Origin of the sequence: Gordonia sp. SGD-V-85 (assembly GCF_001456905.1) — a bacterium.
Lineage (GTDB): Bacteria > Actinomycetota > Actinomycetes > Mycobacteriales > Mycobacteriaceae > Gordonia > Gordonia hongkongensis.
The window spans coordinates 1-57,327 of sequence record NZ_LNQO01000004.1 but is presented as its reverse complement, the minus strand read 5'-3'; the positions used below and the strand labels follow the sequence as shown (position 1 = coordinate 57,327).

Genomic DNA, 57,327 nt, shown 5'->3' with positions numbered 1-57,327 from the left:
ACCGGTCCATGCCGACATCTCCGGCGAGCTCGGTGCACAGATCATCGGTTCGCGTGTCCTGCCACACGATGGCGTTGTGCACCGGCTTGCCGGTGTCGCGCTCCCAGATCACGGTGGTCTCGCGCTGATTGGTTAGGCCGCAGGCGACGATGTCCTTCGCGGTCAGTTCGGCCGACGCGAGGGCAGCGGCGCCGACGCGCCGGGTGTTACGCCAGATCTCGGCGGCGTCGTGCTCGACCCAGCCCGCGCGCGGGAAGATCTGTTCGTGTTCGAGCTGCTCGACGCCGACGACGCGCCCCTTGTGATCGAAGATCATCGCCCGGGTCGAGGTGGTGCCCTGGTCGATCGCCGCCACGTATTTGCCTGACCTACCCACGCCGGACAGTGTCGCACGCTGTCCGACTCGCCGAGATCAATTAGGCTCGGCAACCATGAACACCGAGTTCAACCCGGACCGGCCGGCCGACATGGGGCCCCTCTACCGCGCCGAGGCGTGGCGGAGATTCGGGGAGGAGCAGTTCGACGTCGTGGTCATCGGCGGCGGCGTGGTGGGCGTCGGCGCCGCACTCGACGCGGCGACGCGCGGCCTGCGGGTGGCGCTCGTGGAGGCGCGCGACATCGCCTCGGGCACATCGAGCAGGTCGTCGAAGATGTTCCACGGCGGCCTCCGCTATCTCGAGCAGCTCGAATTCGGCCTCGTGCGTGAGGCTCTACGCGAACGCGAGTTGTCGCTACGGTTCCTCGCGCCACATCTGGTCAAGCCGTTGCCGTTCCTGTATCCCCTCACGCAACGGGTGTGGGAGCGGCCGTATGTCGGAGCCGGCATCTTCCTCTACGACCGGATGGGCGGCGCCAAGTCCGTTCCCGGACAGCGTCATGTCACCCGATCGGGTGCCCTGCGCGTGGCGCCGGCACTCAAGCGCAGCTCGCTCATCGGCGGGATCCGGTACTACGACACCGTCGTCGACGACGCGCGGCACAGCCTCACGGTCGCCCGCACAGCGGCCAATTACGGTGCGGTCATCCGGACCTCGACCCAGGTCACCGGATTCCTGCGCGAATCCGACCGGGTGCTCGGAGTCCGGGTGCGCGACACCGAGAACGGCGATGTGACCGAGATCCGTGCCCATTGCGTGATCAACGCCGCGGGGGTGTGGACCGACGAGGTGCAGGCACTGTCCAAGCAGCGCGGGCATTTCAAGGTCCGGGCCTCCAAGGGCGTGCACATCGTGGTGCCGCGCGACCGGATCGTCAGCGAGACCGCGATCATCCTGCGCACCGCCAACTCGGTGCTGTTCGTCATCCCGTGGGAGACGCACTGGATCATCGGCACCACCGACACCGACTGGAACCTCGACCTCGCGCATCCGGCCGCCACCCGCGCCGACATCGACTACATCCTCGAACGCGTCAACGAGGTCCTGGTCACCAAGCTCAACCACGACGACATCGAAGGCGTCTACGCCGGCCTCCGGCCGCTGTTGGCCGGGGAGGACGACGAGACCTCGAAGCTGTCGCGCGAGCACGCGGTCGCGACCGTTGCACCCGGTCTCGTGTCGATCGCGGGCGGCAAGTACACCACCTACCGGGTGATGGCCGCCGACGCCGTGGACGCCTGCAACGACTTCATCCCCACCCGCGTCGCGCCGTCGATCACCGAACGGGTCCCGCTGCTCGGCGCCGACGGCTACTTCGCGCTCATCAACCAGTGCGAACACCTGGGGCAGCGTTTCGGCTTGCACCCGTACCGCATTAGGCGGTTGCTCAACCGGTACGGCTCACTCATCGACGACGTGCTCTACTACGCCGATGGCGACAAGAGCCTGCTGCAACCGCTGGCCGCGGCGCCGCAGTATCTGCGCGTGGAGGTGGTGTACGCCGCGGTCGACGAGGCGGCGCTGCACCTCGAGGACGTCCTCGCCCGGCGGACCCGCATCGCCATCGAATACTCCCATCGTGGCGTCGACTGCGCCGACGAGGTCGCCGACCTGCTGGCGCCCCTCCTCGGCTGGACCACCGAGCAACGCGACTTCGAGGTGGCGACCTACGTCGCGCGCGTGGAGGCCGAGGTGGCCTCGCAGCAGCAACCCGACGACGACTCCGCCGACGCCCTGCGCGCCGCGGCCCCCGAGGCCCGGGCCGAGATCCTGGAGCCGGTGCCCGTTCCGAAATGACGGTGGCTCCGGTCGAGTCGGGACGTTGGCCTCTGTCTCCGCCCCCTGATGCCGCGGCACGATCGGGGTGGGGGAAGAAGGAGACGAGATCATGGTCGACGAATCGGTACGGGTACTCACCACCGACCAGGCCTGGGACCTGTTGGGAGGAACCGAGCTCGGTCGGATCGCATTGGCCGTCAACGGTCAACCCGACATCTTCCCGGTGAACTTCCATGCGCACGACGGCCGCATCCTGCTGCGGTCCGGCGAGGGCACGAAATTGTCGGAGCTGGCTGTGAATTCCCGGGTGGCGTTCGAGGCCGACGGACACACCGAGACCGACGGGTGGAGTGTCGTTGCCAAGGGGACGGCGCGGATCCTGGTGTCGCTCCACGAGATCGAGGCGGCCGACCAGCTGCCGCTGCGCCCGTGGATCGCCACGATGAAGTACAACTACGTGGAGATCGCGGTCGACTCGATCACCGCCCGCCGCTTCGAGTTCGGGCCCGAACCGGAGCGCTACCCCGTGTGAGGGGGCCTCGGTCGGATCACACCTGGCACCGTGGACACCAGTAGACGGATCGTTCGCCGCCGGGGGATTCGAGTTCGCCCCGCTTCACCGGGGTGGCGCAGCGCCGGCACAGCCGCCCGTGGCGTCCATAGACCCACATCCGCGCATTCGGCGACGTGTTGCCCGTGGTGGTACGGGCCGACCGCATCCGGTTCGCCCACAGCAGGCGTCGGCTGAGGTCCACGACCGGCCCGAGGTCGACCTCGCCGACCGGCCGGGTCGGCAGGACTCGCCGCAGGAAACAGATCTCGCTGCGGAAGACGTTGCCGATTCCCGCGATCAGCCGCTGGTCGAGCAAGGCCGCACCGATCGTCGCGTCCGGGTCGGAACCGAGGCGTCGGATCGCCTCCTCCCGATCGAAGTCGTCGGCGAGCAGGTCGGGGCCGAGGTAGGCGAGCGCGGCGTCGGGGTCGGCGAGCAGTTCCAGTACGCCGAGGTCGAAACCGACCGCCTCATGGTCGGCGGTGCGCAAGACGACGCGGGCCTGGTAGGCCGGGCGGCGCCACCGTTGCCCCCGCGGGTGCACGTGCCAGGCGCCCTCCATCTTCAGATGCGAGTGGATGCTCAGGGTGTCGCCGACACCCGGACCGCTCTCGGCGACGTCGATCAGCAGGTGCTTGCCCACCGATCGCACCGCGAGGACCTCGCGTCCGGAGAGGTCCGCGGTGGCCAGCGACGGGATGCGGAAGTCCGACGACTCGAGCACCCGTCCCGCGAGCCCCGCCCGCAGTCGTGCGGCGGCGGCGAAGACGGTGTCGCCCTCAGGCATGGTCCGCCTCAGGCATGATCACCGAAACGCAGCCGGATGCCGCGCGGGGTCGTCGAGAATCCCGCTTCGACGAGCACCTTGCCGAAGTCGGTGGCGCGCACGGGTTCCGAGTCGATGTGGTCGATCGTCAGACGTGCGATCCGGCCCTTCCGGACCAGTGCGACCAGCGCGCCCGCGGCCGACTCCAGCCGCGGGATCGAGTCGCTGAACGTCAGCAGCGTCTTGCCGCCGCGTTCGACGAAACACACCACGTCACCGTCGACGATCACCACGAGCGCCCCCGGTTTGCGGCCCGGGCGGTGACCGGCCTCGGTGTCGCGAGACGCCGGCCACTCGAGCGCCGCCCCGTAGGGATTGGCCGGGTCCGTCGCGGCCAGCACGGTCGCCTCGCGGGGCGCTTTGCGATCGGGCAGCGCATGCCGGCGCAATTCGTCGACCGTGGCCGGCGAGGCGAACTGCGCCCCGCCGAGGCCGTCGACGTAGTAACCGCGACGAACATGACCGTTGTCCTCGAAGACGGTGAGCGCCTTGTAGACCCGCGCGAAGCCGCCGGTCACCTCCTCCGAGACGACGCTGCCGCGCGTGATCACGCCGTATCGGGTGAGCAACTGATCGCAGAGGCCCTGTGTGGCGATGGTCGGCTCGGTGGACGGGTGGTCGAGGGCGAACCAGCGGCCACTCGCCGTCGGCGACACCGGGGGAGCGACGGAGTGTTCGGTGAGGTACCGGGCCGACAGGCGGCCGGCCCGGAGCCGGGGTGCGCGTCCGCGTGCCCGATGCGCGGGCGCCGAGCGCGGTGCGGACGGGCTGCGCCGCGGTTGCAGCAGGGCGCGGACGGGCGCGAAGCTGTCGTTGCTGACCCGCCCCGCCCACACGAGGTCCCACAGGGCGGTCTCGATGTCGGCGGCCGGCGTGGTGGTGCCGGTGCCGATGTCGGCGGCGATCTGTGGAAACCGCAGGGCACCACCGGGTTCGAGTGCGGCCGTGACCCCGTCGTGCACCGGGGTGGTGTCGATCTCGTCGGCGTCGGGCAGCGTCAGGACGGCGACGTCCGCGGGATGCAGAGCCACCCAGCCGTCGGAGTTCCCGATGCGGCCGTGTCCGGACCAGATGACCTCACCGGCGCTGAGCAGTTCGTCGAGCATCGGCGCCGCGTAATCGGACACCCGGGCCGGCAGTACGAGGGACTCCCACGCGGACGCCGGCAACGGGAACCCGGCCAGCTGGTCGATGACCGTCGCCACTCCGTCGACACCCCGGAGCTGGGTGCCCGACGACGCGTGCTGCCAGTCGAGGAGGAATCGGGTGAGGACGTCGGTACCGACGGGAGCCACCTCGGCGCGGCTCGCCGCCAGGGAACCGCGTCGGATCTGACCCAGCACGTCGCTGTGGCACCACTGGCCCTCGCGAGGTGTGGCCTCGCCGCTCTCCGGCAGGAAATCACCCTCGACGACGCGTCGCTCCGATGCGAGACGGTTGAGGGTGTCGCGCACGACCCCGGTCGCGATACCCAGAGCCGCGGAGGCCTCGGGCACGGTGAACGGGCCATGGGTGCGGGCGTACCGGCCGATGAGGTCTCCGACGGGGTCGGGCACCTCCTCGAGATAGGCCGCCGGGATGCCGAGAGGTGCGGGCACTCCGAGGGCGTCACGGAGGCGGGCGGTGTCGTCGATGGCCGCCCACAGCGCACGTGCGTTGTGGTTGACCGAGATGATCTGCCCGACCCGGTGCAACTCGGTGAGCAGGTCGGCGGCCGGCTCGTCGCCGCGATACCGGGCCGCGACCTCCTCGGTGGTGAGCGGGCCCAGCCATCGCAGCAGGTCGACGATGTCCTCGGCGTCGCGCGCCTGACGCTCGGGGGACAGGCGTTGGAGCCGGGCGATCACGTCGGCGATGACCGCCGGATCGAGGAGCTCGCGCAGGTCGACGCGCCCGAGCAACTGGGCCAGCAGGCTGGTGTCGAGGGAGAGTGCGGCCGCGCGGCGCTCGGCGAGCGGCGCGTCGTCGGCGTACATGAAGGCTCCCACGTACCCGAACAGCAGCGACGCGGCGAAGGGAGACGGGCTCTGGGTCTCGGTCTCCACCACCCGGATCCGGCGCGTGCGGATGCGGGTCAGCAGATCGAGCAGGGCGGGGAGGTCGTAGACGTCCTGCAGGCATTCGCGGACGGCTTCGAGCACGATCGGGAAGTCGGGGAATTTGGATGCGACGGAGAGCAGTTGGGCGCTGCGCTGGCGCTGTTGCCACAACGGGGCGCGCCGGCCCGGATCTCGGCGCGGCAAGAGCAGGGCGCGGGCGGCGCATTCGCGGAAACGGGACGCGAACATCGACGAGTCGGCCAGACCGTCGGTCACGAGTTGCTCGACCTCGTCGGGGTCGAGGAGGAACACATCGGCTCCGGGAGGGGCGTCGTCGGTGTCGGGCATCCGCAGGATGATGCCGTCGTCGGAGGCGGTGGTGGCGCCCTCGATGCCGAGGGTCTCCAGCAGGCGCTGCGAGATGGCACTGGCCCAGGGGGCGTGTACACGTAAGCCGTAGGGGGAGTGGAGGATCACCCGCCAGTCGCCGAGCTCGTCGCGGAACCTCTCGACGACCAGCGTGCGGTCGGTGGGCAGGTGCCCGGTCGCCTCGCGCTGCTCGGCGATGAGTGTCGCGAGGTTGCTGCGGGCGTTGTCGGTGAGCCCGAGTCGGTCCGCCTGGTCGTCGAGCTTCCCGGGATCGGCGATCGACTGGGTGAAGGCGCCGATCGCGGCGCCCAGTTCGGCGGGGCGTCCGATCGCGTCACCGATCCAGAACGGCAACCGGCCCGGTTGACCGAACGCGGGGGAGACGAGTACGCGGTCGTGGGTGATGTCCTCGATCCGCCAACTGGTGGCGCCCAGCGCGAACACGTCGCCGACCCGGGACTCGTAGACCATCTCCTCGTCGAGTTCGCCTACGCGAGTGGCCTTCTCGCCGACCATGAACACGCCGAAGAGCCCGCGGTCGGGTATGGACCCGCCCGAGGTGACGGCGAGCCGCTGGGCGCCGCGCCGGCCGGTGATGACTCCGGCGTCGCGGTCCCAGTTCACCCGGGGGCGCAGTTCGGCGAACTCGTCGGACGGGAAGCGGCCCGCGACCAGGTCGAGGGTCGCGTCGAAGACGCCCCGGCCCAGTTCGCGGTAGGGAGCCGCGCGCCGGACGACCTCGTACCAGTGATCGACCTCGAGGTCGTCGACCGCGGCCGCCGCGATGGTCTGCTGGGCGAGGATGTCGAGCGGGTTCTGCGGGACCTTGATCTCCTCGATCGCGCCGTCGAGCATCCGGCCCACCGTCACCGTGCAGTGCAGCAGATCGGTGCGGTGCTTGGGGTAGAGGATGCCCTGGCTGATCTCGCCGACCTGGTGCCCGGCGCGGCCGATCCGCTGCAGTCCACTCGCCACCGACGGGGGGGACTCCACCTGGATGACGAGATCGACCGCACCCATGTCGATGCCGAGTTCGAGTGAGCTGGTGGCCACCACGCACGAGAGGCGGCCGGCCTTCAGGTCGTCCTCGATCTGGGCGCGCTGCTCCTTGCTGACCGAGCCGTGATGGGCGCGGGCGAGAACCGGCTCTGCGCCGGAGCTCGCGCCGCTGCCCATCACGAACGCCGGGGCGCCGCCCGCGACCGACGGATTGCCGGTCGGTTCGGCAGGCTCGCCGTGGCGCTCGGCGTGGATCTCGTTGAGCCGAGCGGTGAGTTTCTCGGCGAGGCGTCGGGAGTTGGCGAAGACGATCGTGGCGCGGTTCGCCTCGATCTGGTCGACGATCGAGGCCTCGACGTACGGCCACAACGAGCCGGCAGTCGGCGAGAACGCGTCGTCCAGCGCCGCGGGGTCGGCATCGGACACCGGCGGCGGGATGTTGGCCATGTCCTCGACGGGGACGTCGACGCGCAGGTCGAATGTCTTGTCGGCCTTGGGTTTGACCACCTGGCACGGCGCGGCGCCGGACAGGAACCCCGCGACCACCTCGGGCGGGCGGACCGTCGCCGAGAGGCCGATCCGCTGGGCGGGTTTGTCCAGCAGTTCGTCGAGGCGCTCGAGGGTCAGCGCGAGATGGGTACCTCGTTTGGTCGCGGCGACCGCGTGGACCTCGTCGACGATGATCGCCTCGACGCCGGTGAGACTTTCCCGCGCGGCCGAGGTGAGCATCAGGTACAGCGACTCGGGGGTGGTGATGAGGATGTCGGGTGGGGTTTTGACCAGCGCACGCCGATCGGCGGCGGAGGTGTCGCCCGACCGCACGCCCACGGTGATGTTGGGCTCCGGCAGGTTCAGTTCCTGGGCCGCCCGGGTGATGCCGGTCAGCGGTGCGCGCAGGTTGCGCTCGACGTCGACGGCCAGTGCCTTCAACGGCGAGATGTAGACGACCTTGGTGCCCGCGGGACGGTTGCCGGCGTCGGCGGCGAGCCGATCGAGAGCCCAGAGGAACGCGGCGAGGGTCTTCCCGGACCCGGTTGGTGCGATGACCAAGGTGTTCGCGCCGTCGGCGATGGAGGTCCAGGCGCCCTTCTGCGCAGCGGTGGGCGCGGTGAACGCACCCGAGAACCACCGCCGGGTGGGGGCGGTGAAGCGGTCGAGCACCGAGGGGCGGGGCATCTCTCCACTATGTCGCACGCGTACGACAGAACGCGGTATACAGTCTCCTCACGCCTGTACGGGGAATCCGGTGAGAGTCCGGAACGGTCGCGCCACTGTGAACGCAGCCCAGATCGACACGGTCGACGTGACGGGGCATGCGTGGGTCAGGATGCCGTGCCGGCGTGCACCACCCGTGAACTCTCCGACGCGAGATCGGCGAAAGGACCCACCATGACAGCTCCCCGTACCGAGGCGGCATCACCGGTCGCCCCGGCCCGTGCCCTGCCCGTACCGAACATCTCCGTCGCGAGCGCGGCGCTCTGGCTCAGCCTGACCGTGCTGCTCGCCGGGCTGGCGTACTACTTCCTCGGTTACGACCAGGGAGTCGTGTCGGTCTTCGGCTCCGACACCCACGTGCACGAGTTCGTGCACGACGCCCGCCATTTCCTCGGCTTCCCCTGCCACTGAGTCGACATGGAGAAGAAGTTCATCGGCGCCGGCCTGCTCGCAGGTCTGATCGCCGGCATCGTCTCGTTCGTGTTCGCGCGGTTCTACCTCGAACCCGTCGTGGGCAAGGCCATCGACTACGAGAGCGCCCGCTCGGCGGCCGAGGATGCCCTGGCCCATGCCGCCGAACCGGGTGGTCACACCCATGGTGAGGGCGGAGAGTTGTTCACCCGCGCGATGCAGGAGAACCTCGGCGCGGGGATCGGCAACGTCGTGTTCGCGGTGTGCATGGGCGCGTTCTTCGCGGTGGCGTTCACGGTCTTGTGGAGCCACGTCGGCAGCCGTCATCCGGCCACGGATCCCCGTGCGGTCGCCGGCGTGCTCGGCGGCATCGGTTTCGTCGCCGTCTTCGCCGTACCGTTCTTCGCCTTCCCGGCGAACCCACCCGCCGTCGGCGACGACGACACCATCGGCGAACGAACCGGTGCCTTCCTCACCATCACCGTGTCGTCGGTGATCCTCGCCATCGCGGCGGTGGTCCTGGCGTCGTGGTTGCGCCCGCGCATCGGTGGGTTGGTCTCGGCGGTCGCCGCCACGGTCGCTTATCTGGCCGGCATCGCGATCGTGCTCGCCGTCCTGCCGTCGTTCAGCGAGGTCCCCGGCCCGGTCCGCGACGACGCCGGACAGGTCGTGTTCCCGGGCTTCCCCGGTGACGTGATCGGGGATTTCCGGGTGTACGCGATCGCCAACCAGGTCATTCTGTGGACGGTTCTCACCGTCTCGTTCGCACTGATCGTGGGGGCGATGGCCCGGTCGCGGGCGACTGACCGCGCTCGCGCGGTCTCCGCGCCGAACTGAGGCGATCAACGCACGGCATGCAGATCATCACCGCCGGTCGCACCGGCCCCAACCGGTCGGTGCGATTCGGCGGTGACCCGGTTCTCGATCAGCGGGGTCGACGCGACGTGCTCGCTCTGAGCGCGTCGCTCACGCGCCCGATCGACATCTGCGGCCCGGAGGCGGCGACCCGCGACACCGCCGAGATACTCGGCGCGACACGCGGCCTCATCGTCGACGACGCGCTGCGGACGCTCGATGTCGGTGCGTGGTCGGGCCTGTCCCCGGAGGAGATCGACCTCGGCGGGTGGTTCACCGACCCGGAGGCCCGCCCGCACGGGGGTGAGAGTGTCGCGCAGTTCGTCGACCGAGTCCATGCCTGGCGTGCCGGGCAGGCCGAGCACGGCGATGGCTACGTGGTGGTCGCGATGCCGGTGGCGCAGGCCCTGCTGTGCGTCGATGCGGACGGGTTCTTCGCGCGGGAGGTGCGCCCGGCCACCCACTACACCTGCACCGATGCTCGGTAGGAACAGATCTGCGACGACGTACCTAGACATCGGCAGTGACTCCTGACACAGTTGGGGACGACAAAACTGAAACGTGTTCGCCCCTGCGCGGACACCGGTCTGGGAGTGTGACGATGTTCGAGTGGTCCGAAGAAGATCTGATGGTTCGGGACGCCCTGCGGGCGTTCATCGACAAGGAGATCCGGCCACATCTCGACGAACTCGAATCCGGCACGCTGCCGCCCTACGACATCACCCGCAAACTGCTGTCGAGCTTCGGTGTCGACGCGATGGCCAAGGACGCTCTCGAGAAGGAACTCGAGGCCGAGGCCAACGGGGAGAAGAAGAAGCCCTCAGGCGACGGCGGCGGTATGGGCGGCTCGATGTTCATGATGGTCAACATCGAACTGGCGGGGGTCTGTCTCGGTCTCGTCGCATCCCTGGGCGTGAGCATGGGCCTGACCGCCTCGACCATCCGCGGCAAGGGCACGCTCGCCCAGAAGAAGCGGTGGCTGCCCGAACTGGTCACGATGGAGAAGGTCGGCGCCTGGGCGATCACCGAACCCGACTCCGGATCGGACGCGCTGGGCGGTATGAAGACGACGGTCCGTCGCGATGGTGACGACTACATCCTCAACGGACAGAAGACCTTCATCACCAATGGCCCCTACGCCGACACCATCGTCGTGTTCGCCAAGCTCGACGACGGCAGCGGCACCCCGATGCGGGACCGTAAGGTCCTGTCGTTCGTCCTCGACAAGGGGATGCCGGGACTGACCCAGGGCAAGCCGTTCAAGAAGATGGGCATGATGAGTTCGCCGACGGGCGAGCTGTTCTTCGACAACGTGCGCGTCGGCAAGGACCGCCTGCTCGGCGAGACCGAGGACACCGGTTCGGACGCGCGCGGATCCGAAGGCGCCAAGGCCGGTTTCACCGCGGAGCGGGTCGGGATCGCGGCCCTGTCGCTGGGCATCATCAACGAGGCGCAACGGCTTTCGATCGACTACGCGAAGAACCGCAAGCTGTGGGGCCAGGAGATCGCACAGTTCCAGCTCATCCAGCTCAAGCTGGCCGAGATGGAGGTCGCGCGCATCAACGTCCAGAACATGCTCTTCAGTGCCCTCGAGCGGGGCAAGGCGGGCAAGCCGCTGAGCTTGTCCGAGGCGTCGGCGATGAAGCTCTACTCGTCGAAGGCGGCCACCGACGTCGCGATGGAGGCGGTGCAGTTGTTCGGCGGCAACGGTTACATGGCCGAGTATCGCGTGGAGCAGCTTGCGCGCGACGCCAAGTCGCTGATGATCTACGCCGGCAGCAACGAGATCCAGGTGACCCACGTCGCCAAGGGGCTGCTGCGGGGCTGACGAACAGGCCCGGTCGTGTCGGACCATGCCGACACGATCGGGCCGGGTTCAGGCGACCTCGCCGGCCCGGACCTCGACCGTCTGCGGCGTGGTGCCGGGCGTCGGCGACACGAGCGTCAGGTGGTCCGGCTGTGCCAGGAAGTCCTCGATGTCGCGTCGAGCCGCCTTCTCGATCAGCAACGGCACGAAGAGCCTGACCTTGCAGTCGGCGAATCGTCCGTAGACGGCGTGCACACGTGCGTCGATGTCGTCGACAGCCATAACCGGAAACCGTGCGATCAGGCGACGAATCACCTGTTCGACTTCGAGCATCTCCTCAACCCGAGCCATTGGGACATTCTGCGGGAAAACCTTTGCGGCTGCAGGCTCATCGGGGAAACGACTGGTCACGATCGAGCATGCGACGGTGTGCTCCGTACCTGCCACGACAATTGCGCGTCCTCTTCGTCGGTTACCGCGCGGATGCCTCGGACGTGGCACAGAATGACCAGTTAGTCATTCGGTCCAGCCACGGGAGCGTACGGCCATGCCAGATTACTCATCGTCCTCGGGTGAACTCCGAGGCCCGGATCACGGCGGCCCGGCGGGCCCGATGTCGGGCAAGAAGTACCGCAAGCATCTCGAACCGCTGCACGCCGAGTTGGTCGCGATGCAGGAGTGGGTCCGTGCGACCGGGGCGAAGGTCTGCATCGTCTTCGAGGGCCGGGACACGGCGGGCAAAGGCGGAGTCATCAAGGCGATCACGGCCAGGGTGAGCCCGCGGGTCTTCCGCGTGGTCGCGCTGCCCGCGCCCACCGAACGGGAGAAGTCGCAGATGTACCTCCAGCGGTACATTCCGCATCTGCCCGCGGCCGGCGAGGTCGTCATCTTCGACCGCAGTTGGTACAACCGGGCCGGCATCGAACGGGTGCTCGGATTCTGCACGGAGAAGCAGGCACACCAGTTCCTGGAACAGGTGCCCACGGTGGAACGGTCGATGGTCGAGTCGGGGATCATCCTGCTCAAGTACTGGCTCGAGATCAGCGAGGAACAGCAGACCCTTCGCCTGCAGAGCCGGATCGACGATCCGCGGAAGATCTGGAAGCTCTCCGACATGGACCTCGCGTCCTACAGCCGCTGGTACGACTATTCGCGGGCCCGCGACGAGATGTTCCGGTTCACCGACACGGGTTGGGCGCCCTGGTATGTCGTTTCCACCGACGACAAGAAACGGGGTCGGTTGAATGTGATCGAGCACCTTCTCGGTCAGGTTCCCTACACGCCGCTCGAACGTCCCCGGATCGAACTGCCGAAGCGGCAGAAGGCCAAGGACTATCGGCCACCCGAGCAGGCCCTGCACTGGATCCCGACCCCGTATTGACGACCCGAAACCGAACCGCAGTCGAGTAGTCACGACACCGCCCGAGCCCGAGGCAGGAGAGTTGTATGGCCATCGCACGCCCGCCGTCGTCACCGGAACGTCGGGAGGACGACGCCCCCGCACCGGCCTGGCACGTCCAGGACGTCGAATCCGTCGTGTCGGCGCTCGAGTCCGACAGCACCGGTGGACTGTCGTCGGCCGAGATCGACGACCGACGGACGCGGTTCGGCGACAACGTGATCGCCGCGGAACCGGCCCCGTCGGTGGCTGCACTGGTGCTGCTGCAGCTCAAGGATCCGATGAACCTGATGCTGATCGCCGTGGTGATCGTCAGCCTGGTGATCGCGGAGGTCTCGACCGCGCTGGTGGTCGCCGCCCTGGTGGTGCTCAACCTGGTGCTGGGCACTCGGCAGGAGCTGAAGGCCCGGGCCAGCGTGGACGCCCTGGCGCGGATTCAGGTTCCGCAGGCCCGCGTGGTCCGGGGTGGAGTCCTGGTGGAAGTTCCCGCGGCGCAACTCGTTCCCGGGGACATCGTGCAGCTCGAAGCCGGCGACTTGGTGCCGGCCGACGGACGTCTGGTGCGGGCCGCCACGCTGGAGACGCAGGAGGCCGCGCTGACCGGCGAGAGCGCGCCGATCCCGAAGGACCCCGCCGCGCTCACCGATGTCGAGCTGGCCCTGGGTGACCGCAGCAACATGCTCTTCCAGAACACCTCGGTCACCCGCGGCACGGCGACGATGGTCGTCACCGAGACCGGGATGCGGACGCAGATGGGACAGATCGCGTCGATGCTGTCGGCGATCGCTCCACAGCGGTCACCCCTGCAGCGCGAGCTGGATTCACTCACCAAGATCCTGGGCGTGATCGCCTGGACCGCCGTGGCGATCATCGTGGTGATCGGGCTGGTGCGCGGACAAGACCTGGCGACGGTGATGCTGCTCGGTATCTCGATGGGCATCTCGGCGATACCCTCCGGTCTGCCCACTTTCGTCCAGGCGATGCTCGCCTTCGGGGCCCGGCAGCTCGCGGATGCCAAGGCGGTCGTCAAGAACCTCACCGACGTGGAGACGCTCGGCGCGACGAGTCTGATCAACTCGGACAAGACCGGGACACTCACCATGAACCAGATGATGGTGCGCTCGTTGTACTTCCACGGTCAGTGGTTCGCCGTCGACGGTGAGGGCTACGGCAAGACCGGGAGCATCACCCAGGCGGCGGGCGAGCCGGTTCCCGATTTCACCATGCTCGCGTACGGACTGTGCCTCGACAGCGACGCCACCGTGTCGGACGCCGGCGCCGTCATCGGCGATCCGACCGAGGCGGCGCTGATCGTGCTGGCAGCCAAGATGGGGGTCGACGCGCCGCTCACCCGCCAGACCTATCCCCGTCTCGCCGAGGTTCCATTCGACTCGGCCTACAAGTTCATGGCGACGTTCCACCGGCTGCCGGTGGACGGCACCGTCCGTTTCGTCGAGATGGTCAAGGGCGGTCCGGATGTCGTGCTGAACCGCTGCCGCTGGGCGTTCCGCCCCGGACGGGAGAGGGTGGAGCTGGCGGAGGTCCGGGCCGAGATCGAGGCGGCCAACGAGCAGATGTCGGCCGAGGGCCTACGTGTGCTGGCCTTCGCCGCGCGCGTGCTCGACGGCCGGGAGGACGAGGTGACCGCCGACCCGATGTCGTTCGTGGACGATCTCGTCTTCGTCGGGATGGTCGGGATCATCGACCCGTTGCGTGCCGAGGCCGTCGACGCCGTCCGCACGGCGCACGCCGCGGGGATCGATGTGCGGATGATCACGGGGGACCACACGGGAACCGCGTCGGCGATCGGTGCGCAGCTGGGACTCGGGCCCGGGGCCATCAGCGGTACCGAACTCGCCGCGATGTCCGACGAGGAACTCGCCGAGGCGCTTCCGCGGTTGCATGTGTTCGGGCGTGTCACGCCGTCGGACAAACTCCGGCTCGCCGACGTGATGCAGCGCCAGGGCGCGGTCGTCGCGATGACCGGCGACGCGGTCAACGACGCGGCCGCGCTGAAGAAGGCCGACATCGGGGTGGCGATGGGCTCGGGCAGTGAGGTCACCAAGCAGGCCGGCAAGCTGATCCTCACCGACGACAACTTCGGGACGTTGATCACCGCGATCCGCCTGGGGCGCAGCGTCTACGACAAGATCGTCGCCTACATCCGCTACCAGATGTCCAAGCTGTTCTCACTGGTGCTCCTGTTCCTGGTCGCGAGCATCTTCGACATCAACGAGGGCGTCGCGCTGGCGCCGCTGATGGTGGTCTTCCAGCACTTTTTCATCACCCTGTTCCCGGTGATCGTGATCATGCAGGACCCGCCGGCACCGGATCTGATGGCCAAACCACCACGGGACCCGAAACAGCCGATCACGAATCGCGCGTCGTTCGTGCAGTGGTTCGCCTACGGGGTCCTGCAGTTCGCGGTGACCTTCGTCGCGATGATGGTTGCGCCCGGTCCGATGAGCCCGACCGAACCGAACGTCCCGATGACCATGGGCTTCGTGGTGCTGTCCCTGGGTTCGGTGTTCGCCGGGTTGGTGATGCGGCGCGATCCGGAGTCGGGCCTCACACCGCCGATCGTCAACGCCGTGAAGATCCTGTCGATCCCGATCATCGTCACCGTGCTCGCGGTGGAGCTCGGATTTCTGCAAGACCTGCTGCAGACGACCTCGCTGACCGGCGGCCAGTGGCTCGCCTGCATCGGATGGTCGCTGATCATCCCCGTCGTGGTGGAGGCGGAGAAGTGGGTGCGACGTCGCCGGAGTCCGGCGGTGTCCGCGATCTCGGCCGTGGAAGCGGTGGCACCCCGGCGAGCTCTTCGCTGACCGAACGGGCGGCTACGAGGCCCGGTGTGGGTTCCACGCCAGGTACCACAGCTGGAGCCAGTCCAGTTGCGGTGGCGCGACCCGGGTCTCGGGGCGGTGCCGTGGGACGCGGACGCGCAGCGCACCGGGCGTGATCGTGCATAGCACCGGCGTCGTGAGCTGCAACGATTCGCCGTCGACCCCGACCGGGATGACCTCGGCGTCGGCGTCGACGGTCACCTCGGTGGCGATGCGCTGGACGAGTCCGCGGTCGTGGGTGCGCCGCAGGAGGCCGACGGCCTGCCGGGTGTCGGACACCGAGACGGTGACGACCCCGAGCCGTCCCTCGTCGATGCGGGTGCGGCGACCGAGCCCGGCCACGTCGTTGGTGGCATAGGGGCCGTTGCTGACGAGGACGGCCTGTGGATCGGCGACGGTCTCGCTGCCGATGACGGCCCGCAGACCCGACCTCGTCCCTCTCCCCAGGAGGTCGGGAAGCATGCGTAACACCGTGCGTGTCTTGTCATCTCGATACTGCGGACTCTGGACCACCTCGGCGTAGATGCCGAACGACGCGTTGTTGACGAACGGCCGACCGTTGATGTGACAGAGGTCGACATGGAACTCGACGCCGTCGCGCAGCGCGTCGAGACACCGGGCGGGGTCCTGGCGGTCGAGCCCGAGATCGAGCGCGAAGTGGTTTCGGGTGCCGGCACTGATGACCAGGAAGGGGACGCCCGCCTCGGCCGCGACTCCGGCGACGAGGGCCTGGGTGCCGTCGCCGCCTGCGACACCGAGCAGGTCGGCCCCGCGCGCCACCGCGTCCCGTGCCAATTGCTCCACGTCGATCTCCACCGGCCCGTCGAGCAGCACGACGTCGGCGCCGAGGGATTCGGCCTTGCGCTGCAGATCGAATCGGACGACCTTCCCGCCACCCGAACGCGGGTTCATGATGATGAACGGGCGGTGGACGTCCGGCGCCGGGTGTTCGGGCATCAGGGAGTCGATGCGGGACGGCCGCAGCGCGCGCCGACCGCATCCGACCGCGGCGGCCGCCAGCAGCGCGGCGGCGATCACGACCCAGAGCTGTCGCTCGCGAAGGAGGAACACCACGAGAACCGCCACCGGCAGGACCGCGAGAGCGGCCGAGACGATGCGGAGGACACCACGGCTGATGAGGAACCAGTACACCGCGGCGACGATGACGACGGCACAGACACCACAGATCGCCAGGAGGCCCAGCAGGCGGAGGAGGCCGGCGGCGGCCACCGGGAGCAGGATCGCGGCGACGGCCAGCGCCATGGCCGCGCGCGCCCACCATCTGCGTGTCGTGGGCGGCGCGACCTCGGCGGCGACCGACGCCTGACTCATACCGTCTCGATGGCCGGCGTCGCCTCATCGGGCGTCTGCTGATCCGGCGGATCCGACTCCTCGCTCCGGTCCTGGGCGGCCCAGTCCTTCGCCGGCCTGATCACGAGTTCGAGGATCAGGAGGGCGAGGAGTCCGAAGACGGCGATGAGGAGGACCACCAGACCGGTCGGATAGCTCCAGAAGACGAGCAGCAGCGCCGCGATGCCGATGATCGCGCTGCGCAACGCGATTCGCGCGCGGAACAGGCTTTCCTCGAAGGCATTCGGCGGCCGCGAGCGTCGTATCCGCTGCACCGAGTCGAGTCCGTGGCCGAATCCGCGCCGGACGGCCGTGGCCGAGGCGGACCCGCCCAGCAGGTAGGCCCCGACGGCGACCACGAGCCCGAGGACCGCCACGGCACGCAGCGCCAACCGCAGCGGATCGAGCACCGTGTCGATGGTGGCGGCCGCGGCATCCGGGGCGAGGATGTCGGGCGGCATCGCGTCGAGATAGAGCGCTCGGCCGATCAGCAACGCGATGGCGAGGACGAGCATGGCGAGGACGAGTGACAGTCCGGCGAGCGAGAGGGCCCGCAGACGCCGACCGCGGGGTGCGACGGCCACGGCGGCGAAGGCGAGCGCGATCGTCAGCCAGGGCAGGACGTCGGCGGCGGTGTCGAGTGCCGAGACGGCACGCTGGGCGCGGACCAGTTCGGGTGAGCGGAACAGGACGAACTGCTTGTCGACGGCGGGGATCTTCTCGGCGAAGGTGAAGCCGCGGTCGAGGAGGCGTGCCTTGACGTTGTCGATCACGGTACCGAGCGAGATGCTGACGGTGCCGGAGTCGTCCACGGTCACCGACGACGGTCCGACGTCACCGGTCACGACCGCGACAAGGGCGGTGTGTGCGGCCCGATTCGCCTGCAGCCACAGGGATTCGAACTGATCGCTGGCGACGAACGACGACACGGTCTGTTGCACGAAGCCGCGGGCCTGGCCGGCCAGGACGGGAGCGAGACCCTCGACCGCCCGGTCGACGCGTGGTGCGTTCTCGGTGGCCGGAACCGCGTCGGTCAGGGTCGTCAGCGCCGCCGCGGTGAGTCCCTCGACGTCGATGCGACTGAAGATCTCATCGGTGATCGTGTTCGAGATCTCGGCTTGCACTGCGGGATCCGAGGCGAGCGGAGCGACGGTGCTGACGTAGCGGTCGGTGTCGAGGATCTCGCCGCGGACGAACCGCGATGTCACCGAGGTGATGGCGAGTACGGCGACGAGGATGCACAGGACCGCGACGGCGAACCAGCGCCACCGGTTCCGCCGGGTCGGGTCGGGGGTCTTGGTGGCCGGCCCGGTGCCGGTCGCGTCGCGCAGGCGCGCGACCTCGGCTCGTAGTCGTTCGAGTTCGGCGCGCTCGGAGTCGGTGATGCCGACGCTCGGCTCCGCGCTCTGTCCGTTGGTGTCCGTGGTCATCTCGACGCCGCCCTTCCGGCCGCTGATCGTCTGGGGTTCCGGTGCTGACAGAACGCGCTCCACCGCCGAGGGGCGCCTCGACGGTGGAGCGTGGGTCGGGATCTAGCGGTATTCGGCCTTCGGCTGCCAGGTGGAGACGGCCCAGATGACCACGATATCGAGGGCGATGATCAGGATCGACCACCAGGGGTAGTAGGGCAACCACAGGAAGTTGGCGATGATGGACAGGCCGGCGATCACGATCGCGGTGAACCGCGCCCAGGTCGCGCCGGTGACGAGTGCGATGCCGACGCCGGCCATCACGGCCCCGAGGGCGATGTGAATCCAGCCCCACGTGGTGAAGTCGAGTTTGTAGACATACTCGACGCCGCGGACGAAGACCTCGTCTTCGGCGACCGCGGCGATGCCTTGGAAGAGCTGGATGACACCGAGGACGATGAGGATGATCGCGGCGCCGATGGAGGTCCCCGCGGCGATGTTCTGTGAGGTGGATGGACGGTTGTTCTCGTGGGTGGGTGCGGTGTGAGTCATGACGACGCCCTTCTCTGGACAACCTTGACTGTGGACTACCTGTACAGGGGGAGTGTCCTACGAGTCATGCCGCCCCGCAACCGTTTCGGCGAGAGCGGGCCCAGAATTGTGACCATGTGCCGGAACTCGATGCCGTTGCCGCGCAAACCGATGCGCATTGCTAACGAAAAAGGGTCAGGTCTCTTGCCGAACGAGTCGCCAGATGCGGTCGCGTGACATCGGCGTCTCGACGGGCCGGCTCCCGAGTGCGCGACGGATGGCGTTCGCGAGCGCCGGCGCGACCGGGTTGTACGGTGACTCGCTCATCGATTTGGCGCCGAACGGGCCGAGTTCGTCGCTGGTCTCGGCGAAGTAGACCTCCGTGACGGGTATGTCGGCCATCTGCGGGACGCGGTACACCCGGAAGACGTTCGTGATCGGCCGTCCGGCCTCGTCGATCATGATCTCCTCGTAGAGCGCGGTGCTGATGCCTTGCGCGACACCACCTTCCACCTGGCCGCGACATTGCTCGGGGTTCATCACGGTGCCCGCGTCGGCCGCGTGCACCGATTGCAGGATGCGGACGGTGCCTGTCTCGGTGTCGACCGCGACGCGGAAGGCCTGCACGTTGAACGCGATGGACCGCATCTCCCCGCGTTCGGCGCCCGCGGCGACGGCGCGCGGTCCCGCGGGGTGCTCGACCCGGTTCGACGGGTCGACAGCGCCGATGAGATCGGCGAACCCGACGATCCGGCCGTCGACGAGCGCGCCCTCCACGCCGAGGCCGACCTGTGCCGGGTCCGTTCCGGTGAGCTGCGCCGCGGCGTCGACAAGGGTGTCACGCAACGCGAGACATGCTGAGTGCAGCGCCTTCCCGGCCACGGTCGTGCCCGCCGAGGCGAACGCCCCGGTGTCGTGCACGACGGCGTCGGTGTCGCCGTGCCACAGCGAGACCCGGTCCAGTCCGGTCGACAGCGCGGTGGCGACGATCTGGGCGTGGACCGTGGTCGTGCCGTTGCCGAATTCGGCGGTGCCCACGCCCACGTGGTACGTGCCGGCGGCGTCGACCGCGACGGTGACGTCGGCGAAGTGCCCGCGCGGGGCCATGGTGGCGATCGCGGCGATGGCCATGCCCTCGCCGACGCGCCAGCGGTCTCCCGACGGTGCCTCGACCCCGTTGCCGGCGTGCAATGCACGCTCGGCCAGATCGAGACACTGGTCGAGTCCGTAACTGCCGTAGACCAGGTCGACCTCGGGTTCGGCGCGTGCGATGAGGAGGGGATCGCCGTCGGCGACGGCGTTGCGGCGTCGGAATTCGAACGGGTCGATGCCGAGTTCGATCGCGAGTTCGTCCATCGCGCTCTCCACGGCGAAGACCACCTGGCCGAGGCCGTAACCCCGGAACGCGCCGGACGGCGGGTTGTTGGTGTAGACGACCTCCGCGTCGAGGCGCTTCACCGGGCAGTTGTACACCGACACCGATTCCGCGCACGCGTGGAACATCACGCCGATCGCGTGGTTGCCGTAGGCGCCGGTGTCCGACAACAGGTTCACGCGCAGGCCGGTGAGCCTGCCGTCCGCGTCGGCTCCGACGTCGACGGTGACCCGCATCGGGTGCCGGTACGTGGTCCGGGTCAGTTCGTCGGTGCGGGTCATCTCGTAGGCGCAGGGTTTGCCGGTGCGGAGCACGGCCAGGGCGACGAGGTCCTCGGTCAGCATCTCCTGCTTGCCGCCGAATCCACCGCCCACCCGGGCACTGAAGACCCGGATACGCTCCGGCGGCAGATCGAAGAGGAGCGCGAGCTCGTTGCGGACCAGGAACGGGACCTGGGTGCTGGTCCGGATGACGAGGCGCCCGTGTTCGTCGAACCACCCGATCGACCCGTGGGTCTCCAACTGGGCGTGCGAGACCCGCCCACTGGACCAGGTGCCGTGCACAGTCGCCGACGATGCGGCGAGTGCGGCGTCGACGTCACCGCCGAACCCCTCGTGAAAGGTGGCGATGACGTTCCGATGGGCCTCGGCGACCCGGTCGGCGGGAGTGCGATCGGGATGCAGCAGTGGGGCTCCGGGGCTTCTGGCCTCTTCCGGGTCGAAGACCGCGGGGAGCACTTCGTAGGTGACGTCGATGAGCGCCAGGGCCTGGTCGGCGACCGCTGGGGACGACGCGACCACCGCGGCGACCCGCTGACCGACGAATCGCACCACCGGGTCGAAGACGAGTGTGTCGTCGGGATCCTCGAGGCGGCTCTCGTGGCGTCCCGTGGAAAACCGCGGAGTGGAGACGTTTTCGTGGGTGAGGATCAGCTCGACGCCGGGTAGCGCGGCGGCGTCGGTGGTGTCGATGGCGGTGATCCGTGCGTGCGCGTGCGGCGAACCGAGTACGTGGATGTGCAACGTCCCGGGCGTGGGGACGTCGAAGGTGTACGGCTCGGTCCCGGTCACCACGCGCCGGGCGGCGAGCGGAGCGACCGACTCGCCCACGAGTGGCCGTTGCGCGGGCTCCGCGGGCGCAGCGGGGGACGCGGTGCCCGTGGCGGCCGCGGTGATCGCGTCCCGGATGGAGCGGTAACCGGTGCAGCGGCACAGGTTTCCCTTCATCCGCCGCGGCAGGTCGGAGAGATGCTCGGCGGTGACGGTGGAGGCGGTCACGATCATTCCCGCGGTGCAGAAACCGCACTGGAATCCGAAGTTGTCGACGAATGACTGCTGGACGGGGTGCAGGTCGTCGGGGGTGCCGAGCCCGGCCACCGTCGTCACCGACTTCCCGGCGGCGCGGTGAGCGGGATAGATGCAGGAGTGCACGGGTTGTCCGTCGACGAGCACCGAGCACGCCCCGCAGTCGCCGGCGTCGCAGCCCTTCTTGACCTCGTAGTGCGCGTGTTCGCGAAGAAGCATCCGAAGGCACTGTCCCGCAGCGGGTTCGGCGTCGAGCGACTCTCCGTTGACCTCGAATCTCATGCGCCGGCTCCGAATCCCATGTCCTTGATTCCGTTCGTCGCCGACGACAACTCCGTGCGGATCTCCTCGCCCAGCACCGCCGAGACGCCGCGGCGCCAGTCGGCCGAACCCAGTGCGTCGGTGTAATAGCCACTTGCCGCGACGATGTCGTCGTGCAGCGCGTCGCGGGTCGGTAACCCGTTGTAGCGCAGCACAGTCGGCCATTCGGTGGCCGCGGTGATCCCGAAGATGGCGGCGCCGTCGTCGTCGACCCGCCCGGTCACCACGGCCCCCGAGCGACCGAGCTCGGCGAGGGCGATCTTGCGCACGGAGGTGCGGGCGCGTAACGCGTGGGCGGGGAAGTCGATGGCGCGCAGGACTTCTCCCGGTGCGAGGAGGTTGATGCCGTTGCCGATGACCAGCTCGGCGACGGGTAGATCGCGGTCGGTGCCATCGGGACTCCACACGTGGGCGGTCGCGTCGAGCCCGACCGCCAGCGAGACCATCGACGCCGCGGCGTACGACCGGCAGATGTTGCCGCCGACGGTCGCCATGTTCCAGATCTTGAACGACGCCAGCAGTGCGTTCGCGCACTGCGCGAACATCGGGTGGGCCACGAAGCCGGGGCGCGGGGGGAGTGCGACGAGTTCGGCGATTGTGCAGGTGGCCGCGATCCGGAGACCACCTCCCGGGAGGTCTTCGACAGGTGCCCAACCCATCTCGCTCAGGTCGACGAGTCCCGTGGTCGCCGGCTGCGGCTCGGAGAACACCCAGGTGCCCCCGGCGACGATCTGTTCGCCGGGGGCGGGGAACGCCTCATCCCGCGTGCGCGCGAACCGGTAGTGGGAGACGGCGGTGAGGTCCATCAGCGTGCCTTGTCGAGGAGGCGGGATGCGGCGGTGGGTGGCTCCCACCGTACGAGGCCGATGCGCCCGTCGGAGCGGATCGCGGAGATCGACGTCGAGAGAAGCACGGCGTCACGCTACGTGCATCCGGTACGGTCCGCATCTCGTGGGCCGGCGACCCGGCCCGCAGGTGACCGGGTCGTCAGACCGGGGTCTCGGTGCTGCGGCCGTGCGCGGGAATCGCGAAGGCGACCACGGCGGCGATCGCACTCATGACGAGGGCGATGGCCGACGCCCACAGGTAGCCCTCGGCGGTCGGCACCTCGATCGCGGTGCCGTCGGCGACGGGAACCGAGATCATCGACCACGTCAGCAGCATGCCGACCGCGGCGGCGGCCGTCGAGGTGCCGATGATCCGCATGAGGGCGTTGACGCCGTTGGACTCGCCGGTCTGCTCAACGCTCACCGATTGCATGATGAGCGCCGGCATCGCGGAGTAGGCGATGCCGAGGCCGGCGCCGATGCAGCAGGCGATGACCATCATGTGGATCCAGGTGAGGTCCCACGGGCCGGCGATCCCGACGATGAAGATCACGTAGCCGATGCCGATGACGACCGCGCCCAGGGCGAGGGAGATGCGGGCGCCGAAGACGGCGTTGATGCGACCGCTGATGTGCGAGAACACGAACATGACCAGGCCGCTGGGCGCGAGGATGAGACTCGCGTGCACCATGTCGTACCCGAAGCCGTCCGGGCTGTTCGTCGGGGCCATCAGCAACTGGATCGGGATGAGTTGCATCGCGTAGAAGGCGAAACCGGTCGCGATCGAGGCCAGATTCGTCAACAGCAGCGGGCGCTTGCCCAGGATGCGGAGATCGATCAACGGACTGTCGCGACGGAGTTCGACGAGGACCCACACGCCCAGCGACACGAGGAAGCCGGCGAACAGGCCGAGCGTCAACGGAGCGGACCATCCCCACTCGGCGCCCTTGGACAACGGCAGCAGCAGACAGACGAGGAGCACCGTCAGTCCGAGGGCGCCGAGCGCGTCGAACCGGCCGCCGGAGGGCTTGGCGGTGGAGCGGACCGTGAGGGCCACGCCGACACCGGCCAGCGTCGCGGCACCCGCACACGACCAGAACAGGGCGTGCCAGCTCACGTGTTGGGCGATGAGGGCGGCGACCGGGAGCCCGAGCGCGCCGCCGATGCCGAGTGAGGCGCTCATCGTTCCCACCGACGAGCCGAGGTGGCGGGGCGGGACGATGTCGCGCATGACGCTGATGCCGAGCGCGACGATGCCGAAACCCAGCCCCTGGAGACCGCGGCCGATGATGAACAGCGGGAGCGACGTCGCGACCGCGCAGGCCACGGAACCCGCTGCGACGAAGCCGAGACTGACCAGGATGGCGAGGCGTTTGCCGTACATGTCGCCGATCCGCCCGCCGATGGGCGTGGCGACCGCGCCGAGCAGCAGCGTGATCGTGATCGCCCATGTGGTGTCGGAGGCATCGGCGTGCAGCAGCGCGGGGAGCTGAGGGATGAGCGGCACGATGATCGTCTGCATCAACGCGACGACGATGCCGGCGAGGCAGAGCACGGCCACCGCGAGCCGCGGGTGGGGCTTCTCGGCGGTGGGATCGGGGGGCGGGAGGTCCGGAGCGCGGTCCGTCGTTCCGTCGGCGTCGGTGCGGCTGGTCACGCCGTCATCCCGCTGGTTCCGCTGATCGATTGTGCACACCTCCGCCCGACCAAGATATCCGGCGGGCCGCGGGTGCAAACGTTCGCACCCGGCGGGAAGCCCCGGCGTCCGGGCTACGCGAGGTCGGCCAGGCCGACGGGACGGGGCCAGCGCGGAGTGAGTCCGTCGCCCGACGAGACTCCGCGGATGCGGCGCACCACCCAGGGGCCGAGAAAGGTCCGCGCCCACTCCGCGTTCTGACGCCGCTGCTCCCGCCGGGTGGCGACCGCGGCGGCGGCCATCGTCTCGGGCGTGATGTGGTGGTCGACGCCGAGCAGGTCGAGGACCCGGCCGGCCATCTGTGCGTGACCGAGCGGCGACATGTGCAGGCGATCGGCGTCCCACATGCGGTAGTCGTCGTAGTTGGTCATCCGCCAGAAGTCGCAGATCAGTGCACCGTGCTTCTCGGCGACCGCCCGGACGAGTTCGTTGTAGATGGCGACCCGTCCACGCAGCATCCGGAACACCGGAGCCCATCCGGTGTCGTAGGCGGTGAAGACGACGACGGTGGCGCCCGTCGCGGTCAGGTCGCGCAGGGCCTCGTCGTACCGCGCGATCATCGCGTCGAGGTCGAGGGACGGGCGCATGAGATCGTTGCCGCCGGCGTAGATGGTGACCAGGTCGGGCTCCAGGGCGATCGCCGGGCCGATCTGCTGGGCGAGCACCTCGTCGAGCAACCGGCCGCGGATGGCCAGGTTCGCATAGCCGAAGTCCGCCCCGCCCTCGGCGGACGCCGCGGCGGCGAGTTGTTCGGCGACACGGTCGGCCCACCCGCGTACCCCGTTGGGTCGGGCCGGGTCCGGATCGCCGACTCCCTCGGTGAACGAGTCGCCCAAGGCGACGTAACGGGTGAAGCCCACGGCAACGCCTTCCGGTCGGATCGGAGTGGTTCCGACGACGCTAATCCCGTGCGCCGTCGGCCGACAAAGCGAGCCCGTGACAGAGCGATCGGTCGGCATTCCGACGGAGCGACCGATCGGCATTCGCGAATTTCCGACGCTGCGGATCTCTCATTGTCGAATCCTGCTGGAGAGTATTTCTCAACACTGCGGCAATGAGTGCCACGTACATTGCGCGGCAATTGTTTTCGATCACCTTTCCCGAGGCGTCACAGTGCCGTGCCGCCGCCTTTCCGACGCGGTGGACGGCGTCGGGGAGCACGGTTTCCGAGGGGGTCGAAGGCGGTGTGAGGGGGTGGCCGAACGGCCGGTCTCGGTGAGTAGGATCACGACGTGAACTGCCCGTGGAAACGGGTCGGCGTCGTCGGGACATTCGCGTCGATCCGTGCCCGCCGGGAGTTTGTTCGCGCGATCTCCACCGCGATTGTGCGAGTCGCTGAGCACGCGCCGGACCGGCGCAGGCGTGAGAGAAAGAGAACACCACGATGTTCGACAAGGTTCTGGTCGCCAACCGCGGCGAGATCGCCATCCGCGCATTCCGCGCCGCCTACGAACTGGGCGCGCGCACGGTCGCGATCTTCCCGTACGAGGATCGCAACTCGGTGCACCGGCTGAAGGCCGACGAATCCTACCAGATCGGGGTGCCGGGACATCCGGTGCGGGCCTACCTGTCGGTCGACGAGGTCGTCGGCGCGGCGGTCCGGTGTGGCGCCGATGCTATCTACCCCGGTTACGGATTCCTGTCGGAGAACCAGGGTCTCGCCGCCGCGTGCGCGGAAGCGGGCATCACCTTCGTGGGCCCGAGCGCCGACATCCTGGAGATGACCGGCAACAAGGCGACCGCGGTGGCCGCGGCGAAGGCGGCGGGGATCCCCGTGCTCGCGAGCTCGGAGCCGTCGTCGGATCTCGACGAGTTGCTCGCCGCGGCGGAGGACATGCAGTTCCCGGTCTTCGTCAAGGCGGTCGCGGGTGGCGGCGGGCGGGGGATGCGCCGCGTCGACGAGCGTGCCGACCTCGCCGAGGCCATCGCGGCCGCGTCGCGCGAGGCCGAGGCCGCGTTCGGCGACGCGACGGTGTTCCTGGAGCAGGCCGTGGTCAACCCGCGGCACATCGAGGTGCAGATCCTCGCCGACACCTACGGCAACGTCATCCACCTCTACGAGCGCGACTGCAGCCTGCAGCGCCGCCACCAGAAGGTGATCGAGCTCGCGCCCGCACCGAACCTCTCCGACGAGTTGCGCGAGCAGATCTGCTCGGACGCAGTGGCTTTCGCGCGATCGATCGGCTACTCGTGCGCGGGCACGGTGGAGTTCCTGCTCGACGAACAGGGTCGCCACGTGTTCATCGAGATGAACCCGCGTATCCAGGTCGAGCACACGGTGACCGAGGAGATCACCGACGTCGACCTCGTCAGCGCGCAGCTGCGCATCGCATCGGGGGAGTCGCTGGCGGATCTCGGACTGACCCAGGACACGATCCGCATCCGCGGTGCCGCGCTGCAGTGCCGGATCACCACCGAGGACCCCGCCAACGGCTTCCGGCCCGATGTCGGGCGCATCACCGCCTACCGTAGCCCCGGCGGTGCCGGCGTCCGGCTCGACGGCGGTGCGAACCTCGGCGCCGAGGTGAGTGGCCACTTCGACTCGATGCTCGTCAAACTGACTTGTCGCGGACGGGATTTCCCGACCGCGGTGCGGCGTGCGCGCCGCGCCGTGGCCGAGTTCCGAATCCGTGGCGTGGCGACCAACATCCCGTTCCTGCAGGCGGTGCTCGACGATCCGGATTTCCGCGCCGGGCGCGTCACGACCTCGTTCATCGACGAGCGTCCCGGTCTGCTGACCTCGCGTTCGTCAGCCGACCGCGGTACCAAGATCCTGTCGTACCTGGCCGACGTCACCGTGAACAAGCCGCACGGTGAGCGGCCCACCACGGTGTACCCGCGCGACAAGCTGCCCACCGTCGAGCGTTCGGTGCTCGCCTCGCCGCCGAACGGCTCGCGGCAGCGTCTGCTGGAGCTCGGACCCGAGGGGTTCGCGCGCGACCTGCGCGAGAACCCGCGGCTGGGCATCACCGACACGACGTTCCGCGATGCGCACCAATCGCTGCTCGCGACTCGCGTGCGCACCAACGGGCTGCTCAACGTGGCGCCGTACGTGGCCGCGCTGACCCCCGAACTGCTGTCCGTCGAGTGCTGGGGCGGGGCGACCTACGATGTGGCGCTTCGCTTCCTGAAAGAAGACCCGTGGGATCGGCTGGCGCAGTTGCGGGAGGCGATCCCCAACATCTGTCTGCAGATGCTGTTGCGCGGCGCCAACACGGTCGGCTACACCCCGTATCCGACGAAGGTGACGACCGCGTTCGTGTCCGAGGCGACCGACGTCGGCATCGACATCTTCCGTATCTTCGACGCCCTCAACAACATCGACGCGATGCGACCCGCGATCGACGCGGTCCGCGAGACCGGCACGGCGGTGGCCGAGGTGGCGATGAGCTACACCGGCGATCTGTCCGACCCGGGCGAGGACCTCTACACGCTCGACTACTACCTGCGCCTGGCCGAACAGATCGTGGAGGCGGGCGCGCACGTCCTGGCGATCAAGGACATGGCGGGTCTGCTGCGCGCTCCCGCGGCGACCACCCTGGTGTCGGCGCTGCGGCGTGAGTTCGATCTGCCGATCCACGTGCACACCCACGACACCCCGGGCGGACAGCTGGCGACCTACATGGCCGCGTGGCAGGCGGGGGCCGACGCGGTCGACGGCGCCAGTGCCGCGCTGGCGGGCACCACGAGCCAGCCGCCGCTGTCGGCGATCGTCGCCGCGACCGCCCACACCGAGCGGGACAGCGGCATCGACCTCGCGCGGGTGTGCGACCTCGAGCCGTACTGGGAGGCGCTGCGAAAGGTCTACTCGCCGTTCGAGTCCGGTCTCCCGGCGCCGACCGGGCGGGTCTACTCCCACGAGATCCCGGGCGGGCAGCTGTCGAACCTGCGGCAGCAGGCAATCTCCCTCGGGCTGGGCAACAGGTTCGAGGCAGTCGAGCAGGCGTACGCCGCCGCTGATTCGATGCTCGGCCGACTGGTCAAGGTGACCCCGTCGTCGAAGGTCGTCGGCGACCTCGCGCTCGCGCTGGTCGGCCGCGGCATCACCGCCTCGGACTTCGCGGCCGACCCGGCCTCCTACGACATCCCGGACTCGGTGATCGGCTTCCTGCGCGGCGAGCTGGGCGACCCACCCGGTGGCTGGCCCGAACCGCTGCGCACCCTCGCGCTGCAGGGCCGCGCGCCGGCCCCCGAGGTCACCCCACTGTCCGCCGACGACGAGGCCATCCTCGACAAGCCGGGTCGTGACCGTCAGGTCCGGCTCAACCACCTGCTCTTCCCCGGTCCGGCAAAGGAATTCGAGGAGCACTACGAGGCCTACGGTGACACGTCGAGGCTCTCGGCCAACCAGTTCTTCTACGGACTGCGCTACGGCGAGGAACACCGCGTCGAACTCGAACCCGGTGTCGATCTGCTCATCGGGCTGGAGGCGGTCAGCGAACCGGACGAGCAGGGCATGCGGACCGTCATGTGCGTCCTGAACGGTCAGCTGCGTCCGATCGCGGTGCGCGACCACTCCGTCGACTCGGCTGTCGCGTCGGCGGAGAAGGCGGACCGCTCCAACCCGCACCACATCGGTGCCCCGTTCGCCGGCGTCGTGTCGCTGTCGGTCGACGTCGGCGACGAGGTCGCCGTCGGGGCGACGATCGGCACCATCGAGGCGATGAAGATGGAGGCGGCGATCACCGCCCCGGTCGCGGGCACCGTGACCCGACTCGCCATCGGACAGGTGACGCAGGTCGCGCCGGGGGATCTGCTGATCGAGATCCGCTGAGCAGATCGGCGGCGGGGCGCCTCGCCCCGCCGCCGGTTCAGCTACCCCGGTACGTCGAGTAGGCGAAGGGGCTCAACAGGATCGGTACGTGGTGATGTCGCCCGGGATCGTCGATCTCGAAACAGACGTCGATCTCGGGATAGAAACCCTTGATGTCGTTGTCGGCGAACCAGTTCCCGGTGTCGAAGACGAGGTGGTAGATCCCGGGGACGAGCGCCGCGGTGTTCACTGCGGTGATGCGACCGTCGGAATCGGTGCTGCCGCTGGACAATTCGGTCCCCGACGCATCCTGGAGGGACACCTCGAGGCCGACGGCGGGTGAACCCGACACCGCGTCGAGGACGTGCGTGGACAGACCGGTCATCTCGAAATCCCTTCGTCGGCGGCGTGCTCGGTCGACAGCATACGGAGCAGGCGGGCGCGGTTGATCTTCGCCAGTTCCGCACGCAGTACCCGGCGTTCGGTGGAGGCGTCGTTGGTCATCCGGGTCCGGAGGATGGCGAGCAGCTCGTCGGCGGGCCGCCCGTTCGCGAAGACCAGGTAGACGTGCCCGAACCGCGCCTCGTAGGCGACATTGGCGTCTCTCAGCTCGGCGAGCACCGAGGCCGACGAGCCCGCCACCCCGGACTGTTCGCGCGCCGACGAGGCGTTGTCGGGCCGGTCGCCGATCCGCGGATGCCCGGCGAGCGCCTCGTCGAGGTCGTCCTCGCTGATCTCGGCCAGTGCTCGATCGGCGGCATCGAGCACAGCGGGTACATCGCCGAAGGGCCGCGCGAGCATCATGCGCTCGATCCAGGCCGTCGATGCGCAACAGCTGCGCAGCGCTGCACGGGCTTCGTCGTCGTCCATCTCGTTGAGCCGCATGATGACCAGCCTAGGAGGCGTGGTCGCTGACGGCGCGTGGAAGATGGGGCGATGGACGACGTCATCGGGACAGCGCCCCCGGACGACCCCGCCGGACGGGTGCTCGGTGTGGTACTCGCCGCCGGAGCCGGGACCAGGTACGGGATACCGAAGATCCTCGCGCACGACGGCCAGTGGCTCGAGCGGGCGGTCGCGGCGTTGCGCGACGGCGGTTGCTCCGAGGTGACGGTCGCCATGGGCGCCGCGGTCGTCGAACCACCGGCCGGTGCCGAGACGCTGATCGTCGAGGACTGGGCCGACGGCGTCGGCGCCACGGTGGCGGCGGCCCTGCGGTGGGCGATGGCACGACCGGACGCGGCGGGGCTGACGGTGCACGTGGTCGACACCCCGGCCACGGGCGCCGACGTCGTCGCGCGCGTCCTGGGCGCGGCATCGGGTGACCGCGCCCTTCTCGCGCGAGCGGTCTTCGACGGCAGTCCGGGGCACCCGGTGTACATCGGTGCCGACCATTTCGGACCGGCTCTGCGTGTGGTCGATGGTGACGTGGGTGCTCAGGTGTATCTCCGGTCCCGGGCGGTGACCCGCGTCGAGTGCGGGGATCTGGCGCCCGGCGTGGACATCGACGAGCGGCCCTGACCTGGGATCAGCGTGCCCATTTCGAGACCTTCTCGTCGCCGTTCCGGTGCACGGTGATCCCACGTGGGACAAGCGTCCATGTCTAGGGTGCAGACATAGCCGGGTAACGGACCGCACTCTCGTCGAAGCGGGTGATCACCGTGGCGCACGATCGTCGTCGACGCCTCACCGCGATGCTCGTCGCGCTCGTCGTGGGAGCCGGCCTCGCGGCATGCGCCACCGGGCCCGACGTACCGGAGCGGACACCGCCGGCCCGCGCCGCGCAGGACGCGCATCTGCCGCCCGGATTCGACACCACCTTCCGCTGGACCGCGACCGGTGTCCTCGATCCGCAGTCCGCCGAGGGCACCTTCGTCCGAGCCTTCACCGAGTCCTTCGAACTCGCCAACGCCGGACGGTCGGCGCGGTGGGGCTACCCCGGTTTCGCCGACGCCGCGCCGTCGAACATCGACCAGATGGTGACGGCGTACCCCCCGATCCAGTCGACCTCGGGCCGCGAGGTCGGCACCGCCTTCTATCAGGGTTTGCGCCGCGTCGACGACAACGGTTGGGCGCGAATCGTGATGTGCCGTCACGGGTATCGGTCGGTGCAGCAGAACGGCGAGTGGACCGTCGGATACGACACCCCGCGGCCGGTGGAGATCGACATCCGCCGCGTGGGAACCGATCCCGCGGCCGCACCACGCGGGGGCGAGCGGACCCCCGGCGCCGACGTGTTCGGCGGCTGGTACACCTCCCGCTACGACTTCGCGGCCCTGTATCCGACGCCGACCCCGGATCAGAAGGCATGCGCCGCAATGACTCCGGACGGTATGCCGCACTGGCTGCCGATGGCCGACACCGAGCCGTGGCCGGCCCAGCAGCCGGTACCGGGGTGGTCGAGCTACCCGGGCGCGGCCTGACTCCGCACCGCAGGGCGGCGACTACTGGTCGGGCAGTCCGCCGAGCAGATCGTCGAGGTGCGCCGGCAGGTCCCGGACCCGCACCCCGGTGGCGTGGTAGATCGCGTTGACCACCGCGGCGGCACTGCCGACGATCCCGATCTCGCCCGCACCGCGCGAACCCATCGGGGTGGCGTGCTCGTCGCGGTCGTCGAGGCAGATCGCGTCGACGTCGGCGATGTCGGCGTGCACGGGGATGTGGTACTCGGCGAGATCCTGCGTGACCACGTGTCCGAACCGGTGATCGCGGACGCTCTCCTCATGCAACGCCATCGAGATACCGAAGGTCATGCCGCCGATGAGTTGCGAACGGACGGTGCGCGGGTTGATGGCGCGGCCGATGGAGAACACCCCGAGCATGCGCGGGATGCGGATCTCCCCGGTGTCGATGTCGACGCCGACCTCGACGAAGTGCGCGCCGAACGAGGCCACGGTGAACTTCTCGAGATCGGGGTTGTCCGCCGCCTCCGCGCTGAGTTCGGCGTCCGGAGGCGGATCGTCGCCGAAACGTGCACGGAACTGATGCGCGGCGGTGACGATGGCCGATCCCCAGGACGAGGTGCCCGACGAACCGCCGGCGACGGTCGCGCTGGGCAGCGCGCTGTCGCCGATCTCGATGTCGACGACGTCGGTGGGTACGTCGAGCGCGTCGGCGGCGATGATCTTCAGGGTCGTCCACGCACCGGTGCCGATGTCGGTGGCGGCGATCCGGACCGTGTACCGGCCGTCGCGATGGGTGATCGACGCCGCGTTGCCCGGCTGCACCATGTGGGGATAGGTCGACGACGCGACCCCCAGGCCGACCAGCTGCCGACCGTTTCGGCGGGCCGCCGGCTCCGCCACACGCCGCTCCCAGCCGAATCGTCGGGCTCCCTCGCGGAGACAGTCGAGCAGCCGCCGCGACGACCACGGGTTGCCCGTCTCGGGGTCCTCGGGCGGTTCGTTGCGCACACGCAACTCGATCGGATCGAGGTCGAGGGCATGGGCCAGTTCGTCCATGGCGACCTCGCCGGCGAACATCCCCGGAGCCTCGCCGGGCGCACGCATCCAGAACGGGACCGGGACATCGAGGGGGACGACGTGGTGATCGGTCCGCCGATGGTCGGCCGAGTACATCGATCGTGAGGTGACCGCGGCCTGCTCCGCGAACTCCCCGGCATGTGCGCTGTGGGTGAACGCCTCGTGCACCATCGCGGTGATGTGGCCGTTGCGATCGGCGGCCAGCCGCAGACGGGATCGGGTGGGCGCGCGGTGTCCGACGAAGACGAACATGTGCTGCCGGGTCACCGCGAACTTCACCGGACGACCGGGCAGGCGCATGGCCGCCATGGCCGCGAGCACGTCGTGCGAGTGCGGCGAGCCCTTCGACCCGAATCCACCGCCGACGTGCGGCGCGATCACCCTCATCTGCTCGGGTTCGAGACCCAGCACCGGCGCCAGCGAGGACACCACGCCCTGGGTCGACTGGGTCGAATCGTAGAGCGTGAGGACAGCGGCATCCGCATCCCAGGTGGCCACCACGGTGTGCGGCTCCATCGGGTTGTTGTGTTCCTCCGGGGTGGAGTACCACTGGTCGACCGTGACCGTGTCCCCGCCGGTGGTACTGGCCGCCTCGTCAAGGATTCGATCGGGGTGGCCGTCCTGTGAGGTGGGCTCGAACCCGCCGTTGACCTGTTCGGGCCGGTAGCTGTCGGGGTGATCGACGCGGAACTCGGTGTCGTGGGCGTCCTCGTCGTAGGTGACGGTCACCGCCGAGGCGGCTTCGCGTGCCGTCTCGGGACTCTCCGCGACGACGGCGCCGATCAGCTGCCCGCGGTAGGCGATTTCGGGCGACTGCAGGATCGTGAGGTCGCCGCTGGAGGTGTCGGCCAGTTCCGGTGCATTGTCCGGGGTGAGCACGAAGAGCACGCCGGGCGTCGATTCGGCTGCGGTCGTGTCGAATCCGGTGATGCGTCCGCGCGCGATGGTCGCGGTGATCGGCCACAGGTACGCGGCCTCGGTGAGGTGCTCGTAGGCATACGGCGCGGTGCCGCGCACCTTGTCGGCGCCGTCGATGCGGGCGTGGGAGGTACCAATCGCGGTCATCGAGTGCTCAGCTCCCGCAGGGTGGCGATCAGGGTGCGGCGTGCAAGGGGCACCTTGAACTCGTTGCCCTCGAGTGCACGGGCCTCGCCGAGTTCGGCATCGGCTGCCGCGGCGAACAATTCGGTCGACGGGCGCTGACCACGCAGCACCTCTTCGGCCCGCGCGGCCCGCCAGGGCTTGTGCGCGACACCGCCGAACGCGATCCGCGTCGCGCCGATGGCGTCACCGTCCATGCTCACCTCGGCCCCGACGGACACGAGCGCGAAGGCGTACGACGCACGGTCGCGCACCTTGCGGTAGGTCGACGACGAGTCGGGCAGGGGCGGTGGCACGTCGATGGCCACGATGACATCGTGCGGCTCGAGCACCGTGTCGCGCTCGGGATGCTCACCCGGGAGCCGGTAGAAGTCACCGATGTCCACCACGCGCTCGCCGTCGGGGCCTTGCACGACGATGCGCGCGTCGAGGGCGGTGAGGGCCACCGCCATGTCGGAGGGGTGGGTCGCGACGCAGGTCTCGGATGCTCCCAGGATGGCGTGATACCGCGTGTATCCGCCGACGGCCGAGCAGCCCGAGCCCGGTGTCCGCTTGTTGCACGGGGTCGTGACGTCCTGGAAGTAGACGCATCTGGTGCGCTGCAACAGGTTTCCCGCATTGGTCGCGAGGTTGCGCAACTGCGGCGAGGCGCCCGAGAGCAGGGCGCGGGCCAGGACGGGGTAGCGGCGCCGGACAAGGGGATGGGCGGCGGTGTCGGCGTTGCGGCCGGTGGCCCCGAGCCGGAGCGAGCCGTCCGGCCGTTCGGTGATGTCGTCGAGCGGCAGGCGGGAGATGTCGAGCAGCGCCGGCGGGTCGGCGACGCCCAGCTTCATGTGGTCGACCAGGTTGGTGCCGCCGGCGATCAGCTTCGCGCCGTCGTGATCCCGCAGGAAGTCCACGGCGGCGAGGACGTCGGTCGCACGCTCGTAGGTGAACGGGATCATCGATCGGCCGCCTGTCGGATCGCCGCGAGGATGTTCGGGTACGCCGCGCATCGGCAGAGGTTGCCGCTCATCCGTTCCCGGATCTCGTCGTCGGCCAGCGGACTCGCGTCGCCGCTCGACGACGGGTCGAGGTCCTCGGTGACGTGGCTGGGATACCCCTGTTTCGCCTCGTCGAGCATCCCGATGGCCGAGCACAACTGGCCGGGGGTGCAGTAGCCGCACTGGAAGGCGTCCTCGTCGATGAACGCCTGCTGCATGTCGTGTAGCTCGTCACCGTCGCCCAGGCCCTCGGCGGTGACGATGTCGCTGCCTTCGTAGGAGACGGCGAAGGACAGGCAACTGACGATGCGCCTGCCGTCGACCAGCACGGTGCACGAACCGCACTGGCCGTGATCGCATCCCTTCTTGGGCGAGAAGATGCCCAGCCGGTCACGCAGACCGTCGAGCAGTGTTGTTCGCGTGTCCACGACGACGTCGTGTTCGGCACCGTTCACGGTCAAGGAGACTTTGGCTTCCACGTCGCGAGGCATACCCGTCCGTAGAGGCGGTAAACACCCGCCGAGAACCGCGAAATGTCTGGAACAATCGGTCGAATGGCCCCCTCGAGACCCAGAGTTGTTGTGATCGGTGCCGGATTCGCGGGTATGCACTGCGCCCGCAGGCTCAAGAACGAGCCGGTCGACGTCACCATCGTCGACCGCGGGACCAGCCATCTGTTCCAGCCGCTGCTGTACCAGTGCGCCACCGGTCTGTTGTCCGAGGGCGCGATCTCCAGCCCGGTTCGGCATCTGACCCGTCGGCACAAGAACCTCGACGTCGTCCTCGGCGAGGCGTCGGCCATCGACGTCGAGGGTCACGAGCTGACGGTCGACCGCATCGACGGGTCGTCGTTCCGTCTCGGCTACGACTACCTCGTGGTCGGCGCCGGCATGCGCACCGCCTACCGCGGCAACGAGACGTTCGCGGAGTTCGCGCCCGGGATGAAGACGCTCGATGACGCGCTGTCGATCCGCCGCAAGATCATGGCCGCGTTCGAGATGGCCGAGACGATCACCGACCCGGAGGAGCAGCGGTCGTGGCTCACCTTCGCGGTGGCGGGCGGCGGCCCGACCGGCGTCGAGCTCGCCGGACAGATCCGGGAGGTCGCGACCCTGGCGCTCGAGCGCGAGTTCGACGCGATCGATCCGGCGCAGGCGCGGGTGCTGCTGCTCCACGGCGGCGACCGCGTGCTGCCGTCGTTCTCGACGCGGCTCTCGGCCAGCGCCCAGCGCACGCTCGACAACCTCGGCGTCGAGACCCACCTCGGCGTGCACGTCACCGGGGTCGGAGAGGACCACGTCGAGACGACCCGCAAGGCCGACGGGACCAAGAACGTCTACCCGGCGCGCACGACGCTGTGGACGACGGGCGTCGAGGCCGTCCCCTTCGCCACCACACTCGCCCGGTCGCTGGGTGTCGAACAGGACCACGGCGGGCGGATACCGGTCGAGGACGATCTCTCGGTCCCGGGCCATCCCGACATCTTCGTCTGCGGCGACATGAGTTCCTACCGAGACCTGCCCGGGGTCGCCGAGGTGGCGATGCAGGGCGGCCGGCACGCCGGGGCGGTGATCGCGGAAACCGTTGCAGGGCAACAGGAAAGAACCCCGTTCAGATACCGCGATCTGGGTACCGCGGCCTACATCGCCCGCCGCCACGCGATCGTCCAGTCCGGCCCGCTCCAGCTGTCGGGGTTCCTCGGCTGGGTGGCCTGGGGCGTCATCCACATCGCCTTCCTGGCGGGTGTCCGCAACCGGATGGGGACCGTCATGACGTGGGGCGCAACGCTGCTCACCGACACCCGGCGGGAGCGCGCCATCACCTACGGCAGCCCCGAGACGGCGAGGCAGCCCTACGGGCAGTGACCGGGTAGATTCGGCCCGCTCGCTTCGCTCCCGGCGCCGGGTCGATTCGGCCCGCTCGCTTCGCTCCCGGCGCCGGGACCCGAGTTCTCCCCGCTCGCTTGTCCGTGACCGCCTCGCCTGGTATCCAGAGTAGAACACGTTCTAATTCTGGTTGTTCTTCTGACGGGCGAGGAGTCCTCCATGCACACCCCGATCTGCGACGAGCTCGGTATCGAGTTCCCGATCTTCGCGTTCACCCACTGCCGGGACGTGGTGGTCGCGGTGAGCAAGGCGGGCGGTTTCGGAGTGCTCGGCGCGGTTGGCTTCACCCCCGAGGAGCTCGAGATTGAGCTCAACTGGATCGACGAGCACATCGGCGACCGTCCCTACGGCGTCGACATCGTCATCCCGAACACGTACGAGGGCATGGACTCGAACATGTCGGGCGAGGAACTCACCAAGATGTTGCAGTCGATGGTGCCGGCGGAGACCCTCGACTTCGGACGCAAGCTCCTGCGTGACCACGGCGTGCCGCTCAACGAGGACAGTGACAACTCCCTGCAGCTTCTCGGTTGGACCGAGGCCACTGCCACGCCGCAGGTCGAGATCGCGCTCCAGCACCCCAAGGTCACCCTGATCGCGAACGCCCTCGGGACGCCACCCGCCGACATGATCGAGAAGATCCAGTCCGCCGGCCGCAAGGTCGCCGCGCTGTGCGGATCGCCGAAGCAGGCCCGCAAGCACGCCGATGCGGGTGTCGACATCATCATCGCCCAAGGCGGCGAGGGCGGCGGTCACTGCGGCGAAGTCGGCTCCATCGTGCTCTGGCCGCAGGTCGTCAAAGAGGTTGCGCCGGTTCCGGTTCTGGCGGCCGGCGGTATCGGCAGCGGTGAGCAGATCGCGGCGGCGCTGGCCCTCGGGGCGCAGGGCGCGTGGACGGGATCGCAGTGGCTGATGGTCGAGGAGGCCGAGAACACCCCAGTCCAGCAGCAGACCTACATCGACGCCTCCAGCCGGGACACCGTACGGAGCCGATCGTTCACCGGCAAGCCGTGCCGCATGCTGCGCAACGACTGGACCGAGGCCTGGGAGGATCCGAAGAATCCCGATCCGCTGGGGATGCCGTTGCAGTACATGGTCTCCGGGATGGCGGTGGCCGCGACGCACAAGTACCCCGACGAGAGCATCGACGTCGCCTTCAACCCGGTCGGGCAGGTGGTCGGGCAGTTCCGCAAGGTCGAGAAGACCTCTGCGGTGATCGAGCAGTGGGTGACCGAGTACATCGACGCCACGAGCAGCCTGGACTCGTTCGCCAACGCGAACGCCTAGCCGGGGCTAATTCGCGCGGCCTCGTTTCCGTCCCGCTGATTGGATTCAATCAGCGGGACGGAAACGGCGACGCGGGAGCCGGGGAGTGGCCGGCGCCGTCCTCGGCGATCGTCGCGAGAGGGAGCGTCACCTGGACGGTGGTTCCCGACGGTTCGTTCGGCAGGTACCGGATCGTCCCGCCGTGGCGTTCGACGATGTGCTCGGAGATGATCAGCCCGATTCCCGAACCGTCCTGCTTGGACGAGAACGCCCCGGACGCGAGGCGGTCCGCCGGTACGCCGCCGGTCATGCCGCGTCCCTGATCGCGGATCCACACCGAGGCCAGTCCGTCGGCTTCACCGGTCTGGATCGTCAGTTCCTTCACCTCGGTTGTCGGACGGACGATCTCGTCGAGTGCATTGACGCACAGGTTGATGATGACCTGTCCGATGAGCACGTTCTCGCCCTGGATCGGCAGGTCGCGGTCGGGGATCTCGGCGTACACGCGCACGCCCTGCTCGGCCGCGCGTAGTCGCACGAAATACAGGCTCTCCTCGACGGTCTCGTTGAGATCCATGAGCGTCGAGGTGCTCTCGATGCGTCGTACGTAGCGGCGGACCGATGCCACGATGTCGGCGGCGCGGCGGAGTTGCTTCTCGATCTGGTCGATGCCGTAGGCGAGGCTGCGGGCGTCGACGGTCTCGGCGGAGACGCGGGCCTTGAGTCCGCTCAGGTAGTTCGTCGACGCCGCGAGCGGCTGCCCGAGCTCGTGGGCCAGGATCATCGCCATGTCACCCATCGCGTGGTAACGGCTCAGATATTGGAGGTTGGCCTCCTGGTAGGCGTTGCGGCGTTCCCATTCGACGCGGTCGGTCACGTCGCGCACGGTCAGGACCCGCGAGGAGATGCCGTCGTGGGCGACGATCTCGAGTTCGCCGGCCAGCCACACGGTGCTGCCGTCGTCCTTGATGATCTCCTGTTGGATCTCGACCGAGCCCGCTCCGTCCGTCAGCCGTTCGACGACGGGGTCACTGGTCAGCCGGGGCTCACACCGGCCGAGGTCTTCCAGATGGACGCCCGACAGCTCCGCGGGGGTGCGGCCGAACAGCTTGGCGGCCAGTGGGGAGATGTCGTCGATGCAGTTGTCGTCGTCGAGCACGACGATCCCGGCCGACGTGTGGGTCATGATGCGCTGCAACGACTCCGACACCCAGGTCAGTTCTTCCTGCAACTCGACCTCGTCGGAGATGTTGCGGAACTCGACCATCACGACCGGCCCGTCCTCGCAGCGCACCAGGGTCGCGCGGGCATCGGTGAGGAACTCGGTGCCGTCCTTGGCGCGGTACTTCCACTGTTTGCGGCTCGACCCGTGCACCACCGCGGACTGGAGCCATGCCACGCCGACCTCGCGGCGGTACTGACGCTCCTGGGCGCTCATGTGGTGTGCCTTGAGGGGCTTGAGTTCCTCCAGGGTGAACCCGAAGATCCGGCACGCGGCCGGGTTGGCCCACAGGATGTTCTTCGAACTCGCCTCGTGGATGAGGATGCCGGTGCCGGTGTGCAGGATCATCTGCTCGAAGTCCCGACGGGCGGGGAACATCGCCATCACCTCACCTTCGCCGAGTTCTCGTCTTCGCCCCCGCCACGATGCCATGCGGGTGAGGACACGCAAGTAAGGAATTGCTTACCCGCGGCGCGGGAAATCCCGATACCGCGTCGGGTCCCGCGTCCATAGTGTCGGACTCGAGATCGAGAGTCGATTCCGAACGGAGACAGTGATGACCGCGGAGAGCCTGACCGAACGGGTGTGTGCGGAACCGGCGGGGGCGGCGCGCGACGCCGCGTTCGACCACGCGCTCGACGTGCTCCGGGATCGTCGGGACGAGTTCAACTCGCAGCGCTACGTTCCCGCCGACTTCATCGCGTTGCTGAAGCGTGCCGGCATGTACCGGGCCTCGACGCCGGCGGCGTTCGGTGGCGAGCCGATGGCACCGTCGGATTTCATGTCGCTGGTCGAACGCATCTCCGCCGTCGACCCCGCCACCGGGTGGGTGTCCAGTTTCGGATCGTCGCTGGTCTACTTCGCCGCGCTGCCGGCCGAGACCCAGCAGAAGATCTACGCGCACGGTCCCGATGTCGCCTACGCGGGCGGGCTGTTCCCCATGCAGGAGGCACAGCGGGTCGACGGCGGCTACCTGTGCTCGGGGGTCTGGCAGTTCGCCAGCGGATGTCGCGGCGCCGACCTCCTCGGGATCGGTCTGGCCGGCGGACCCGAGACCGGCGGCAAACCGCTGACCGCGCTGGTCGATCCGGCCGAGGTCGAGATCGTCGACAACTGGGATGTCGCCGGGATGAAGGCGACCGGCTCCCATGCCATCCGCGCCGACCGCGTGTTCGTGCCCGAGGAGATGACCTTCGTGCGCGGCGGCGCTCCGCAGATCGACGAACCCCTGACCCGGTACCCCGCGCTGGCCTACGCCGCGCAGGTGCTGGCGGTGGTGACCCTAGGCGCGGCCCGGGGCGCCCTCGACTACGCGATCGAGGTCGGCGCGGCGCGGACCTCGATCACCGGAGGTGCCAGCAAGGGCAACCGGCCGGCGTACAAGAGCGGCCTGGCGGTCGCCGAGGCCGAATTGCGTTCGGCGCGAGCGTGCTTCTACGACAGCACCGACCGGGTGTGGGCCAAGGCCGTCGCGGGACAGCACATCTCGACCGACGATCAGGCCCTGTTGCGGTTGAGTGCCACCCACGCCGCGCACGTCGGGCGCAGCGTCGTGCTGCAGGTGTTCGACCTCGCCGGCACCGGGGCCATCTACGAGACCCATCCGCTGCAGCGGTTCCTGCAGGACGCGTTGGTGCCCGCGCAGCACGCGATGCTGCAGACCAACACCTACGAGGCCGCCGGTGCACTGCTTCTCGGCCTCGAGGCCGGAATCCCCAGCTTTCCCTGACCCACCCGTCATCCAGCCCAGACGTCACGACCGCGAGGAGACCATCACCCATGTTCGACGAACCGTTGCGCACGCTGTTCTGTGTCGGGAACAATCAGAACTTCTTCGACCTGCCCAAGGCCGACATCGGTCCGGTGTGGGAGGCCACGATGGAGTTCCTCACGAGTCTGAAGAACCTCGACGGTGTCGAGATCATCGGGACCTTCGACGACGACGCCCACATGGTCGGCCCGTCCGACGGCTGGCCGTGGACGTTCTACGTCCTCGCCGACGTGCGCGACCAGCCGACCGTCCGGGCGGCCTGCAACCTGTTGCGCACCATCATGGTCGGTGAACATGCGCTCTGGAAGTACTTCAAGGTCGAGGCGCGGATGGGACGAGCCCTCACCATCCGCGACGACGTCCCCTCATGAGCACCGCCTCCTGATCTCTCGCGCACCGACAGCCCCTCTCCGCGCCCCGGCGCGGTCGACACACGAAGGAACATCGATGACCACCATCGAGCGGCCGACCCGCGGCTTCGCGGACCTCGCCGAGAAGGACCGCGTCGCCGGTCAGCTGTACACCGATCCCGAGATCTTCGCCGAGGAGATGCGCAAGATCTTCTACCGCACCTGGGTGTGGGTCGCGCACGAGAGCGAGGTCCCCGAGGCGGGCTCGTTCAAGACCACCCAGGTCGGGGATCAACCGGTCATCGTGACACGGGATCGCAAGGGCAACTTCAACACCCTGCTCAACCGGTGCCGGCATCGCGGGGCGACGGTGTGCGACCAGCGCAGCGGCAAGGCCAACGGCTTCACCTGCCCGTACCACAACTGGTCGTACACCCTCGACGGTCGACTGCGCGGCATCCCGTACCCGGACGGTTACGAGGGCGTCGTCGAGAAGAACGACTTCCCCCTGCAGAAGCTGCGCACCGAGAGCTATCTCGGCATGATCTTCGCGACGTTCAACACCGAGATCGAACCGCTCGAAGACCACCTGGGTGATGCGAAGATCTGGATGGAGCGATTCCTGAAGCAGTCCAACGGATTCCCCACCAAGGTCCTCGGCAGTCACAAGTTCCGGTTCAAGGGCAACTGGAAGATCCAGCTCGAGAACACCACCGACGGTTACCACTTCCCGATGGTGCACAAGTCGTGGATGGCCTCTGTCGACGCCGAGACCGCGAACATGATGTCGTTCATGGACGATCCGGCCGCCGAGACGCACGCGCTCGGCAACGGTCACAGCGTCGCGATCATGGCGGCCGCGCACGCGGACCTCGACATCGACGACGGTTCCGAGGAGGTGCAGCCGCGGTTCCAGCATCTCGTCGACGAACTCGCCGAGGCGGGGGAGAGTCCCGAACGCATCCGTCGCTACATGCGCTCGATGCACGGCTGCGGGTTCAACCTCAACATGTTCCCGAACATCGCCATGTCGTCGTCGTTCTTCCGGGTCCTCATCCCGATCAGCGTGGACGTGACCGAGGTGTGGCACATGGCGATCGGCATGGACGGCGGGCCGGAGAGCATCAACCGCGAGCGCTTGCGGATCCACGAGCACTTCCAGGGCCCCTTCGGCTTCGGCAGCCCCGACGACGCCGAGGGATGGGATCGCGTCCAGATCGGCGCCGGTGGCAACCCGAACATGCCGATCCTGGTCAACCGCGGGGAGAACCGCGAGTACACGACCGAAGAGGGTTGGCCCACATCGCATGTCACCGACGAGACGGGGATGCGTGAGTCCTACGCCATGTGGAAGAAGATGATGAGCGATGACTGAATTGCACAGTTTCAACGACCCGCGCGTCCTGCGCGCGATCGCGCTCGTGTGGAAGGAAGCCGAACTCCTCGACGCCAAGGACTACCCGGCGTGGGAGGCCCTCTACACCGATGACGCGCACTACGTCATCCCGATCGATCCCGACACCGACGATTTCGACTCGTCGCTGAACATGGTGTACGACGACCAGCGGATGCGGCGCCTGCGCGTCGAACGGATGATGCAGGGTTACGCACCGTCGGCGGTCGCCGCTGCCCGCACGGTCCGGGTCATCTCGCGGTTCACCGTGTCGGACGTCAGCGACGACACCGTCATCCTGCGGTCCGCGCAGATCCTCAACGCGTTCAAGCGCGATGCCTTCTCGACGATCGGCGCCGAGCTCACCCACACCATCAGCCTCGGTTCCGACGGTAACGACCGGATCAGTCTGAAGGTGGCCCGTCTCATCGACAGCGAGGACGCGGTCAGCGCCTCCGGTTACCTGGTGTGAGGACGGACCTGGACATGAGTTCGACGAACAAGGGGATCGCGGTCGTCACCGGTGCCGCCGGCGGCATGGGTTCGCACATCGCCCGCCGGCTGCACCGGGACGGTCATCGCGTCCTGCTCACCGACATCGCCCTCGATCCGGCCCAGCGCATCGCCGAAGAACTCTCGCCCGACGGGTCGGCCGCACGGGCGGCCGTCCTCGACGTGGCGCACCGGCAGGGTTTCGTCGACGCGCTGGCGCATGTGCAATCCGTCTGGGGCACACCGACGATCGTCGTGAACAACGCGGCATTGACCCAGGCGGCCGATCTCATGACGCTCGACGAGCCGGACTTCACCCGCGTGCTGAACACGAACGTCAACAGCATCTTCTTCGGCTGCCAGGTCTTCGGGGCCGCGATGGCCGACGAGGGGTACGGCCGCATCGTCAACATGGCGTCGCTGGCCGGTCAGAACGGCGGCACCGCCACCGGCGCGCACTATGCCACGTCCAAGGGCGCGATCCTGACGGTCACCAAGATCTTCGCCAAAGAGCTTGCGGCCAAGGGTGTCACGGTCAACGCGATCGCGCCCGGGCCGCACGACCTGCCCGTCGTGAAGGCGACCGTGCCGCCGGAGAAACTCGACGCCGTGATCGCCGGCATCCCCGTCGGGAAGCTGGGCCGCCCCGAGTTCATCGGGGACATGGTCGGCCTGCTGACCGCCGAGAACGCCTTCTTCGTCACGGGTGCGTGCTGGGACGTCAACGGCGGGCTCTTCGTCCGCTGATCGCACCTCGAGAATTATTCGCCACCACCAGGAGCACCGCCATGGCCCTCACCGACGTCGTCGTCTCCGCGATCGTCCAGGAGACCCCGAGCATCAAGACCTTCTACCTGTCGAGGCCCGACGGCTCGACGATGGGGGAGTACACGCCCGGAGCGCACATCGATGTCGTCGGGCCGACCGCCATCACCCGCCAGTACTCGCTGTGCAGCCGGCCCGACGGGCGGGAGTCCTTCGCCGTGGCCGTCAAGCGCGAGGATCAGTCCCGAGGTGGTTCGGCCGCACTGCACGAACTGCGCGTCGGCGACCGGCTGCAGATCAGCGAGCCACGGAACCTGCTCGGGATCGATTCCACGGCAACGCATCACGTCCTGGTGGCGGCCGGCATCGGGATCACCCCGATGCTCAGCATGGCGCGCTACATGGACGTGCACGGGATCAGCTTCGAACTGCACTACTTCGCCCGGACGGTCGATGACGCGGCGTTCCTGCCGCTGCTGCGGGAGCGTTGCCCGGAGAAGCTGCACGCGCATGTCGGCGTCGGTCGTGAGGCCCACGGACCGATTCTGACCGCCGCGCTGGAATCGGCGCCGCAGGGCTCGCATGTCTATGTCTGCGGCCCGGACGGGTTCATGACCAAGGTCCGCGAACTGGCGGAACAGTACATCCCGGCCGACGCGGTCCACTTCGAGAACTTCCACGCCACCGATCAGCCGGATGCGTCGGAGAACACGTCCTTCGACGTCGAACTCGACGGCGAGACCTATCACGTCCCGGCCGACCGGAGCATCGTCGAGGTCCTCGAGGAGAACGGCTGCGACGTCGACACCTCGTGTCAGGAGGGCATCTGCGGTACCTGCATCATGCAGGTCCTCGCCGGTGAGCCCGAGCACCGCGACAACGTGCTGACCAAGGCCGAGCGAGAGTCCGGAGAGGTCATGGCGGTCTGCGTCTCGCGGACCACCGGCGAGAAGATCGTGCTCGACTATTACTGACCCCGATCAAGGGTTGGTCGGCACCTCGACGTCGAACCGCAGGATGTCCCGGACCAGCGTGCTGATGCTGTCGGCGTCGGTCTTGCTCTTGATCCGGGCACGGTGCACGTCCACCGTCTTGACGCTCATGTCGAGGCGGCGGGCGATGTTCTGGCTGGGTAGACCTTCGACGACCAGCGCGAGGATCTCGCGTTCCTGCGGGGTCAACAGCGCGACCTTCGATTCCACCCACCGCTTCTGCGCGTGGGTGCGGAAGCGTTCGACCGCCTTCTCCATCCCCGCCTGGACGGCGTCGAGCAGCCGCTGCGGGTCGTAGGGCTTCTCCAGGAAATCCATCGCGCCGGCCTGCAGGGTGGACACCGACATCCGGATGTCGCCGTGCGCGGAGACGAAGATGATGGCGACGTGCGGTGCTAACTCGTTGAGCTTCTCCTGCAGCCGCGGGCCGCTCATCGTCGGCATGCGGACGTCGAGCACGATGCACGCGGGGGTGTCCCCGGAGTACTGCGCGAGGAAGTCGTCGGCACTGTGGCAGATCCGCGGCGAGATCCCGATGCTGCCGAGCAGCCAGTCGACCGATTCGCAGAGTTCCGGGTCGTCGTCGACGACGTACACCGCCGCGGTCACATCCGATGCGGTCACGTCCACGCCGCGTCGGCCGTCCAGTAGTTCATCCCGACGGCACTCACCTGATGGCGCCACTCCGACGTCCGGTTGAGCCAGGGTTCCTCGCGCCGGACCGACTCGTCGGCCGCCTCCGGGCCGTCGGCCTCGACGGTCCAGTGCACCCAGTTGACCTCCCGGCCGTACTCGTCGTGCACGAACAGGTCGACATGGTGCCAGCCGTAGTTGAAGGTGTCCTCGTAACACGTGAGGAACATCCGGTGGTGCGTCTCGGGACGGGGTTTGACTGTCATGCAGATCTTCTCTCTCGCAACCGGATCAGACCGGGACGACCGGATGGGACCGGAGCTCGTTCTCGAGCACCGCGGCGACCTCGAACAGGGCCGACTCCCGCCCCGGCAAGCCGATCACCTGTAGTCCGAGGGGCATCCCGGAGTCCGTGGTCGCCCCCGGGACGACGACGACCGGGCAGCCGAGCAGCTGCCACGGTCGGCTCAGGACCGGCGACCCGGTCGCGTCGAGGCCGCTCGGTGCGGGGCCGGGTGCGGCGGGACCGACGATCACCGTGTGATCGCCGAGCGTCTCGGCCAGCAGATCCCGCGAGCGGTCGCGGCGGATGAGGGCGGCCGCGTGGTCCGCGGGCCGGACCGCGCGGCCGGCGTCGACGAGGTCGAGCAGCGCGGGGCTGAGCGCGGCCGCATGGTCCCGGACGACATCGTCCAGGGTCTCGGCCGCCTCATGGGACATGACGGTCACGTGGTCGTCGGCCAGGGTGCGGACATGATCGTCGAATTCGAGTGCGCGGGTCTCGACGTCGGCTCGCTCGAGCAGGTCCGGCAGCCGGTCGACCAGGTCTGCCATTGCCGGGTCGATCGGGTGCAGGTCGCTGCCGCCCCACACCACCACGGTCCGGACGGTGGAGCGACCGGGAACGATCGGCGAGCGGCCGGTGAAGGCGGTGTACACGTACTGCAGGTCGGCGATGTCGCGGGTGAGGATGCCCAGCGAGTCCAGCGACTCCGAGAGTCCGGTGACGCCGGACAGATCCGTCGAGCCGTGCGCGAGGACCATGCCCGCGGCGCCGCAGTAGGCGGCCGGCCGGGTCAACGAGCCGGCGGTCTGCGTACCCAGCGCCACCGGGATGACGCCAGCCCCGACGGCGGCGGCCGAACCGCTCGACGACCCGCCCGGCGTGTGCCCGGGGTGGTGCGGATTGCGCGTCGGCCCGGGCGAGAAGTAGCCGAACTCGGTCGTGACCGTCTTGCCCTGGATCACCGCGCCCAGATCGCGAAAACGACTGACACAGGGCGCATCCGACGCCGCCGGCGACGACGACGTGACGGGTGAACCGGCACGGGTCGGCAGACCCTCGACGTCGATGAGGTCCTTGACCCCGAGCGAGACGCCTCGCAGGGGCCGGCGACCCGGTATCCCATCCTGCCGTCGTGCCTCGTCGACGACGCCCGGGGACAGCTCGACCCACGCGCGCAGATCGGTGTCGGTGCCGACGATCTCCTCACGGACCTGTTCCGCGAGAATTTCCGCCGACACCACCTTCTCGTGGACCGCGGTCGCCTGCTCACTGATGGGCTGTTTCCAGTAGGCCGAGCTCACCGTTCCTCCTTCATGTGCTGGGACCAGTCTGCCCTGTCGCGCATCGCGGCGACAGTAAAGATTTCCCTCGTATCCCCGTAGGGACGGGTGGCCATAACGTCGTTGCCAGCCCCCGACAGCCCGGCGTCTTCGCACCCTGCCAGTCCAAGGAAACCCAATGAGCCTCAGAGAACCCGCGGTGACGACGCCGTCGTCGCCGACCGCCCCCGATCGACGAATCGACTTCGGCCGCATGTCGAGACGGGCCTGGATCGTCACCGGCATGCTCGTGCTGTTCCAGATCATCGCCTTCGCCGACAAGGCGGTGCTCGGCCTGGTCTCGGCCGACGCGATGCCCGAACTCGGCTTGACCGCAACCGAATTCGGATTCATCGGCAGTGCCTTCTTCTTCCTGTACGCGATCGTCTCGGTCGTCACCGGGTTCCTGGCGTCGAAGATCTCGGTGAAGTGGATCCTGTTCGCGATGGGCGTCACCTGGGCGGTGCTGCAATTCCCGATGCTGCTCGGCGGCGGCGCCGCCATCCTGCTGGTGACGCGGATCATCCTCGGCGGCGCCGAGGGACCCGCGACGGCCATGTCGCTCACCTCCGCGCACACCTGGTTCTCGCCCACCCGTCGTGCGCTGCCGTCGAACCTGATCGCCGCCGGCTCCACGCTGGGACCTGTCTTCGCGGCGCCGCTGCTGGCCTGGGTCATCGCCGTGTGGGGTTGGCGCTGGGCGTTCGGTGTTCTGGGAATCATCGGCCTGGTGTGGGTGATCGCCTGGTGGGCGATCGGCGCGGACGGTCCCTACCGTCCCAAGAAGGCCTCGTCGCCGGACGAGCCGGCACTCGACACCGACGAGACGGTTGACGATGCGAAGGAGGTCGCGACCTCCGCGGTCGACGAGCAGAAGCCGGTCAAGATCTGGCGTGCGCTGCTCAGCTTGGCGTTCATCTCCGCCGTGATCGGCGGGGCGTCGAACTTCTGGGTGCAGGGCTTCCTGACGACCTGGCTGCCCCAGTACCTGGGCACCGTGGTCGGGCTGTCGCTCGGTGAGGTCGGTGCGGTGACCACCGTGCCGTGGGTGGTCGGCGCGCTCGTCCTGCTCGGACTGGGTGCGCTCGGGCACCGGATGCTGCACCGGGGGAGTTCGGCACATCGGGCGATCGCCGTCCCGTTCGGCTGCGCCGCGGTCCTGGCCGGGTTGTGCTTCATCGCCATCCAGGCGTCGTCGGGGATCACGGCGGTCGCGCTGCTGTGCCTCGCCGGTGGATGCAGCCTGGCGTTCCCGATGACCGCCACCGCGATCGGTTATGCGGTCGGCGCTCGGCAGCGACCGATCCTCATGGCCACCCTCGGCGGCGTGGCGTCGTTCGGCGCGGTCATCTCGCCGATCCTGGTCGGCTGGCTCATGACCGACGCGGGGTATGTGTCGCCGCCGAAGGGTGAGAAGCCCAGCGCGGAGATGGCCGACAACATGGCGGCCGGCGTGCACCAGGCGTTCACGATCACCGGCATCGTCCTGCTGGTCGGCGGCGCACTGTGCATCGCCTTCCTCCGGCCGGAGCGACTCGGTGCCATTCTGCAGAAGCGTTACGTCCAGGAGCCGGTCGAGGCCCGGTCCGCCTGAGTGCCCGACCACCGCGACGATTCGATCCCAGGAGAAGACATGTCCGACAATGTGATCAGTGCCATCGACCCAGGCATCTTCCGAAATGTGATGGGGCACTATCCCACCGGCGTGGTCGTGGTGACGGGACGCGGTGACGACGGCTCCGTGCTGGCCATGGTCGTCGGGACTTTCAGCTCGGTGTCGATGGACCCGCCGTTGGTGTCCTTCATGCCGATGAAGACCTCGCGCACCTTCGAGAAGATGCGGGCCTGCGAGTCGTTGTGCATCAACATCCTCGGCGGTGAACAGGAGGACGTCGTCCTCACCATCGCGCAGCGTTGGGAGGACAAGCTCGCGGGCATCGACTGGTTCCCTTCGCCGTCGGGCGATCCGGTTCTCGCGGATTCGGTGGCCTGGATCGACACCCGCATCAGCAACGTCGTCGAAGCAGGCGATCACTGGATAACGCTCTGTGAGGTGCGGGATCTGGCCGTGACCAACCCGGTGTCGCCGCTGATCTTCTTCCAGGGTGGTTACGGCAGTTTCGTGTCGACGTCCCTGATGGCCCGGATGGACCACGAGATCCTGCCGACGATCCATGCCGCACACGCGGCGCGCCCGCAGGTGGAGGCATTGGCGACGTCCGTCGGCTGCGAGGTGTCGGTCCTCACCGCGGTCAGCCGCGACGAGATGGCCGTCGTGTTGTCGGCCACCGCGCCGGGCGTCGACCGTGACGAAGGCCTCGCGTACCGCATCCCGATGGTGCCGCCCATCGGGGACACGTACGTGTTCGACCAGGACGACGAGACCCGGGAGCGGTGGCTGGCGAAGCTCCGGCATGCCGACGATGATGTGCGACAGGTACATCGCGACCGTCTCGACTTCGTGCGGCGGCACGGTTACCTGGTGTCCTTTCTGCCCGATGCCTCATCGACTGCGTACGAGGAGATGCGAGAGGCGACGAAATCCTATGAGCGGGGCCGGTTGACGCCTTCGCAGGAACGCGAGATCTGCGAGTCCATCGGGAAGTCGGCCGTCGACTATCGCCTCCGCGAGGTGCGACCCGATCAGACCTATGACGTCGGTTCCGTCGTGCTGCCGATCCGGGACGCACGTGGCGGATACTCGATGACGCTCCGGTTGTCGCAGTTGCCGCTGGGCGTGAACGGCTCTGAGGTCGAGGCCTGGATCTCGGAGGCGCGTGCGGTGGTCGAGGTGCTTGGCCGATGAGCGACGACGATGCCAGGATCTCGGCGCTCGTCGCGCGGGTCGAGATTCTGGAGGCCGAAGCCGAGATCCGACGAATCCAGGCTCGATACATGTTCCTCTGTGACACCCCGTGTCCCGAACCCGGTCTCGCGGATGACGCCGAGCGCATCGAGCGCATCCTGGACCTCTACACCGACGACGCGGTGTGGGAGGGCGTCGGCGAGTACTACGACGGACAGTTCGGGCGTGCCGAGGGCAAGCCGGAGATCCGCGAACACTTCCAGCGCTTCTGGGATGAGAAGCGGGACCCGGCACTGGTGCTCAACGCGCACTACCTGACTTCGGAGCAGGTCCATGTCGACGGCGATGACGCCGAGGGACAGTGGATTCACATGCAGCCGTGGCTCTTCGGCGACGGCTCGGCCCTGTTGCGGTCGAGTCGGCTGAACAACGCCTTTCGCAAGCACGACGGCCGGTGGCGGATCACTCGTACCCGCACCGAGAACGTCTTCATCGCGCCGCTTCCCGACGGATTCGCCGAGAGCTACCCCTCGGCGTCGGCGTTGATGGGCTGAGGCGTTCGACGCCGGTGACGGGTCACGCGCCTGTGGTCAGTCGGATCATGTAGACCGTAGCCGCCACGCCGAGGAGCAGGAAGGCGCCCGGGAACGCGATGTTGTAGAAGACGCGGGCCCGCACATGGGCGATGACCGCGCCGACGAAGAACAGAGTGAGCCCGGTTCCGGCGGCGACGCCGATCCAGGGTTCGATCGTCAACCCGAGGACAAGCCCTGCTGCTCCGGCGGCCTTGAGTGTCGCGAGGTGGGGCAGGAACCGAGGTGGGACGTGGACCTCGGCCGAATTGGCCAGCACGAACTCGGCCCGGGCGAAGTCGGCGATGGCGATACCGCCATTGGCCACGATGCAGATGATCGTGGCGACGAACAGGGTGGTGGTCATCGCCGGGGGCCCTTCGCTGGTCGGGTTCCGCCGCGCGGTGGCCGGGTCGGTACGGTCGACATGTGTCCTCCTCTGAGGTGGGTTGTCGGATGGACGATGTGAGTGTGGTGCTCTCATCCGTACCGACGTCCTACCCCACGAGAAGGTGACATCCGGTGGTACCGACCTCAGAGTTCGAAGATCTACGACCGCAGCTGACCGCCATGGCGTTCCGGATGCTCGGCTCGATCCACGACGCCGAGGACGCCGTGCAGAGCACGTGGCTCAACTCGCTGCGTGTCGACGGCACCGAGATCCGCAACCCTGCCGCATGGTTGACGACAACACTCACCCGGGTGTGTCTCGATCAGTTGCGCGCCCGCGGCAGACGACAGGAAGATCCGCTGTTCGCCGACGCTCTCCCCGCGGAGGCTGTCGCGGCCGACGAGCTCTACCTGCAGCGCGAGAACGTGTCACGTGCGCTGATGGTGGTCCTCGATCGGTTGACGCCGTCGCAACGCGTGGCCTATGTGCTGCATGACCTCTTTGCGGTTCCGTTCGGTGAGGTCGCAACGATCCTCGACACCAGTGTGGACGGTGCGAAGAAGCATGCGAGCCGGGCACGCGGACGGATCGCGTCTTCGCGGTTGAACTCCGAGCTGGACCCTGAACTGCCGTCGGGTGATGCGTCCCTGGTCGTCGACGCCTTTCTGGCCGCGGCGCGCGGCGGCAGTCTTGATGCGATGGTCGCGCTGTTGGGCGAGGATTGCATCCGTGTCGCCGACCGGTCACTGGTACCGCCGGACACACCGACCGTGGTCCGGGGCGCCCGGGCGGTCGCGGAGGAGACCCGATTCTTCGCCGACCGTATCCGGGCAAGCACGCCGATGTGGCTGGGAGGTCGGATGGTTCATGTGATCGCACCGGGCGGTCACCCGCTCGCCGTCATCGACATCGCCGTGAAGGGTGGGCGAGTCGTGCGGATCGACATTCGTCGCATGACGTCACCCGCCGTGTCCAGGTAGTCCTGACCGGCGATGTGGCCTCTGCGGTGTTCAGAAGGGCGGCGGGTTGGCGTCGTTCCAGCGCTTCTCGGCGCGTTGGTGGCGTCGGAAGTCGTTGTCGCGCTGCGTGTCGAGTCTGTCGCGGGCGGGATGATCGGGTGACCGTCTGGGGAAGAGCTTGTTGAACAGGTCGCGTCCGCTGAAGGCGTTGCCGACGAACATGTGCCCGGTGGGGGTGGTGAACCAGGCGGTGCGGGACTCGTCTTGGTGGTCCTGCCAGCTGGTGAAGGTCTTGATGCGGTGATGGAACCGGCACAGCGGTTTGAGGTTGCGCGCATCGGTCGGGCCACCGCGACGCGGGTCGGTGTGGTCGAAGGGTTCGGTGTGGTCGAGATCGATCTGCCAGACCGGGGCGTTGCAGCCGGGGAAGGTGCAGCACAGTTCGCCGGCGCGCACCAGCGCCTGGAGCTTCTTCGAGGGGGTGTATCGCGTTGTCGAACTGTCCGCGTCGGGAGCCGGTGAACCGTCGGGTGCGTCGGGTGCGGGATGGATGTAGGTGCGGCGGGCTTCGGCGAGGAGTGTTCGGGCGGTGTCGGCGTCGATGATGCCGTGGCGGTCGAGGAAAGCGGGGTCGTTGTCGAGACCGAACAGGGTCGACAGGTTCACCACGATGTGAAAGGTCGCGCGCGGCGCCGGCGATGACGACGGCGACGCGTCCGGACCCGGAGGGTCGGCGACAACCGTGTCGCTGTCCGGGGTGTCGGTGTCATCGTTCCCGGAGTGGCGCGCGGGTGCCTCAGTCGTGTGGTCGGCGGTGTCCACTGTCGCTGCGTCGACGTCGCCGGTGGTGTTGGCTTCAATGTCCATTGCGGCAGGTCGGCAGTCGTCGCATTCGCACGCGATAGAAGCTTCGCCCCGCGCGAGCGCTTTCAGAGCATCGACTCGGCGGTTGGCCAACTTTCGAGGGTCACCGGCGTGGACCGCGGTGGCCATCGCCGTCAGGCGGGCGTCGAACTCGGCGGCATCAGCAGTGGGCAGCGTGCCGGAGATCCGGGACTGCCCGGGTGTGAAGCGGTCGGGGGTGACGGTCACCTTGCGGTCGGCTTTGACTCGTTCCTTGCGTCGGCGGATCGCGTCGGGTGCCCACTTGGCGACGATGGAATCGACCATGGCGGTGAACCGGGCCGTGGACATCGGTGGGCGGGCGAAGATCGCTTCGGCGAGATGGGCGTCGACGGTCTGCATCTCTTCGTCGTCGGTGATGAGGTCGGTGCGTTTGAGGGCGATGAGGAAGCGGCGCTTGTCGATTCGACCGCACGCGAGTGCGTGTCCGGTGAAGGAGAGTCGGTAGCGCAGTGCGTCGCCGGCTTCGATGAGATCTTTCGCCTCGGCCGGCGTCACGGTGAGGGTGGCACCGACTTCGGCGATGGCCTGTTCGAGACCGTTGGGCCCGAACTGCTCGTAGGGATTCTCACCAGCGGCCACCCGCGCGGACAGGTGCTCGAAGGCTTCGATGGAGTCGAGTTCGCCGCTGTGCGTCTCGGCGCGCCGCTGCGCGTAGTCCATCTCGCGTTCGTCGTGAATGAGGCTGGCAACGACCATCATTCGATGCGCCGACGCTGCCGCCAAACCCGCGCAGTGGTTGAGGACCTCGACGAGTTCGGCAGCGGAGAGTTCATGGTCGGGACGAAAGCGCGGCTCGACCGACTCCTGTGATGGGTCCACAGATGTAGTGGACCCGGCCCCCGCCCCCGATGACATACCTCCACGATACTCGAATATATGTTCGAGTCAAGGGTGTATTTGTTTCTCCTTCGAATATCCGATGATGCAACCACGACGCACCGACAGGTCATCCTCAGATCGAGGTCAGCGATGTCCGCGTGGCAGGCCGATGCGGATCAGGCGTGGGTCCTGCGTGATCTCGCGTACCTCGAATGTCGGGTCCATCTCCTCCGCCACCCGATCGACGATCAGAGAACCGTTGCTGTCGAACCCGATTCGGTGGTGAGTCAACCTGGTCGTGAACTTCCAGACGGCCATCGCTTCGACCTCAGTGGTGACCGAGTCTTCGCATCGGACACAGTCGAGTGCTGCGTCACTGTCCGGATCGTCGGCGTGTTCGTCGCATGGCTCCCAGTCCGAGGTGACGAGGTATCCGGGGTCCCACAGGGAGCCCTCCGTCGGCGGCCATTCCACCGAGTACCACTCGCCGGCAGCGATTCCGTACGTTCCGATGGCCTCGTCGAGCACGGCCTTGCGGTCGGCTTCGGTCCATTCGATCCGGGGTGGAATCGCCACGTCCTCGATGGGGTCGATTCCGGCGTAGTCGGCGGGATCGCCGAGCAGTTCGGTATCGGTGGCCTCGTGCTGCGTTGCCCGACCGACGGATTCATGTGTGTCGAGCACTGCGGCCTCGGCTGTCGCAGCGTCGATATCCGCTGCCAGGTAGGCGGCGGAGTTCATCCGCTCATGAACCGCTCTCGCCGGGATCCGCGAGACGAGTTCGTCGACCACCGCTTGCTCGGCGTCGTAGAGCGCTCCGGATGCCAAGCGGAGTGCCGTCTTCCCAACCGGCACAGAGATTCCCGATGTCCGGCAGTCCCACAACTCGGCGGCGATCCGATCGCGCCGGTCGACCAACTCCCACGCGAGAGCTCTGGCTTCATCTGAGGGTGTCGAGTGAGGGATCAGCGACTGCGCCTGCGACTCTGCGATGATCCGAGTGAACCGATCGGGGCCCTCACAGGACGAATCGATCCACTGGTCAGTCGTCTTCATCGTGCCCATCGCGGTCATCTCCTCCGGGGTGTCCCGTCCGGGTCGTCATTACTACGCCGAGAACCTACTCGGTGCCGGTGACATCAACCGTGGAGTGAGCTGTGGCAGTTGGACGACGATCTCTGACAGATGTCGGTGCTGCGTCGCATTCTGTTGACGGAAGCCGACGCGTCGAGTCGGCCGAACCGAGCGGAGGCGACATGACCAACTCGAAAGCCCGCGCACATTCAGATGATTCGGTCGAGGCCGCCACCTTCGCGGGTATCGTTCGCAAGATCGGTGAGATGCGCCGAGCCGACACCGCCGCCGATCGCCTGCGATCCGACTCCAGGAGCGCACTGACGGGCGTGGATTCCGAGGGGCCCGCGGAGGCCGAGCGAGGCGTCGCCTGATGGCGCCCGAACCCGTCCGACTCCCCGCCGCGATGGCGTCCCCGGTAGTCGACTGCACTGTGAACGCCGGCTGGTATCCGCTCTTGGTTCGCCTCCATCGCCGGCTCTCAGCCGTCACCGACGACTTCACCTACGCGCAGATCAAGGAGAAGTTCGGGGTTGTGCGCTGCTACCTCAATTACGGAGACTCGGTCGACGATTTCACGTGGAGCCTTTGCGAGCTCCTGGTCGACGCGACAACCGACGAGTCGAGCACCGTATGCGAATTCTGCGGCGACCGAGGAGAAATCCGGTACGACCTTTCCTGGATCAAGACGACCTGCGGAGATTGCTGACCGTAACGTTCGGCGGTGAGCAAGACCTGGGTCATCTGAAGCGGCGCGCAGATCGCCGAATGGACGAAGATCGCCCCGGGTACGACGAATGGTCGTGTGCTGACTCCGCGTCTCAGCCGATCCCGCGCGACAGCATTTGCCCGACAACCAGACCGAGTGCACCCTCGGCAAACCTCGAGACCGGCCCGACGGCGGTGTCCAGCGCCTCGTCGTAGCCGTCGCGTGCCTCGCCCCACAGGCGGCCCGACGAGCCGTTCGGCGTGACCCCGATCAGGGCGATGAGCTCACCGGTGGTGGGGATGCAGATCGCCCAGACGAATCGTGTCTCCGACTCCCAGTCACGCTGCGCCGCAGCGACGTACGCGGCGGGGTCGTCGACCTCGAGATGAGACAACGCCGGGACGTCGGTGATCCGCTCGTCCGCACGAAGCGCACGCAGATACCACGTCCCGGCGTTGATCTCGACTGGTTGCACAACGTCCCTTCGATGCGGTTGCGCCCACTGTTCCCTGAGGTGCGAGCGAAGCGAGCCACGAAGGGCTGGCGAGATCGTCTCGCCAGGCCTTCGTGGCTCGTCGCTGATATGTAGTGCTGCTCTGTCAAGTCCCATGGCGAAATTGCCTCCTTCTCAGGGGCTGTTGTGGGGTTGGCCACCCGCCGCGGTGTGTGGTGGTCGTTACTCGCGACGGTGTTGTCGGACTGATATACGCGGGTTGGTTACCGCTCAACGGTGTTCGACAGGAGATGAAAACGCTGGCCGACGGGTCTATGTAAACGTGCGTACCGTGCACCCAAAAGTGCTGGCGCACATAGCGACGCCGTGGATTCGTTCCCTGTTCACCACAGCGGGAGTCCCGCGACGGGTGGCCAAGATTGTGTGTCAGTGCTGGTTAGTCGTCGAGCACCGCCAGCGACCAGCACCAGCCGGCGAGCTCACGAGCGATCGCGGTGTTGGCCACGCAGGGATGTTTGCTGCGGCGGTCGAATTGTTGCCAGCGCTTGTGTAGCCGACGATTGCCGGCATGGCCACGGGCGCGGGCAGCCGGTGAGGCCGCCTCCCACCGGCGGCGCATGGTCTGTCCGGGTGTGGCGTAGGGGCGTCGGTGTTGCCAGGCCGCCTCGACCAGTAGCCGCCGCACGTGGGCGTTACCGGCCTTGGTGATCGATCCCTGACTGCGGGTCCCGCCGGTCGAGTATTCCGAGGGCACCAATCCTGCGTAGGAGCCGATCGTGGCGCCGCTAAACCGTGACCAGTCGCCGATCTCGACCGCCAGAGCGAACGCGGTCAGCGTCGACACACCCCGCAAACACGACAGCCGGGTGACCACCGCCTGCCACGGATCGGTGGCCGCGGTCTGTTCGATCAGCTCATCGAGGCGGTCACGGCGGGCGGTCACGCTCAACACCGCGTCCAGGTCGTTGTCGAAGGCGGCTTGCAGCAGCGGCAGCTCGAAACGTTGACGCTGCAGCCACCGCTGATGAACACCGGTCCAGGGTTTCCCGCCGGAGTAGACGATCCCCTGTCGCAGAAGCAGTTTGGACAATCGATGCCGAGCGCGCATCAGGTCGCTGCGGGCGTCCTCGCGGGCGCGGACCAGATCCCGTGCGGCTTCGGTGCCCACCTCAGGAACACTGACCGCCACCACTTCGCCCAGGCGCAGCAACTTCGCCAAGTGTGCAGCGTCTCGGGCATCGGTCTTGACGCGGTCCCCGGCTGGCCGCTGCAGCTTCGAGGGCGCGGCAACCACACACCCCATCCCGGCCGCCGTGATCGCCCGCGCCAATCCGAAGCCGGTCGGACCGGCCTCATAGGCCACCCGCACCGGCGGGGCCAGGCCTTGTAGCCAGCTGACGATGGTCGCCGCATCGGGGACCAAGGTCTGCCGAATCACCTGCCCGGTGTCTTCATCGATGGCATGAGCGACCACCGAGCGTGCGTGAACATCCAATCCGACACTTGTACCCTGAACAATCACCGGAGGCCTCCTGATCTGCAATGTGGTGCTACCGCAGAGTGTGAACTCAGCAGCAGCAACCCACGATGTGTTTGCAGCTTGAGGCCTTCGGCCCCAAGGCCCTCATACCGTCTATCGCTCCTCGCACCTCAGG

Annotated in this window: 50 protein-coding genes and 1 riboswitch (1 of these 51 only partly in view); of the genes, 25 read left to right on the top strand and 25 right to left on the bottom strand. The window is 68.2% G+C overall.

All coding sequences use genetic code 11. From position 1 onward, the window contains the following. Window positions 1-355 carry the 5' end (the start) of a glycerol kinase GlpK gene (gene glpK, locus AS181_RS05730; protein WP_058250645.1) on the bottom strand. 1,133 nt of this gene lie to the left of the window's left edge, so 355 of the gene's 1,488 nt are visible here — the first part of the coding sequence; it begins with the start codon at window positions 353-355; the stop codon falls past the left edge of the window. Window positions 356-431: 76 nt separating this feature from the next. Here glpK and glpD point away from each other — a divergent pair, with 76 nt between their 5' ends. Further along, window positions 432-2,174, top strand: coding sequence for a glycerol-3-phosphate dehydrogenase (glpD, locus tag AS181_RS05725; RefSeq protein ID WP_058250644.1), 1,743 nt, complete (start codon window positions 432-434; stop codon window positions 2,172-2,174). Between the two features lie 91 nt (window positions 2,175-2,265). Beyond that, entirely contained in the window at window positions 2,266-2,688 is a 423-nt protein-coding gene (locus AS181_RS05720) for a pyridoxamine 5'-phosphate oxidase family protein (RefSeq protein ID WP_058250643.1), read from the top strand. A gap of 16 nt (window positions 2,689-2,704) precedes the next feature. On the opposite strand, the gene AS181_RS05715 is transcribed toward AS181_RS05720, so the two are convergent. After that, a complete protein-coding gene (locus tag AS181_RS05715; RefSeq protein ID WP_058250642.1) occupies window positions 2,705-3,496 on the bottom strand; it encodes a DNA-formamidopyrimidine glycosylase family protein in 792 nt (263 codons plus the stop codon). An 8-nt stretch (window positions 3,497-3,504) separates the two neighbouring features. Continuing rightward, window positions 3,505-8,118, bottom strand: coding sequence for an ATP-dependent helicase (locus AS181_RS05710; RefSeq protein WP_058250641.1), 4,614 nt, complete (start codon window positions 8,116-8,118; stop codon window positions 3,505-3,507). A gap of 61 nt (window positions 8,119-8,179) precedes the next feature. Continuing rightward, window positions 8,180-8,274: riboswitch (cobalamin riboswitch) on the top strand. Window positions 8,275-8,331: 57 nt separating this feature from the next. Here AS181_RS05710 and AS181_RS05705 point away from each other — a divergent pair. From AS181_RS05705 to AS181_RS05690, 4 genes are all read left to right on the top strand, one after another. Continuing rightward, entirely contained in the window at window positions 8,332-8,568 is a 237-nt protein-coding gene (locus AS181_RS05705; RefSeq protein WP_058250870.1) for a CbtB domain-containing protein, read from the top strand. A gap of 6 nt (window positions 8,569-8,574) precedes the next feature. Beyond that, window positions 8,575-9,405, top strand: coding sequence for a CbtA family protein (locus AS181_RS05700; protein ID WP_058250640.1), 831 nt, complete (start codon window positions 8,575-8,577; stop codon window positions 9,403-9,405). A gap of 17 nt (window positions 9,406-9,422) precedes the next feature. Then, the gene (locus AS181_RS05695; RefSeq protein WP_058250639.1) at window positions 9,423-9,911 is read left to right on the top strand and encodes a histidine phosphatase family protein; all 489 of its coding nucleotides are present in this window, start codon (window positions 9,423-9,425) and stop codon (window positions 9,909-9,911) included. Between the two features lie 113 nt (window positions 9,912-10,024). Next, window positions 10,025-11,251, top strand: a complete 1,227-nt coding sequence (locus AS181_RS05690; RefSeq protein WP_058250638.1) for an acyl-CoA dehydrogenase family protein — start codon at window positions 10,025-10,027, stop codon at window positions 11,249-11,251. Between the two features lie 48 nt (window positions 11,252-11,299). On the opposite strand, the gene AS181_RS25115 is transcribed toward AS181_RS05690, so the two are convergent. Then, entirely contained in the window at window positions 11,300-11,677 is a 378-nt protein-coding gene (locus AS181_RS25115; RefSeq protein WP_175404279.1) for a three-helix bundle dimerization domain-containing protein, read from the bottom strand. 100 nt (window positions 11,678-11,777) lie between these two features. Here AS181_RS25115 and ppk2 point away from each other — a divergent pair, with 100 nt between their 5' ends. Both ppk2 and AS181_RS05675 read left to right on the top strand, forming a co-directional pair. Continuing rightward, window positions 11,778-12,611, top strand: a complete 834-nt coding sequence (gene ppk2, locus AS181_RS05680; protein ID WP_058250637.1) for a polyphosphate kinase 2 — start codon at window positions 11,778-11,780, stop codon at window positions 12,609-12,611. A gap of 65 nt (window positions 12,612-12,676) precedes the next feature. After that, window positions 12,677-15,457 carry a cation-translocating P-type ATPase gene (locus AS181_RS05675; protein ID WP_058250636.1) on the top strand — a complete coding sequence of 927 codons (2,781 nt, stop codon included), beginning with the start codon at window positions 12,677-12,679 and terminating at the stop codon, window positions 15,455-15,457. A 12-nt stretch (window positions 15,458-15,469) separates the two neighbouring features. Here the strand turns inward: AS181_RS05675 and AS181_RS05670 are convergent, their stop codons facing one another. The 7 genes from AS181_RS05670 to AS181_RS05640 all read right to left on the bottom strand — a co-directional run bounded on the left by AS181_RS05670 (window position 15,470) and on the right by AS181_RS05640 (window position 25,148). Then, window positions 15,470-16,807, bottom strand: a complete 1,338-nt coding sequence (locus AS181_RS05670; protein WP_058250635.1) for a diacylglycerol/lipid kinase family protein — start codon at window positions 16,805-16,807, stop codon at window positions 15,470-15,472. Further along, window positions 16,804-18,255 carry a hypothetical protein gene (locus tag AS181_RS05665; protein WP_058250869.1) on the bottom strand — a complete coding sequence of 484 codons (1,452 nt, stop codon included), beginning with the start codon at window positions 18,253-18,255 and terminating at the stop codon, window positions 16,804-16,806. The genes AS181_RS05670 and AS181_RS05665 overlap by 4 nt, the downstream gene beginning before the upstream one ends. Before the next feature lie 102 nt (window positions 18,256-18,357). Then, entirely contained in the window at window positions 18,358-18,786 is a 429-nt protein-coding gene (locus AS181_RS05660; protein ID WP_058250634.1) for a DUF7144 family membrane protein, read from the bottom strand. A gap of 174 nt (window positions 18,787-18,960) precedes the next feature. Continuing rightward, window positions 18,961-21,726, bottom strand: a complete 2,766-nt coding sequence (locus tag AS181_RS05655; RefSeq protein ID WP_058250633.1) for a molybdopterin-dependent oxidoreductase — start codon at window positions 21,724-21,726, stop codon at window positions 18,961-18,963. Beyond that, entirely contained in the window at window positions 21,723-22,571 is an 849-nt protein-coding gene (locus tag AS181_RS05650; RefSeq protein WP_058250632.1) for an FAD binding domain-containing protein, read from the bottom strand. The genes AS181_RS05655 and AS181_RS05650 overlap by 4 nt, the downstream gene beginning before the upstream one ends. A gap of 181 nt (window positions 22,572-22,752) precedes the next feature. After that, window positions 22,753-24,249: an MFS transporter gene (locus AS181_RS05645; protein ID WP_058250631.1), complete on the bottom strand. Its 1,497-nt coding sequence runs from the start codon at window positions 24,247-24,249 to the stop codon at window positions 22,753-22,755. A 113-nt stretch (window positions 24,250-24,362) separates the two neighbouring features. Next, window positions 24,363-25,148: an SGNH/GDSL hydrolase family protein gene (locus tag AS181_RS05640; protein WP_058250630.1), complete on the bottom strand. Its 786-nt coding sequence runs from the start codon at window positions 25,146-25,148 to the stop codon at window positions 24,363-24,365. 524 nt (window positions 25,149-25,672) lie between these two features. Between AS181_RS05640 and AS181_RS05635 the strand changes: the two genes are divergently transcribed. Further along, on the top strand, window positions 25,673-29,062 hold the full coding sequence (locus tag AS181_RS05635) for a pyruvate carboxylase (RefSeq protein WP_058250629.1): 3,390 nt from the start codon (window positions 25,673-25,675) through the stop codon (window positions 29,060-29,062). A 37-nt stretch (window positions 29,063-29,099) separates the two neighbouring features. Here AS181_RS05635 and uraH read toward each other — a convergent pair whose 3' ends face one another. After that, window positions 29,100-29,426, bottom strand: a complete 327-nt coding sequence (gene uraH / locus AS181_RS05630) for a hydroxyisourate hydrolase (RefSeq protein ID WP_058250628.1) — start codon at window positions 29,424-29,426, stop codon at window positions 29,100-29,102. Beyond that, window positions 29,423-29,926 (bottom strand): 2-oxo-4-hydroxy-4-carboxy-5-ureidoimidazoline decarboxylase, encoded by a 504-nt coding sequence (gene uraD / locus AS181_RS05625; RefSeq protein WP_058250627.1) that lies wholly within the window; start codon window positions 29,924-29,926, stop codon window positions 29,423-29,425. The genes uraH and uraD overlap by 4 nt, the downstream gene beginning before the upstream one ends. Before the next feature lie 51 nt (window positions 29,927-29,977). Between uraD and AS181_RS05620 the strand changes: the two genes are divergently transcribed. After that, complete coding sequence (locus AS181_RS05620; RefSeq protein WP_058250626.1) at window positions 29,978-30,562, top strand: nucleotidyltransferase family protein; 585 nt, start codon at window positions 29,978-29,980, stop codon at window positions 30,560-30,562. A 173-nt stretch (window positions 30,563-30,735) separates the two neighbouring features. Beyond that, complete coding sequence (locus tag AS181_RS05615) at window positions 30,736-31,464, top strand: hypothetical protein (protein WP_058250868.1); 729 nt, start codon at window positions 30,736-30,738, stop codon at window positions 31,462-31,464. A 21-nt stretch (window positions 31,465-31,485) separates the two neighbouring features. Here AS181_RS05615 and AS181_RS05610 read toward each other — a convergent pair whose 3' ends face one another. From AS181_RS05610 to AS181_RS05600, 3 genes are read right to left on the bottom strand one after another with little or no spacing between them, the layout of a single operon-like run. Then, window positions 31,486-33,588: a xanthine dehydrogenase family protein molybdopterin-binding subunit gene (locus AS181_RS05610; protein ID WP_058250625.1), complete on the bottom strand. Its 2,103-nt coding sequence runs from the start codon at window positions 33,586-33,588 to the stop codon at window positions 31,486-31,488. Beyond that, on the bottom strand, window positions 33,585-34,568 hold the full coding sequence (locus tag AS181_RS05605) for an FAD binding domain-containing protein (RefSeq protein ID WP_058250624.1): 984 nt from the start codon (window positions 34,566-34,568) through the stop codon (window positions 33,585-33,587). Before AS181_RS05605 ends, AS181_RS05610 begins: the two co-directional genes overlap by 4 nt. Continuing rightward, the gene (locus AS181_RS05600) at window positions 34,565-35,086 is read right to left on the bottom strand and encodes a 2Fe-2S iron-sulfur cluster-binding protein (protein WP_055475121.1); all 522 of its coding nucleotides are present in this window, start codon (window positions 35,084-35,086) and stop codon (window positions 34,565-34,567) included. The genes AS181_RS05605 and AS181_RS05600 overlap by 4 nt, the downstream gene beginning before the upstream one ends. A 75-nt stretch (window positions 35,087-35,161) precedes the next feature. Between AS181_RS05600 and AS181_RS05595 the strand changes: the two genes are divergently transcribed. Continuing rightward, entirely contained in the window at window positions 35,162-36,472 is a 1,311-nt protein-coding gene (locus AS181_RS05595) for an NAD(P)/FAD-dependent oxidoreductase (RefSeq protein WP_058250623.1), read from the top strand. A 180-nt stretch (window positions 36,473-36,652) separates the two neighbouring features. Continuing rightward, complete coding sequence (locus AS181_RS05590; RefSeq protein ID WP_058250622.1) at window positions 36,653-37,780, top strand: nitronate monooxygenase; 1,128 nt, start codon at window positions 36,653-36,655, stop codon at window positions 37,778-37,780. 49 nt (window positions 37,781-37,829) lie between these two features. Here the strand turns inward: AS181_RS05590 and AS181_RS05585 are convergent, their stop codons facing one another. Continuing rightward, window positions 37,830-39,359, bottom strand: a complete 1,530-nt coding sequence (locus tag AS181_RS05585) for a PAS domain S-box protein (protein WP_091344278.1) — start codon at window positions 39,357-39,359, stop codon at window positions 37,830-37,832. A gap of 178 nt (window positions 39,360-39,537) precedes the next feature. Here AS181_RS05585 and AS181_RS05580 point away from each other — a divergent pair, with 178 nt between their 5' ends. The 6 genes from AS181_RS05580 (at window position 39,538) to AS181_RS05555 (ending at window position 44,726) form a co-directional block, all read left to right on the top strand. After that, window positions 39,538-40,710, top strand: coding sequence for an acyl-CoA dehydrogenase family protein (locus tag AS181_RS05580; RefSeq protein WP_058250621.1), 1,173 nt, complete (start codon window positions 39,538-39,540; stop codon window positions 40,708-40,710). 50 nt (window positions 40,711-40,760) lie between these two features. Continuing rightward, complete coding sequence (locus AS181_RS05575) at window positions 40,761-41,123, top strand: hypothetical protein (protein ID WP_058250620.1); 363 nt, start codon at window positions 40,761-40,763, stop codon at window positions 41,121-41,123. A gap of 76 nt (window positions 41,124-41,199) precedes the next feature. Next, complete coding sequence (locus AS181_RS05570) at window positions 41,200-42,477, top strand: aromatic ring-hydroxylating oxygenase subunit alpha (RefSeq protein WP_055475082.1); 1,278 nt, start codon at window positions 41,200-41,202, stop codon at window positions 42,475-42,477. After that, window positions 42,470-42,967, top strand: a complete 498-nt coding sequence (locus AS181_RS05565) for an aromatic-ring-hydroxylating dioxygenase subunit beta (RefSeq protein WP_055475081.1) — start codon at window positions 42,470-42,472, stop codon at window positions 42,965-42,967. Before AS181_RS05570 ends, AS181_RS05565 begins: the two co-directional genes overlap by 8 nt. Before the next feature lie 14 nt (window positions 42,968-42,981). After that, window positions 42,982-43,734, top strand: a complete 753-nt coding sequence (locus tag AS181_RS05560; RefSeq protein WP_058250619.1) for an SDR family NAD(P)-dependent oxidoreductase — start codon at window positions 42,982-42,984, stop codon at window positions 43,732-43,734. 41 nt (window positions 43,735-43,775) lie between these two features. Then, on the top strand, window positions 43,776-44,726 hold the full coding sequence (locus AS181_RS05555) for a PDR/VanB family oxidoreductase (RefSeq protein ID WP_058250618.1): 951 nt from the start codon (window positions 43,776-43,778) through the stop codon (window positions 44,724-44,726). A gap of 6 nt (window positions 44,727-44,732) precedes the next feature. On the opposite strand, the gene AS181_RS05550 is transcribed toward AS181_RS05555, so the two are convergent. From AS181_RS05550 to AS181_RS05540, 3 genes are read right to left on the bottom strand one after another with little or no spacing between them, the layout of a single operon-like run. After that, window positions 44,733-45,368, bottom strand: a complete 636-nt coding sequence (locus AS181_RS05550) for a response regulator transcription factor (protein ID WP_374193855.1) — start codon at window positions 45,366-45,368, stop codon at window positions 44,733-44,735. Beyond that, window positions 45,365-45,643, bottom strand: a complete 279-nt coding sequence (locus tag AS181_RS05545; protein WP_058250617.1) for a hypothetical protein — start codon at window positions 45,641-45,643, stop codon at window positions 45,365-45,367. Before AS181_RS05545 ends, AS181_RS05550 begins: the two co-directional genes overlap by 4 nt. Window positions 45,644-45,668: 25 nt before the next feature. After that, window positions 45,669-46,964, bottom strand: a complete 1,296-nt coding sequence (locus AS181_RS05540) for an amidase (protein ID WP_058250616.1) — start codon at window positions 46,962-46,964, stop codon at window positions 45,669-45,671. A 157-nt stretch (window positions 46,965-47,121) separates the two neighbouring features. Here AS181_RS05540 and AS181_RS05535 point away from each other — a divergent pair, with 157 nt between their 5' ends. The 3 genes from AS181_RS05535 to AS181_RS05525 are packed head-to-tail and all read left to right on the top strand — an operon-like array spanning window position 47,122 to window position 50,342. Continuing rightward, a complete protein-coding gene (locus AS181_RS05535) occupies window positions 47,122-48,576 on the top strand; it encodes an MFS transporter (RefSeq protein ID WP_058250615.1) in 1,455 nt (484 codons plus the stop codon). A gap of 39 nt (window positions 48,577-48,615) precedes the next feature. Further along, the gene (locus tag AS181_RS05530) at window positions 48,616-49,788 is read left to right on the top strand and encodes a flavin reductase family protein (RefSeq protein WP_058250865.1); all 1,173 of its coding nucleotides are present in this window, start codon (window positions 48,616-48,618) and stop codon (window positions 49,786-49,788) included. Beyond that, window positions 49,785-50,342, top strand: coding sequence for a nuclear transport factor 2 family protein (locus AS181_RS05525; RefSeq protein ID WP_058250614.1), 558 nt, complete (start codon window positions 49,785-49,787; stop codon window positions 50,340-50,342). The genes AS181_RS05530 and AS181_RS05525 overlap by 4 nt, the downstream gene beginning before the upstream one ends. A 22-nt stretch (window positions 50,343-50,364) precedes the next feature. On the opposite strand, the gene AS181_RS05520 is transcribed toward AS181_RS05525, so the two are convergent. After that, window positions 50,365-50,727, bottom strand: a complete 363-nt coding sequence (locus tag AS181_RS05520; protein ID WP_058250613.1) for a DoxX family protein — start codon at window positions 50,725-50,727, stop codon at window positions 50,365-50,367. 155 nt (window positions 50,728-50,882) lie between these two features. Between AS181_RS05520 and AS181_RS05515 the strand changes: the two genes are divergently transcribed. Beyond that, window positions 50,883-51,731 carry a sigma-70 family RNA polymerase sigma factor gene (locus AS181_RS05515; protein ID WP_058250612.1) on the top strand — a complete coding sequence of 283 codons (849 nt, stop codon included), beginning with the start codon at window positions 50,883-50,885 and terminating at the stop codon, window positions 51,729-51,731. Between the two features lie 30 nt (window positions 51,732-51,761). Here AS181_RS05515 and AS181_RS05510 read toward each other — a convergent pair whose 3' ends face one another. Together AS181_RS05510 and AS181_RS05505 are read right to left on the bottom strand one after the other, a co-directional pair. Next, window positions 51,762-53,471: an HNH endonuclease signature motif containing protein gene (locus AS181_RS05510; RefSeq protein WP_058250611.1), complete on the bottom strand. Its 1,710-nt coding sequence runs from the start codon at window positions 53,469-53,471 to the stop codon at window positions 51,762-51,764. A 108-nt stretch (window positions 53,472-53,579) separates the two neighbouring features. Continuing rightward, window positions 53,580-54,263, bottom strand: a complete 684-nt coding sequence (locus AS181_RS05505) for a hypothetical protein (protein ID WP_139114192.1) — start codon at window positions 54,261-54,263, stop codon at window positions 53,580-53,582. Between the two features lie 428 nt (window positions 54,264-54,691). Between AS181_RS05505 and AS181_RS05500 the strand changes: the two genes are divergently transcribed. Both AS181_RS05500 and AS181_RS05495 read left to right on the top strand, forming a co-directional pair. Further along, complete coding sequence (locus tag AS181_RS05500) at window positions 54,692-54,883, top strand: hypothetical protein (protein ID WP_058250609.1); 192 nt, start codon at window positions 54,692-54,694, stop codon at window positions 54,881-54,883. Next, window positions 54,883-55,218: a hypothetical protein gene (locus AS181_RS05495; RefSeq protein ID WP_058250608.1), complete on the top strand. Its 336-nt coding sequence runs from the start codon at window positions 54,883-54,885 to the stop codon at window positions 55,216-55,218. Before AS181_RS05500 ends, AS181_RS05495 begins: the two co-directional genes overlap by 1 nt. A gap of 112 nt (window positions 55,219-55,330) precedes the next feature. On the opposite strand, the gene AS181_RS05490 is transcribed toward AS181_RS05495, so the two are convergent. Continuing rightward, complete coding sequence (locus AS181_RS05490; protein WP_055475055.1) at window positions 55,331-55,693, bottom strand: GNAT family N-acetyltransferase; 363 nt, start codon at window positions 55,691-55,693, stop codon at window positions 55,331-55,333. Between the two features lie 415 nt (window positions 55,694-56,108). After that, window positions 56,109-57,194: an IS110 family transposase gene (locus tag AS181_RS05485; protein ID WP_091344265.1), complete on the bottom strand. Its 1,086-nt coding sequence runs from the start codon at window positions 57,192-57,194 to the stop codon at window positions 56,109-56,111. Window positions 57,195-57,327 lie beyond the last annotated feature (133 nt).

Excerpts from the sequence above, each read along its gene's own strand:
- glpD (WP_058250644.1), top strand. The coding sequence starts at position 432 with ATGAACACCGAGTTCAACCCGGACCGGCCGGCCGACATGGGGCCCCTC.
- AS181_RS05720 (WP_058250643.1), top strand. The coding sequence starts at position 2,266 with ATGGTCGACGAATCGGTACGGGTACTCACCACCGACCAGGCCTGGGAC.
- AS181_RS05715 (WP_058250642.1), bottom strand. The coding sequence starts at position 3,496 with ATGCCTGAGGGCGACACCGTCTTCGCCGCCGCCGCACGACTGCGGGCG.
- AS181_RS05710 (WP_058250641.1), bottom strand. The coding sequence starts at position 8,118 with ATGCCCCGCCCCTCGGTGCTCGACCGCTTCACCGCCCCCACCCGGCGG.
- AS181_RS05705 (WP_058250870.1), top strand. The coding sequence starts at position 8,332 with ATGACAGCTCCCCGTACCGAGGCGGCATCACCGGTCGCCCCGGCCCGT.
- AS181_RS05700 (WP_058250640.1), top strand. The coding sequence starts at position 8,575 with ATGGAGAAGAAGTTCATCGGCGCCGGCCTGCTCGCAGGTCTGATCGCC.
- AS181_RS05695 (WP_058250639.1), top strand. The coding sequence starts at position 9,423 with ATGCAGATCATCACCGCCGGTCGCACCGGCCCCAACCGGTCGGTGCGA.
- AS181_RS05690 (WP_058250638.1), top strand. The coding sequence starts at position 10,025 with ATGTTCGAGTGGTCCGAAGAAGATCTGATGGTTCGGGACGCCCTGCGG.
- ppk2 (WP_058250637.1), top strand. The coding sequence starts at position 11,778 with ATGCCAGATTACTCATCGTCCTCGGGTGAACTCCGAGGCCCGGATCAC.
- AS181_RS05675 (WP_058250636.1), top strand. The coding sequence starts at position 12,677 with ATGGCCATCGCACGCCCGCCGTCGTCACCGGAACGTCGGGAGGACGAC.
- AS181_RS05670 (WP_058250635.1), bottom strand. The coding sequence starts at position 16,807 with ATGAGTCAGGCGTCGGTCGCCGCCGAGGTCGCGCCGCCCACGACACGC.
- AS181_RS05665 (WP_058250869.1), bottom strand. The coding sequence starts at position 18,255 with ATGACCACGGACACCAACGGACAGAGCGCGGAGCCGAGCGTCGGCATC.
- AS181_RS05660 (WP_058250634.1), bottom strand. The coding sequence starts at position 18,786 with ATGACTCACACCGCACCCACCCACGAGAACAACCGTCCATCCACCTCA.
- AS181_RS05655 (WP_058250633.1), bottom strand. The coding sequence starts at position 21,726 with ATGAGATTCGAGGTCAACGGAGAGTCGCTCGACGCCGAACCCGCTGCG.
- AS181_RS05650 (WP_058250632.1), bottom strand. The coding sequence starts at position 22,571 with ATGGACCTCACCGCCGTCTCCCACTACCGGTTCGCGCGCACGCGGGAT.
- AS181_RS05635 (WP_058250629.1), top strand. The coding sequence starts at position 25,673 with ATGTTCGACAAGGTTCTGGTCGCCAACCGCGGCGAGATCGCCATCCGC.
- uraH (WP_058250628.1), bottom strand. The coding sequence starts at position 29,426 with ATGACCGGTCTGTCCACGCACGTCCTCGACGCGGTGTCGGGTTCACCC.
- uraD (WP_058250627.1), bottom strand. The coding sequence starts at position 29,926 with ATGCGGCTCAACGAGATGGACGACGACGAAGCCCGTGCAGCGCTGCGC.
- AS181_RS05620 (WP_058250626.1), top strand. The coding sequence starts at position 29,978 with ATGGACGACGTCATCGGGACAGCGCCCCCGGACGACCCCGCCGGACGG.
- AS181_RS05615 (WP_058250868.1), top strand. The coding sequence starts at position 30,736 with ATGCTCGTCGCGCTCGTCGTGGGAGCCGGCCTCGCGGCATGCGCCACC.
- AS181_RS05610 (WP_058250625.1), bottom strand. The coding sequence starts at position 33,588 with ATGACCGCGATTGGTACCTCCCACGCCCGCATCGACGGCGCCGACAAG.
- AS181_RS05605 (WP_058250624.1), bottom strand. The coding sequence starts at position 34,568 with ATGATCCCGTTCACCTACGAGCGTGCGACCGACGTCCTCGCCGCCGTG.
- AS181_RS05595 (WP_058250623.1), top strand. The coding sequence starts at position 35,162 with ATGGCCCCCTCGAGACCCAGAGTTGTTGTGATCGGTGCCGGATTCGCG.
- AS181_RS05590 (WP_058250622.1), top strand. The coding sequence starts at position 36,653 with ATGCACACCCCGATCTGCGACGAGCTCGGTATCGAGTTCCCGATCTTC.
- AS181_RS05585 (WP_091344278.1), bottom strand. The coding sequence starts at position 39,359 with ATGTTCCCCGCCCGTCGGGACTTCGAGCAGATGATCCTGCACACCGGC.
- AS181_RS05580 (WP_058250621.1), top strand. The coding sequence starts at position 39,538 with ATGACCGCGGAGAGCCTGACCGAACGGGTGTGTGCGGAACCGGCGGGG.
- AS181_RS05575 (WP_058250620.1), top strand. The coding sequence starts at position 40,761 with ATGTTCGACGAACCGTTGCGCACGCTGTTCTGTGTCGGGAACAATCAG.
- AS181_RS05570 (WP_055475082.1), top strand. The coding sequence starts at position 41,200 with ATGACCACCATCGAGCGGCCGACCCGCGGCTTCGCGGACCTCGCCGAG.
- AS181_RS05565 (WP_055475081.1), top strand. The coding sequence starts at position 42,470 with ATGACTGAATTGCACAGTTTCAACGACCCGCGCGTCCTGCGCGCGATC.
- AS181_RS05560 (WP_058250619.1), top strand. The coding sequence starts at position 42,982 with ATGAGTTCGACGAACAAGGGGATCGCGGTCGTCACCGGTGCCGCCGGC.
- AS181_RS05555 (WP_058250618.1), top strand. The coding sequence starts at position 43,776 with ATGGCCCTCACCGACGTCGTCGTCTCCGCGATCGTCCAGGAGACCCCG.
- AS181_RS05545 (WP_058250617.1), bottom strand. The coding sequence starts at position 45,643 with ATGACAGTCAAACCCCGTCCCGAGACGCACCACCGGATGTTCCTCACG.
- AS181_RS05535 (WP_058250615.1), top strand. The coding sequence starts at position 47,122 with ATGAGCCTCAGAGAACCCGCGGTGACGACGCCGTCGTCGCCGACCGCC.
- AS181_RS05530 (WP_058250865.1), top strand. The coding sequence starts at position 48,616 with ATGTCCGACAATGTGATCAGTGCCATCGACCCAGGCATCTTCCGAAAT.
- AS181_RS05525 (WP_058250614.1), top strand. The coding sequence starts at position 49,785 with ATGAGCGACGACGATGCCAGGATCTCGGCGCTCGTCGCGCGGGTCGAG.
- AS181_RS05520 (WP_058250613.1), bottom strand. The coding sequence starts at position 50,727 with ATGACCACCACCCTGTTCGTCGCCACGATCATCTGCATCGTGGCCAAT.
- AS181_RS05510 (WP_058250611.1), bottom strand. The coding sequence starts at position 53,471 with ATGTCATCGGGGGCGGGGGCCGGGTCCACTACATCTGTGGACCCATCA.
- AS181_RS05500 (WP_058250609.1), top strand. The coding sequence starts at position 54,692 with ATGACCAACTCGAAAGCCCGCGCACATTCAGATGATTCGGTCGAGGCC.
- AS181_RS05495 (WP_058250608.1), top strand. The coding sequence starts at position 54,883 with ATGGCGCCCGAACCCGTCCGACTCCCCGCCGCGATGGCGTCCCCGGTA.